31 protein-coding genes and 7 pseudogenes are annotated in these 57,671 nt (G+C 34.1%); 26 read left to right on the top strand and 12 right to left on the bottom strand.

The window, feature by feature from the left end; translation table 11 throughout:
* Positions 1–48: 48 nt before the first annotated feature.
* From AC3WVA_RS26895 to AC3WVA_RS26845, 11 genes and pseudogenes are all read left to right on the top strand, one after another.
* The gene (locus AC3WVA_RS26895) at positions 49–1,986 is read left to right on the top strand and encodes a cyclic peptide export ABC transporter (RefSeq protein WP_098880629.1); all 1,938 of its coding nucleotides are present in this window, start codon (positions 49–51) and stop codon (positions 1,984–1,986) included.
* 14 nt (positions 1,987–2,000) lie between these two features.
* Positions 2,001–9,623, top strand: coding sequence for an amino acid adenylation domain-containing protein (locus tag AC3WVA_RS26890; protein ID WP_492322332.1), 7,623 nt, complete (start codon positions 2,001–2,003; stop codon positions 9,621–9,623).
* A 43-nt stretch (positions 9,624–9,666) separates the two neighbouring features.
* Positions 9,667–20,121, top strand: a complete 10,455-nt coding sequence (locus AC3WVA_RS26885) for an amino acid adenylation domain-containing protein (protein WP_492322331.1) — start codon at positions 9,667–9,669, stop codon at positions 20,119–20,121.
* 67 nt (positions 20,122–20,188) lie between these two features.
* Positions 20,189–22,042, top strand: a complete 1,854-nt coding sequence (abc-f, locus tag AC3WVA_RS26880) for a ribosomal protection-like ABC-F family protein (RefSeq protein ID WP_167519274.1) — start codon at positions 20,189–20,191, stop codon at positions 22,040–22,042.
* A 97-nt stretch (positions 22,043–22,139) separates the two neighbouring features.
* Positions 22,140–22,868 (top strand): thioesterase II family protein, encoded by a 729-nt coding sequence (locus AC3WVA_RS26875; RefSeq protein WP_098880626.1) that lies wholly within the window; start codon positions 22,140–22,142, stop codon positions 22,866–22,868.
* Between the two features lie 168 nt (positions 22,869–23,036).
* Positions 23,037–23,744, top strand: coding sequence for a 4'-phosphopantetheinyl transferase family protein (locus AC3WVA_RS26870; protein ID WP_341014120.1), 708 nt, complete (start codon positions 23,037–23,039; stop codon positions 23,742–23,744).
* A 739-nt stretch (positions 23,745–24,483) separates the two neighbouring features.
* Positions 24,484–25,101: pseudogene (locus AC3WVA_RS26865) on the top strand (thermonuclease family protein).
* Positions 25,102–25,151: 50 nt separating this feature from the next.
* Positions 25,152–25,352, top strand: coding sequence for a hypothetical protein (locus AC3WVA_RS26860; protein ID WP_087985472.1), 201 nt, complete (start codon positions 25,152–25,154; stop codon positions 25,350–25,352).
* A gap of 48 nt (positions 25,353–25,400) precedes the next feature.
* Positions 25,401–25,714: pseudogene (locus tag AC3WVA_RS26855) on the top strand (hypothetical protein).
* A gap of 44 nt (positions 25,715–25,758) precedes the next feature.
* Complete coding sequence (locus AC3WVA_RS26850) at positions 25,759–26,178, top strand: disulfide oxidoreductase (RefSeq protein ID WP_492322330.1); 420 nt, start codon at positions 25,759–25,761, stop codon at positions 26,176–26,178.
* Between the two features lie 99 nt (positions 26,179–26,277).
* Positions 26,278–26,562 (top strand): ArsR/SmtB family transcription factor, encoded by a 285-nt coding sequence (locus AC3WVA_RS26845; RefSeq protein WP_088313889.1) that lies wholly within the window; start codon positions 26,278–26,280, stop codon positions 26,560–26,562.
* Positions 26,563–27,046: 484 nt separating this feature from the next.
* On the opposite strand, the gene hfq is transcribed toward AC3WVA_RS26845, so the two are convergent.
* Complete coding sequence (gene hfq / locus AC3WVA_RS26840; RefSeq protein ID WP_087985476.1) at positions 27,047–27,232, bottom strand: RNA chaperone Hfq; 186 nt, start codon at positions 27,230–27,232, stop codon at positions 27,047–27,049.
* Between the two features lie 362 nt (positions 27,233–27,594).
* Between hfq and tnpB the strand changes: the two genes are divergently transcribed.
* The 5 genes and pseudogenes from tnpB (at position 27,595) to AC3WVA_RS26815 (ending at position 33,999) form a co-directional block, all read left to right on the top strand.
* Positions 27,595–28,716 (top strand): IS200/IS605 family element RNA-guided endonuclease TnpB, encoded by a 1,122-nt coding sequence (gene tnpB / locus AC3WVA_RS26835; protein WP_492322329.1) that lies wholly within the window; start codon positions 27,595–27,597, stop codon positions 28,714–28,716.
* 127 nt (positions 28,717–28,843) lie between these two features.
* Positions 28,844–28,978 (top strand): annotated as a pseudogene (locus AC3WVA_RS26830) (ABC transporter ATP-binding protein); the annotation flags it as partial.
* A gap of 285 nt (positions 28,979–29,263) precedes the next feature.
* Positions 29,264–29,743 carry a GNAT family N-acetyltransferase gene (locus AC3WVA_RS26825; RefSeq protein ID WP_492322337.1) on the top strand — a complete coding sequence of 160 codons (480 nt, stop codon included), beginning with the start codon at positions 29,264–29,266 and terminating at the stop codon, positions 29,741–29,743.
* Between the two features lie 842 nt (positions 29,744–30,585).
* Positions 30,586–33,195 (top strand): putative mucin/carbohydrate-binding domain-containing protein, encoded by a 2,610-nt coding sequence (locus AC3WVA_RS26820; RefSeq protein ID WP_492322328.1) that lies wholly within the window; start codon positions 30,586–30,588, stop codon positions 33,193–33,195.
* Positions 33,196–33,450: 255 nt separating this feature from the next.
* Positions 33,451–33,999: a fascin domain-containing protein gene (locus AC3WVA_RS26815; RefSeq protein ID WP_048529254.1), complete on the top strand. Its 549-nt coding sequence runs from the start codon at positions 33,451–33,453 to the stop codon at positions 33,997–33,999.
* 677 nt (positions 34,000–34,676) lie between these two features.
* On the opposite strand, the gene AC3WVA_RS26810 is transcribed toward AC3WVA_RS26815, so the two are convergent.
* A complete protein-coding gene (locus tag AC3WVA_RS26810; protein WP_492322327.1) occupies positions 34,677–35,537 on the bottom strand; it encodes an exosporium protein D in 861 nt (286 codons plus the stop codon).
* Positions 35,538–36,040: 503 nt separating this feature from the next.
* Here AC3WVA_RS26810 and AC3WVA_RS26805 point away from each other — a divergent pair.
* Positions 36,041–36,202: pseudogene (locus tag AC3WVA_RS26805) on the top strand (DUF6944 family repetitive protein); the annotation flags it as partial.
* A 615-nt stretch (positions 36,203–36,817) separates the two neighbouring features.
* Here AC3WVA_RS26805 and AC3WVA_RS26800 read toward each other — a convergent pair.
* From AC3WVA_RS26800 to AC3WVA_RS26785, 4 genes are all read right to left on the bottom strand, one after another.
* Positions 36,818–37,945 carry a Ger(x)C family spore germination protein gene (locus AC3WVA_RS26800; RefSeq protein ID WP_492322326.1) on the bottom strand — a complete coding sequence of 376 codons (1,128 nt, stop codon included), beginning with the start codon at positions 37,943–37,945 and terminating at the stop codon, positions 36,818–36,820.
* Positions 37,942–39,045, bottom strand: a complete 1,104-nt coding sequence (locus tag AC3WVA_RS26795) for a GerAB/ArcD/ProY family transporter (protein ID WP_098521729.1) — start codon at positions 39,043–39,045, stop codon at positions 37,942–37,944. Before AC3WVA_RS26795 ends, AC3WVA_RS26800 begins: the two co-directional genes overlap by 4 nt.
* Positions 39,032–40,531, bottom strand: a complete 1,500-nt coding sequence (locus AC3WVA_RS26790; protein ID WP_492322325.1) for a spore germination protein — start codon at positions 40,529–40,531, stop codon at positions 39,032–39,034. Before AC3WVA_RS26790 ends, AC3WVA_RS26795 begins: the two co-directional genes overlap by 14 nt.
* An 857-nt stretch (positions 40,532–41,388) precedes the next feature.
* Positions 41,389–42,432 carry a Fic family protein gene (locus AC3WVA_RS26785; RefSeq protein ID WP_098521731.1) on the bottom strand — a complete coding sequence of 348 codons (1,044 nt, stop codon included), beginning with the start codon at positions 42,430–42,432 and terminating at the stop codon, positions 41,389–41,391.
* 1,472 nt (positions 42,433–43,904) lie between these two features.
* Here AC3WVA_RS26785 and AC3WVA_RS26780 point away from each other — a divergent pair.
* Positions 43,905–45,281, top strand: a complete 1,377-nt coding sequence (locus tag AC3WVA_RS26780; RefSeq protein WP_098881604.1) for a lytic polysaccharide monooxygenase — start codon at positions 43,905–43,907, stop codon at positions 45,279–45,281.
* Between the two features lie 193 nt (positions 45,282–45,474).
* On the opposite strand, the gene AC3WVA_RS26775 is transcribed toward AC3WVA_RS26780, so the two are convergent.
* The 3 genes from AC3WVA_RS26775 to AC3WVA_RS26765 form a co-directional block, all read right to left on the bottom strand.
* Positions 45,475–46,884, bottom strand: a complete 1,410-nt coding sequence (locus AC3WVA_RS26775; protein WP_492322324.1) for a phosphatidylinositol-specific phospholipase C — start codon at positions 46,882–46,884, stop codon at positions 45,475–45,477.
* A 409-nt stretch (positions 46,885–47,293) separates the two neighbouring features.
* Positions 47,294–47,863 carry a methyltransferase gene (locus AC3WVA_RS26770; RefSeq protein ID WP_098881606.1) on the bottom strand — a complete coding sequence of 190 codons (570 nt, stop codon included), beginning with the start codon at positions 47,861–47,863 and terminating at the stop codon, positions 47,294–47,296.
* A 622-nt stretch (positions 47,864–48,485) separates the two neighbouring features.
* On the bottom strand, positions 48,486–48,911 hold the full coding sequence (locus tag AC3WVA_RS26765) for a hypothetical protein (protein WP_492322323.1): 426 nt from the start codon (positions 48,909–48,911) through the stop codon (positions 48,486–48,488).
* 104 nt (positions 48,912–49,015) lie between these two features.
* Here AC3WVA_RS26765 and AC3WVA_RS26760 point away from each other — a divergent pair.
* From AC3WVA_RS26760 to AC3WVA_RS26750, 3 genes and pseudogenes are all read left to right on the top strand, one after another.
* A pseudogene (locus AC3WVA_RS26760) lies at positions 49,016–49,255 on the top strand (MFS transporter); the annotation flags it as partial.
* A 164-nt stretch (positions 49,256–49,419) separates the two neighbouring features.
* Positions 49,420–49,674 carry a hypothetical protein gene (locus AC3WVA_RS26755; protein WP_492322322.1) on the top strand — a complete coding sequence of 85 codons (255 nt, stop codon included), beginning with the start codon at positions 49,420–49,422 and terminating at the stop codon, positions 49,672–49,674.
* Positions 49,675–50,520: 846 nt separating this feature from the next.
* Positions 50,521–51,786: a Y-family DNA polymerase gene (locus tag AC3WVA_RS26750; RefSeq protein ID WP_492322321.1), complete on the top strand. Its 1,266-nt coding sequence runs from the start codon at positions 50,521–50,523 to the stop codon at positions 51,784–51,786.
* A gap of 175 nt (positions 51,787–51,961) precedes the next feature.
* On the opposite strand, the gene paiA is transcribed toward AC3WVA_RS26750, so the two are convergent.
* Together paiA and AC3WVA_RS26740 are read right to left on the bottom strand one after the other, a co-directional pair.
* Positions 51,962–52,480 carry a spermidine/spermine N(1)-acetyltransferase gene (gene paiA, locus AC3WVA_RS26745; RefSeq protein WP_492322320.1) on the bottom strand — a complete coding sequence of 173 codons (519 nt, stop codon included), beginning with the start codon at positions 52,478–52,480 and terminating at the stop codon, positions 51,962–51,964.
* A 25-nt stretch (positions 52,481–52,505) separates the two neighbouring features.
* On the bottom strand, positions 52,506–52,958 hold the full coding sequence (locus AC3WVA_RS26740) for a MarR family winged helix-turn-helix transcriptional regulator (protein ID WP_000658980.1): 453 nt from the start codon (positions 52,956–52,958) through the stop codon (positions 52,506–52,508).
* Positions 52,959–53,072: 114 nt separating this feature from the next.
* Here AC3WVA_RS26740 and AC3WVA_RS26735 point away from each other — a divergent pair, with 114 nt between their 5' ends.
* Positions 53,073–53,717: a YczE/YyaS/YitT family protein gene (locus AC3WVA_RS26735; protein WP_492322319.1), complete on the top strand. Its 645-nt coding sequence runs from the start codon at positions 53,073–53,075 to the stop codon at positions 53,715–53,717.
* 92 nt (positions 53,718–53,809) lie between these two features.
* Here the strand turns inward: AC3WVA_RS26735 and pdxR are convergent, their stop codons facing one another.
* On the bottom strand, positions 53,810–55,192 hold the full coding sequence (gene pdxR, locus AC3WVA_RS26730) for a MocR-like pyridoxine biosynthesis transcription factor PdxR (RefSeq protein ID WP_334361969.1): 1,383 nt from the start codon (positions 55,190–55,192) through the stop codon (positions 53,810–53,812).
* Between the two features lie 105 nt (positions 55,193–55,297).
* Between pdxR and AC3WVA_RS26725 the strand changes: the two genes are divergently transcribed.
* The 4 genes and pseudogenes from AC3WVA_RS26725 to AC3WVA_RS26710 form a co-directional block, all read left to right on the top strand.
* Entirely contained in the window at positions 55,298–55,909 is a 612-nt protein-coding gene (locus AC3WVA_RS26725) for an FMN-binding negative transcriptional regulator (RefSeq protein ID WP_197225485.1), read from the top strand.
* Positions 55,910–56,037: 128 nt separating this feature from the next.
* A complete protein-coding gene (locus AC3WVA_RS26720) occupies positions 56,038–56,919 on the top strand; it encodes a dihydrodipicolinate synthase family protein (protein ID WP_492322318.1) in 882 nt (293 codons plus the stop codon).
* 416 nt (positions 56,920–57,335) lie between these two features.
* Positions 57,336–57,482 (top strand): annotated as a pseudogene (locus tag AC3WVA_RS26715) (YolD-like family protein); the annotation flags it as partial.
* Positions 57,483–57,542: 60 nt separating this feature from the next.
* Positions 57,543–57,671: pseudogene (locus AC3WVA_RS26710) on the top strand (pyridine nucleotide-disulfide oxidoreductase); the annotation flags it as partial.

Below are 57,671 nucleotides of genomic sequence, written 5' to 3'. Positions count from 1 at the left end.
AGAGGAAATAAAAAACAAAGAGTTAGAGTTTTTGAAGGGGGAATAACGTTGAATTTTAGCAGTGAGCAATCACTAGCAGATATTGGACGTGCCTTGACAGGAGCTTCGTTTGTCATAGGTGTGTTTATTTGCATTAATTTATTTATTTTATACAGAGTCATTGTACAGGCTCTGAGAAAAGAACGTTCACTTGTTGTATCGGCAAAGAATAGATTGCTTTTGGGTGTGGCAGTTGTTATATATGGAGCCTTAATTTACGTTCTTCATGAATCTTATAAGTGGCTAAAATCTGAGTTTGTTGATTTACAAGCAGTTAGTATACAAATGTCGATTGTATATTGGCTAACGATTTTATTGATAGGTCTGTATATTCTCTACTATGCGTTTACTTTATTTTATAAAAAAGAAGGGCAGGAACAATTTCTGCTAATGATTATCAGCGGGGCTGTAAGTGGGCTGAGCAATACGTTTGTCATATACATCATTAATCAATCGTTAAATACGAAAGACAACTTTACGAATGGTTTATTCTATGCCTTTTTAATTGGGTTGGTTGTTCATATTATTGCAGAACGATACATTCGTACAAGGATTGCTGTAATTACCAATCGAGTGGTTTATGAAAAAAGGGTCAAGCTGATTGATAAAACGTTGCAAATTCCATTTGAACGAATGGAGCGTTTTGAGAAAGGAAAAATCAGTGCTTGTTTAAATAATGATACAGAAAAAATTAGTGAAGGCATGCATTTAGCTGTTACTGGTGCGACCAATTTAATTACTTTGTTTTTCTGTCTAATTTATTTGGGTATGTTGAGCTTTTGGGGCCTTGTTTTATCTTTGGGCGTTGTTGTAGTCACTATTCTAATCAATCTATTTGTTGCAGGGGAAGCAACTAGACTGTATGAAGAGACAAGGGACATTCAAAATAAGTTTTTTGGTTTTATTAATGACATGTTGGCAGGATTCAAAGAGTTGAAGCTAAATAGAGCAAGAAAACTGGCATTCCAACAAAATTTTGAAGAAGCATGCAGCGACTATCGTAAAAAGGGAACAAAGGTTGATCTGAAGTTCGCTAATGCCTTTATTATGGAAGACATGATTCTATTGTCGGTTGTTGGATTTGTGGCGTTTCTCTTTCCACTGATTTTCAAAATGCAAGGTGAATTGCTGTACAATTATGTGTTTATTTTCCTTTATATGATTGGCCCTGTCACCTATCTACTGCATTCTTTTCCGCAAATTATGCAGATTCAAGTAAGCTGGAAACGTATTAATAGTTTAATGGAAGAGGTGGCTGAATTAGAAAAAGAAGACCTAGTTTCTGTAGAAGCGTCGCCTGAAAAGAAAGTGATTCTTACTTTAAAGGGAGTCCAGTTCCAATATAAAGGTACAAACGGTGAAGATTTTTCAGTTGGACCAATTGATTATGAATTTAAAGCTGGAGAAATTACCTTTATTACCGGAGGAAATGGAAGTGGGAAATCAACCTTTGCTAAGCTCGTTACCGGCCTTTATCCGGCTGATCGAGGAGAAACTCTCATTAACGGCGTTTCTAAAACACCAGAACAAATCCAAGAATACTATTCTGCAATTTTTAGCGACTTTTATCTTTTTGACCGTCTCTACGGTATAGATATTGATGGAAGAGAGCAGGAAATTCAAAGTTTACTTGAGCTTCTTAGAATTCAGGATAAGGTCACAATCAAAGATGGTGAATTCAGCACGACTAAACTGTCGACAGGTCAAAAGAAGCGTTTGGCTTTGCTAGTTTCATATTTAGAGGATCGACCTATTTGTTTATTTGATGAATGGGCGGCAGATCAAGATCCAGAATATCGCAAATTCTTCTACTACAATTTGCTTCCTATGTTAAGAGATGAAGGGAAGTGTGTCATTGCGATTACACATGACGATCAATACTTCCATAAGGCTGATCATCTTATCAAAATGGAGCAAGGTCAGTTTGTAGAAAATAAGGATATATGAGGAGGTACATGTAGATGAGTCGTTATTTTCCATTAAGTAATGGACAGCTGGGCATTTGGTATGTTGAAAAAATGTATCCTAATACAAGTATTTCAAACAACGGGGCTCTTATACAATTGGCTACAGAGCAGCCCCTTCGTTATAATCTAATTTCTATTGCTATAAATGAGTATATAAAACGAACAGACAATATCCGTTTACGTATGATTTCTAGAAAAGAAGGCGAACCAGTTCAGTATGTAGCTGAATATATAGAAAAGGAAATAGAAATTATCGAGTTAAAAGATGCAGGCACTGAAAGTGTAAAAGAGGCTGCTCTTGCCCACTTTCAGCAACCTTTACCACTAGAGGACGAGGATCTTTTTGATTTTAAAGTGTTTAAAGAAAGCAGGCATCAGTGCTTTCTTTATATAAATATTCACCATATTATTTCGGATGCTGTGTCTGTCATGAGTTGCATAGAGACCATTATTTCCATTTACACTGATTTAGCTAGTGGTGCGGTCATCGATATGGTGAAAAGTCCATCGTTTATCGAGCAAATTGAAGCGGAGCAGACATACGAGAAAAGCTCGCGTTTTGAAAAGGATCGTCTTTATTGGGAACAGATTTTCCAAAGTAGGCCAGAATTAACATCTCTTAAGCCTAGCAACGATTATTGCAGCAGTGCGAAAGCGATACGGCTATCTAAAGCAGTTCCGAAATCTCTTGCGGATAAGTTGAAAGAATATTCGACTAAGAATCATATTAGTTTATTTAATTTGTTCTTGTCAGGCGTTTTCTTGTATATATCCAAAAAGAGTCAGAAAAAGGATGTTGTAATCGGTACAATGTTTTCCAACCGGACAACGCTTCGTGAAAAGGAACTGTTTGGCATGCTTGTTAGCACTGTTCCTTTTCGCGTAGAGGTTGATCCAACTCTCACTTTTTCTTCATTCGCAAGAAATTTAAATCAGCAGCAGATTAGAACAATGAGGCATCAAAAATATCCATATAATCGTATTTTAAATGATTGGCGAAAAAAGCACAGCACGCATGATTATTTGTATACAACTTCCTTGCAATATTTGGAGGTTGATTTCCCTAAGACAGATGGAATTAGATATAATGTTGATTTTTTATATAACGGTTATGAAATCAACGATCTTGCCTTTCATATTGTAAAAAATGAGGAAGACATTGCATTTGAAATCGACTATAGAGTTGATTTATTTGAAGAGACAGAGATCCGTGACATGTTTAATAGAATAATGCTTTTGCTTTCTAAAGCATTATCGGCTCCACAGCAGCAAATTGGAGATTTAGATTTATTAACAGTTACTGATCAATCCTTATATTTTAGGGAGAAAATGGAAATAGTCTGTCATGAACCGGAGGAATACTTCCAACAAATTTTTCAAAGAATTGCAAAAAAAACACCTGAAAAGATAGCAGTTGTTTGCGAGGAACGCACACTGACATATAAGGAACTGGATGAGCGGTCAAATCAGCTTGCACGACTCCTTCGGCAAAAGGGCATAACACGAGAAAAAACAGTTGCTATTCTTACTAATCGTACAGAAGATATGATCGTTGGATCGATAGCGGTGATGAAAGCAGGTGGAGCTTATGTCCCAATTGATGCCGAATTTCCAGAGCAAAGAATCCAATTTATTTTAAAAGACAGTAGTTCTATGATTTTGCTGACGGATCAAGTAAATAGAGTAGAACAAGATGCTTCTATTGAATGCATCTACTTTCAAGATGAAGCAATTCAGCAGCAGCCGATAGCGTCTATTGAAAGCCTGACGAAGCCTGAAGATTTATGCTATATCATCTATACGTCTGGAACAACTGGCACGCCAAAGGGTGTTATGATTGAACATCGGAATTATCTAAATATGTGGAGGGCCTATAACGAAGCATACGGTTTTCAAGAAATGAAGCCTTGTATCTTACAGATGGCCAGCTTTTCGTTTGATGTGTTTGCTGGGGATATGGCAAGAGCTTTATTGAATCAAGGAACCCTTGTCATTTGTTCGTCAGAAGCAAAGCGTGATTTAGTACGTATTCAAAAGCTGATTAAGACCCATCAGATTACAATGCTGGAATCAACACCAGCTTTAATTGTTCCTCTTCTAGATGATATGTATGAAAAAGGGATTAAGCATACTTCTCTTGAATTGGTTGTGCTGGGTGCTGATTCTTGTTTGAAAGAAGACTATGAACGTCTCTTAGAACGTTATGGTGAGAGTATACGAATTTTTAACACGTATGGTGTCACTGAAGCGACAATTGAATCGAGCATTTATTGTTCTGAGCAGGCATTTGCAGATTATGAGGGCATTACGCCAATCGGTAAACCGTTATCAAATATGTCAATGTACATATTTAGTGAAAACATGGAGCTTCTTCCACCTCATTATATAGGGGAGTTATACATTGGTGGAAAAGGCATCGCCAGAGGCTATTTGAACAATGCAGAGCTGACAGAGGAAAAATTTATCTTAAATCCTTATGATCCCTCTGAAAGACTGTATAAGACAGGGGATCAAGCAAAAATGCTGCCTGATGGAAATATTCAGTTTCTTGGGCGCAATGACTTTCAAGTCAAAATTAGAGGGCATCGAATTGAAATTGGAGAGATTGAGGCAAAAATGATTCAGCACTCTTTGGTGAGGAGAGCGGTTGTAAAGACTGTTAAACCTAACTCCCATCAAACCGTATTGGCTGCTTACTTTGAATCAGATGAAGTAGATATCACAAATCAAATAAAAGCCTTTTTATTTAGAGAGCTGCCGGACTATATGGTCCCGACATATTTTATTCAATTAGACCGATTGCCTTTAACTGAAAACCACAAAGTCAATCGGAGAGAGCTGCCAGAGCCTGAAGTCTTTTTCAAGGAAAAGGAAGAAACAGGTTTGTTTCATAAAGCAGTTGAGGCGAAATTAGCCGAAATTTGGAAGGAAGCGCTAAAGGTAGACGATTTACATGCAACTTCTGATTTTATCCAGCTAGGTTTTCATTCATTGCAAGCATTAAAACTTTTGAATGAGATTGAGAAAGAGTTCGGGATTCGACTGACACTGGGGGATATTTTTTCTAATACACTTTTGTTTGCAATGGCAGATGTCATTGAAGAAAAAATGAAGATAGGCAATTTTGAACAGCTGTTACCTGCTAAGAAGAGTGATTCTTATCCTGTGACAGCTGCGCAAGAAGGGGTATACACAAGATCATTAATTACAGATGCTAATCTATTTAACATACCTTGTGTGTTCAAAATAGATGGTCCACTTGACGCGGGTGCGTTTATAGATGCAATGCAAAAGTTAGTCAATCGACATGAATCGCTTAGAACCTCTTTTATAAAAGAAGATGGCGTCATTAAGCAGAAAGTTCATACAAACGTTTCCGTGCATGTAGATTATGATGTATACAATGAATCTGAAATAGAGGAGATTATTCGCGCTTCGCCGCAGTCGTTTTCATTGGACAAGCCTCCCTTGATGCAGGCACGGTTGATTAGAATACAATCTCTTCAAAAACATGTTTTATTATTAGACTTTCATCACATTATTTTCGATGGTATGTCTCTCCAATTATTTATGGAAGAATTGGCATTGATATATCAGGGGAAAACTTTGCCGCAATTGGATCTTGGGTACAAAGATTACGCTGTATGGGAGAAGCGCCAATTAGAAGCAGAGCGGTTTTCTGCACACCGAGATTTTTGGAGGGACATTCTTGCTGACCATACGGAACAGCTCAATTTACCTGTTGATTTCCCAAGACCAGATGTGCAATCTTTTGATGGAAAAACATTTGAATTTGAATTGAATATAAATCTACTAAACAAACTAAAAGATTATTCTATGAAGCACGGCCTTACGCTTTATATGAGTCTCTTATCAGTATATTTTGTTTTGTTATCAAAATACACGGGTCAAGATGACTTGATTGTTGGTACGCCTATATCAGGACGCATTCATTCAAATATAGAAAGGATTACTGGATTATTTGTCAACACTCTTCCTATTAGGAAGGTAGTTGGCGGAACAGTTAGTTTCGCTCAATTTTGCCAAGAAGTCAAATGCGATATGCTTGGTATGCTGAATCATCAGCAATACCCTATTGATGAACTAGCTAAGCAACTGAAACTCAATCGTGATCCAAGTAGAAATCCTATTTATCAGACTGTATTTGCTCTACAAGATGTCAAAGAGAGTTATGAGCTGTCTGAAGGTGTCAAAATGTCTATTGTCGATACAGACTATAACACTTCTAAAGTTGATATAACATTAGAGGCTGCAGTTCTTAATGATTGCCTTGGGTGCCGGTTTGAATATAGTACAAGTTTATTCAGAAAAGAAACTATCGAACAGATGGCAAAACATTTTGAACATCTTATCGAGAAGATGGTGGCCGATCCACATCAAATAATCAGTGAAATCGGGTTGATTTCCCAGGAGGAAAAAGGGCTATTGGACGGTATGAATGATACTTTTGTACCGATGCCTTCCTACCAATCTATCTCGGCTCAATTTGAAAAGCAGGCTGAGATGCGTCCGGAGGAAACAGCGGCTGTCTTTAGAGGAAGTTCCCTCTCCTACGGAGAATTGAATAGCCGTGCCAATCAGCTAGCACATGCCCTCATTCAACAAGGTGTTGGAACGGATATGTTGGTAGGCATTATGGTTCGCCCATCATTTGATCTACTCATCGGGATGCTGGGAATTTTAAAGGCGGGAGGAGCCTATGTACCGATTGACCCTCAATATCCAGATAGCCGTATTGAGTACATGCTGAAAGACAGCGCTGTCCCTCTTTTGCTTACACAGTCGGTGCTGAAAGAGAGAACAGAATCATACTCAGGCAAAGTGATTTATTTGGATGAGGGGATGGAAGGAGAGTGTACAACGAATCCACCTTCAGTGGCAGAAGGACATCATCTAGCTTATATGATTTATACTTCTGGATCAACTGGGGAGCCGAAAGGCGTATTGATTGAACAGCACAGTGTACTGAATTTATGGCAATGGTTTGAAAGGACGTATCATGTGGCTCCCGGAGATGCTATTCTCCATATGACCAATTCTGCCTTTGATGTTAGTGTGGAGGAAACGTTGATTCCGCTCATGTCGGGAGCTGTTGTCGTTATTGCGGAAAAACAAGTGGTGTTCCAAAAGGAAACGCTAATTGACTTCTTGAATGAGCACAAAGTCCGCATTGCTCAATTTGTTCCGGCAACCTTACGTGCACTATTAGCTGGACAAACGAAAAAAGCTAAGAATTTAGAAGTGGTCATCTGTGGTGGAGAAAAGTTGGATCCTCAATTGGCTAACCAAATTATATCGCAAGGGTACCGTCTATATAATCATTATGGTCCAACAGAAGCGACGGTCGATACACTCGTATGGTCCTGTCCACCGGATAGAGGGGTAATTAAATTGGGAGCGCCCATTGACAATACAAAAGTCTATGTGCTTGATAAAGAAGGAAATCCTGTACCATCAGGCATTCCTGGTGAACTGTATATTGGAGGTGCAGGTATTGCAAGGGGCTATTTAAACCGTCCAGATCAGACAGATAACGCTTTTGTACCCGATCCGTTCGAACAGAACGGGCGCCTCTATAAAACAGGTGACCTTGTCAAATGGCATAGGGATCAGACAATCGAATATCTTGGCAGACTGGACAAACAGGTCAAAATTCGAGGTATGAGGATAGAACCGGGTGAAATTACAGCGAAGCTGGTGGAGTTGGATGAGATCGAGAATGGCTATGTGCTAGCTCATCATGATGAGGAAGGACAAGTAAATCTATGTGCGTATATCGTGTGGAAGAAAGAGAGTGAGCCGGAGAAAATAAGACGAAAGCTGGCGCAAACTCTACCAGAATATATGATTCCTATGCATTTCATGACAATAGATGAGTTGCCTTTAACACCAAATGGAAAAGTGAATGAACAGTTGCTTCCAATACCTGAAAAAGAAACAGAAACAGAAGAAGCATATGTGCCGCCTTGTACAGAGATTGAAAAGTTGCTCACTGACATTTGGCAGGAGGTGCTTGGTATAGAACGTGTTAGCATAAAAGGAAGCTTTTTTGACTATGGAGGAGATTCGATCAAAGCCATTCAAATTTCTTCTCAATTAAGAAAGTATCGATTGAAACTTGAAACAAAGTATTTATTTACACATGCAACAATTCAAGAAGTGGCTAACTATATCGAGCCTTTAAAGAAACAAATTGATCAACAGCAGATATCTGGGGAAGTTTTACTTTCTCCTATACAAAATTGGTTTTTTTCAAAAAAATTTGTTAATCCGCACCACTATAACCAGGCTGAGACACTCTACAAAGCAGAAGGATTTGATCCTGAAGCGGTTGAATTGGCGTTGGACAAACTCATGGAGCACCATGATTTACTAAGAGCTGTTTTTGTAAAGAATCGGCAACAGATGGTTCAAATCAACCGAAAAGCGTATACAGCTGATTTTTATACATTGGAAGTGATGAACCTTAGAAATAAAAATAACTGGCGAGAGCTTGCAGAAAACCATATTGATAGTATTCAAGGTGAGCTCAATATAGAAAATGGACCTCTTATCAAAGCAAGTATCTTTCAAACCAATAAAGGGGACCACCTTGTTATAGTTGTACACCATCTCATCATAGACGGTGTTTCTTGGGGGATTCTGCTTGAGGATCTAGAAACAGCTTACGAACAAGCTGTTTCTGGAGAAAAAATACAATTACCTGAGAAGACGACTTCTTATAAAGAATGGACAACAGAATTGTGGAATTACGCCAAAGAGGAAGTAGTAAATGAAAAAGCTTATTGGGAAGATGTTGAAAACAGGCTGGTAGTACCTTCTTCTTTAGCCGTACGTCAATCAATCAATCAAAAGAGATGGTACAGCAAACAGCTTGTTCGGCAACTTAACAAAGAAAAAACGGATTTGCTTTTAAAACAGGCACATCGTGCATATAACACAGAAATAAATGAAATTCTGTTGGCGGCTTTTGCGTTGGCTATGAATGAACAATTTGGAATAGAAGAACTACCACTTGATTTAGAAGGTCATGGAAGAGAGACGTTTTCGGAAGATGTCGACGTTTCAAGAACGATTGGGTGGTTTACGTCTGTATTTCCAGTTGTACTAGAGGCGGGAAGAGAAGAAAAACTAGGAGCCGCAATAAAATCGGTTAAAGACCTGCTTCGCCGTATTCCTCAAAAGGGAATGGGATATGGATTGCTTTATTGTAAGGAACTGCAAACTATTGAAGAAAGACCGTCTCCTCCAGTGAGTTTTAACTATTTGGGTCAGTTTGAGTTGCATGAAAATGAGGACCGATCTTTGCACTTAGGTAATTCAAACAGCTTGGAAAATGAAAGAACGCACATGCTTGATTTGAATCTTGCAGTCATAAATGGCGTGTTAGAAATCAATTTGGAATATCATGAGCGTGAGTTTGATAGAAATGAAATCGAACAACTTTTGAATGCTTACACGGAAACACTTGAAAAAATAGTCGATCATTGTATAGAGAAGGAAGATGACGGAGAAAAAACGTTAAGTGATTTTGATGATCAACGATTGACAGACGAAGAACTGGATCATATTTATGAGCTGCTTGAAGACATGTAGAGAGAGGACATCCTCTCTCTATGATTGAAAAAGGAGTGGAAAAATGAAAAATAAACAAAATTTCCAAAACATTTACCCGCTATCGCCTATGCAAGAAGGTATGTTGTTTCATCATTTAAGCGATAAAGATCAAGATTTTCAAGCGTACTGTGTCCAATCGGCTCTGAAAATTTCCGGCACGTTTAATTTTGACATTGCAGAAAATAGCTTAAATATTCTTGTAAGGCGCCATGATTTGTTACGAACAGTTTTTATTCATTCTAAGCTAAGCCGTCCTCGACAAGTTGTATTCAAAAATAGAGAGATGTTCATCCAAATGCATGATTATACTCATTTACAAGGAATTCATAAAGAGCAAGCTATCGAAAAGTTCTTGGCATCTGATTTAAAGGAAGGGTTTGATTTGGTAACTGGCCCTCTATTTCGGGTACAGGTACTGAGATTAAGCGAGCTTGAGCATATACTTGTTTTTACGAATCATCATATTATTTTGGATGGCTGGTGCTCTAGAGCGGTGTTAGAGGAATTCTTTGAGATATATGCTACGTTATTGCACCAGGAGCCGGTGAGAGAGAAGAAATCATTTTCTTTTAGTAAATATATTCAATGGATTGAAAATCAGGATAAAGATAAGGCTCATGCCTACTGGAGGGAATATTTAAAAGGACTTGAGACAAATACAGAAATGCCGAGATTCTACAAGAAGGCAACAAAAAAAGGCTTTCAAAAAGGGGAGTTTTATCAAAAAATAAATGATGACTTGCTTCAAGGTCTTGAGCGGCTATCAAAGCAATATAAAGTCACTGTCCATACTATATGTCAGACAGCTTGGGCTTTTTTGCTCAGTCATTACAACCAATCGAAAGATGTTGTATTTGGATCAGTTGTATCTGGAAGACCACCTGAATTAGAAGGCATTGAGCATGCTGTGGGATTATTTATCAATACCATTCCAGTCAGAATAAAGATGGAGCCTGAAATGTCTTTTGCACAGCTCCTACAGAATGTACAAGAATCAAACTTGGAGTCTGAGCGCTATTCATATTGCTCTCTGGCTGAACTTCAGAAAATGACAGAATTTAAGACAGATCTGTTCAGTCATTTGCTTGTTTTTCAGAATTATCCGTCTAATGATACTTCAACAGAAGCAGACGAAGAACTTTTTGGTTTTCGCATAGAAGAATTCCACGATACTGAGCAAACAAATTATGATTTTCATTTAACTATTGCTCCGAAGGAACAATACATCATTTTTCATTTTAATCGAAACGTATATGAAAATGATGAAATCCGTAATATAAGCAGACGATTTATCCGTATATTAGAACAGATTATTGAGGCACCTGATATGAGGATGTGTGAAATAGAGCTAATTGATGAAAAAGAAAAAAGACTTATAACTGAAACATTTCAAACGTCTAATTACAATAAGGTTGAAGACTATCTCACCCTTCATGAGCGCTTTGAACAGCAGGCCGCTTGGTTTCCTAATAAAACAGCAGTTTCATTTAATGGAGAATCGCTTACATATGAAACACTAAACAGTCGCGCTAACGAGCTTGCTAAAAAGCTTCGAGGACTTGGAGTACAAGCAAATGACTTAGTAGGTGTTATGCTGGAACGCTCTCACTCATTTATCATAGGCATTCTTGGTATTTTAAAAGCAGGAGCAGCATATGTCCCAATTGATCCAAATTATCCGCTGGAACGAATAGATTATATGATTCAAGATTCGAGAATATCCATTCTTATTACGGATCAAAAAAAGCATATGGATATATTTCCTTCTATTATTTATACAGGAAAAGTACTGATTATAGATGACATGTATAGCGGTGACTATTGTGAAAATCTTCCTTCTATATCCACTGTACAAGACCTTGCCTATGTCATTTATACATCAGGATCGACAGGAAAGCCAAAAGGAATTCTCACCAAACATGAAAATGTAATGAGGGTGGCTGTAAATACGAATTATGTAGATGTGACAAATGAGGATCGTATTCTACAATTATCTAACCCATCTTTTGATGGCTCGGTATTTGATATTTTCGCAGCATTATTGAACGGAGCAGAGTTAATCCTTATTGACCCAAATATCATTCTGTCACCAAGAGAACTTTCTACATTCTTAGTAGAACAAAAGATTACGACCATGTTTTTAACTACTGCTTTATTCAATGCAATCATAGCTGAAAATCCAGCAGCTTTTAATGGACTTCATAACGTTTTGTTCGGCGGTGAAAAGGTAACGGTTTCTTTTGTCGAGCAAGCCTTAAAGGAATCTGGATCTAACAAATTCATTCATGTGTATGGGCCGACGGAAAGCACTGTTTTTGCCGCTTTTTATCAGATTCAATCTATTGATAAAAGATTAGGGACTATTCCAATTGGAAAGCCGCTCAATGATACAGAGCTCATAATTTTAAACCAATATGGGCAACTTCAAGCAATCGGGCTGCCTGGTGAACTATGCATAGCTGGAAAAGCTCTTGCCAAAGGATATCTGAATCGGCCTGATTTAACCGACGAGAAGTTTGTCACACATCCGTTTAAAGAACAGGAGAGAATGTATAAAACTGGTGATTTGGTAAGATGGCTTCCTGATGGAGCTATTGAATTTATAGGACGAATTGATCGTCAGGTGAAAATCCGAGGTTTCCGTATTGAACCAGAAGAAGTAGCGGCCGAATTATTACTCGTCCCCAACATAAAAAAATCGTATGTTATGGAAAGAAAAAGCGAGCGGGATGAAACATATTTATGCGCTTATTATGTGTCTGATACCAAGAAAGAATCAAAGGAGATAAGGGACGCTTTGGCTCAACAGCTACCTGATTACATGCTGCCTTCCTTTTTCATTCCATTAAACGACCTTCCAATCACCCCGAACGGAAAAACCAATGAAAAAGAACTGCCAGCTCCTGAACTTATGTTAGAACAAGAGGAGGAATATATTGCACCTAGAACAGCCGTAGAAAAAAAACTAGCAGAATTGTGGGAGCAGATTTTAGGGGTAACTCCTGTTAGTATTAGTACCCATTTCTTTGAAGTGGGAGGTCATTCACTCAAAGCGGTTTCTCTGATAGCGGCCATTGAGAGGGAGTTATCGGTTAAATTGTCGATTAAAAAGATTTTTGAACATCCTTATTTAGAGGAAATGGCGATAATGATTGAACAAGAAAAAAATAGGGAAGTGCTTGGTATTCTCCCAGCTGCACCTCAGGACCATTATCCAGCTTCTGCAAATCAACAACGGATATATGCAGTCAGTCATTTACCGGGTGGGGAGCAGAGCTATAATATGCCGTTCCTTTTAAAGGCTCCTCATACTTTACACATTGAGCGTGTTCAGAACACACTTAATATGCTTGTTGAGCGCCACGAAAGTCTAAGAACATCCTTTGATATGGTTGGGGATGAGCTGGTACAGCGAATCCACTCTTCTGCCAATGTAGAAGTGATGAGAGAAAAAGTATGTGAAGGCGAGCTGGACAAGCTTATGTCTAAATTGGTAAAACCATTCGATCTTCATCAGGCTCCGCTGTTAAGAGCGGGAATTTTTGAGTATCAAGGAGATCACCTGCTGTTTATTGATATGCATCACATCATATCAGATGGTCAATCAATTGAGATTTTTATACGGGAATTCATTGAATTGTATAAACACAATCAGCCACTACCTCCTCTTGCGCTCCAATATAAGGATTATGCTGTTTGGGAAAAGCAGAATGAGATGGATGCGGATGTTTCCTATTGGGAGCAGCAGTTTAAGGATGATATTCCAGTTTTGACATTGCCTTTTGATGAGAAGCAGACGAGTAGAACACAGCCAGAGGGTGGTTTTTATATCAGAACGCTTAATCAAGAAATAACAAATCAATTGAAAAAGTATGCTCTGCAACAGAATCAAACTCTCTTTTCACTATTATTGGGAATGTATCAGCTTTTGCTCTCTAAATATACAGGACAGAAAGATGTAGTAGTCGGTACTCCTTCTGCTGGGAGAAATCATGCAATTTTTGATAAAACTGTTGGGATGTTTGTCAAAACATTACCTATTAGGACTCATTTACAGTCTGCACAGCCAGTAAATGAATTTTTCTCAAAAGTACAGGAGCATTGTTTTACAGCCTTCGAATGTGATATGGATCCTGTAGAATGGATTATGAATCGAACTAGTATGACACGGAAGACAAATGGTACTCCTCTTATTCAAACTATGTTTTCGTTTCATCATGAGCAGGAAGAAATTGCTGCACAATGGGAGATACAAAACGTTTTCAATCCCAATGTACAATTTGATCTATCATTGGATGTGTTTGAACACAGTTCCCATTTAGACATCTATTTTGAATATAGTACAAGTTTATTCAGAAAAGAGACTATTGAACAGATGGCCCAAAATTTTGAATATCTTATTCAGACGGTGTTGGCCGATCCACATCAATTGATTGGCGAAATCGGGTTGCTTTCCCAGGAGGAACAAGCGCTATTGGCCAGCATGAATGATACCTTTGTACCGATGCCTTCCTACCAATCTATCTCGGCTCAATTTGAAAAGCAGGCTGAGGTGCGTCCGGAGGAAACAGCGGCTGTTTTTAGAGGAAGATCCCTCTCCTACGGAGAATTGAACAGCCGTGCCAATCAGCTAGCACATGCCCTCATTCAACAAGGTGTTGGAACGGATATGTTGGTAGGCATCATGGTTCGCCCATCATTTGATCTACTCATCGGGATGCTGGGAATTTTAAAGGCGGGGGGAGCTTATGTGCCAATTGACCCTCAATATCCAGATAGCCGTATTGAATATATGCTGAAAGACAGCGCTGTCCCTCTTTTGCTTACACAGTCGGTGCTGAAAGAAAGAACAGAATCATACTCAGGCAAAGTGATTTATTTGGATGAGGGGATGGAAGTAGAGCGTACAACGAATCCACCTTCAGTGGCAAAAGGGCATCATCTAGCCTATATGATTTATACCTCTGGATCAACTGGGGAGCCAAAAGGCGTCTTGATTGAACAGCACAGTGTACTGAATTTATGGCAATGGTTTGAAAGGACGTATCATGTGGCTCCTGGAGATGCCATTCTCCATATGACCAATTCTGCCTTTGATGTTAGTGTGGAGGAAACGTTGATTCCGCTCATGTCAGGAGCTGTTGTTGTTATTGCGGAAGAACAAGTAGTGTTCCAAAAGGAAACGCTAATCGATTTCTTGAATGAGCACAAAGTCCGCATTGCACAATTCGTTCCGGCAACCTTACGTACACTTTTAGCTGGACAAACGAAAAAAGCTAAGAATTTAGAAGTGGTCATCTGTGGTGGAGAAAAGTTGGATCCTCAATTGGCTAACCAAATTACATCGCAAGGGTACCATTTATACAATCATTATGGTCCAACAGAAGCGACGGTAGATACACTTGTATGGTCCTGTCCACCGGACAGAGGGATAATTAAATTGGGAGCGCCCATTGACAATACAAAAGTCTATGTTCTTGATGAAGATGGAAATCCCGTACCATCAGGCATTCCTGGTGAACTGTATATTGGTGGTGCAGGTATTGCAAGGGGCTATTTGAACCGGCCAGATCAGACGGATCGTGCTTTTGTACCCGATCCGTTCGAACAAAACGAGCGCCTCTATAAAACAGGTGACCTTGTTAAATGGCACTGCGATCAGACAATCGAATATCTTGGCAGACTGGACAAACAGGTCAAAATCCGGGGTATGAGGATTGAGCCGGGTGAAATTACAGCGAAGTTGGTGGAGTTGGATGAGATCGAGAATGGCTATGTGGTGGCTCATCATGATGAGGAAGGACAAGTAAATCTATGTGCGTATATCGTGTGGAAGAAAGAGAGTGAACCGGAGAAAATAAGACGAAATCTGGCCCAAACTCTACCAGAATATATGATTCCTATGCATTTCATGACAATAGATGAGTTGCCTTTAACGCCAAACGGAAAAGTAAATGAACAGCTGCTTCCAATACCTGAAAAAGAAACAGAGAAAGCATATGTACCGCCTTGCACAGAGACTGAAAAGACGCTCGTTTCCATTTGGCAGGAGGTACTGGAGACAAGTCTAATTGGGAGAAATAGCCACTTCATTAAAGCTGGTGGCCATTCCTTAAAAGCTATAGATTTGATGAACAAAATCAGAAAGCAACTATTTACAACAATTTCTTTACAGGATATTTTTGAATATCCCCTCTTAAAAGAGCTTGCTAATAAAATTGACAAAACGGGCCAAGCAAAAAGAGAAATCATATCAGTGGCTAAAGAGGCCGAAGAGTATCCGATGACCTCTGCACAAAAACGCATTTATGCAGTTAGTCATTTAATAGGCGCTGACACAACCTATAATATGCCTATTGTTCTAAAAGTGCCATTTAAGCTAGAAAAACAAAAGACAGAAAAAGTGATTAAAAGAATAATAGAACGTCATGATAGTTTACGAACCTCTTTCCAGGTGAAAAATGGTGAAGCAGTACAGATAGTTCATGCAAACTCTGATTTAAATATAGAAGAAGAAATACTGAATGCAGATGAGGTGCCTTCACGGATTTCTACGTGGACTAAGCCTTTTAATTTGAAAAAAGCACCTCTCATGAGAGTAAAAATAGCGAAGGTAGACAATGGAGAGCATTTGCTGTTTTTGGATATACATCACATAATTTGCGATGGTGTATCAATAGATATATTACTAAATGAATTTTCCTCGCTGTATATTGATGAAAAAACCGAACTTCCTGTTGTACAGGTGCAATATAAGGACTATGCAGTATGGAAACAAAAACAAGATTACAGCCAGTCGAATAATCATTGGGAATCTATTCTGGAGGGTCAGCTACCTGTTTTGAATCTACCGACTGACTTTAGCAGGCCAAAGGTTCAACAGTTTGAAGGAGATTATATATCGATTTCAATTGATCGAGAAATGGGACGTGGTCTTCTAGAGAAGCTGCAAGAGCAGGAAATGACACCTTATGTTTTGTTCCTGGGATTGTATCAGATACTTCTTCATCGATATTCAGGTCAGACTGACATTCTAACAGGAACCCCGGTTTCAGGGAGAGGTCAAATGGGCCTAGAAAATACGATAGGTCTATTAATGAATACACTGCCCATTAGAACAGTTACAACACCACAGATGTCTATAGCTAGCTTTTTAGAGCAGGTGAAAAATCAGGTATATAGTATGATGAAATATGCTGATTATCCACTCGATGAATTTATTGAACGTAAACAGATTAAAAGAAATCTTAATCGGAATTTATTATTTGACACAGTCTTTTCGTTTCATACAGAAGAGGAAGTTTCTTTATGGACACCGCTTCAAACAGATCAAAAGACAGCAAAATTTGATTTGACATTTGAGGTCACTCAGTTAAACGGCGAATTTCACATCAATATTGAATACAGTACAAACCTATTCCGTGTAGAGAACATTGATAGGATGGCTAGACACTACGTGGAGCTCATTAAACAATATCTGACGGGAACGGAACAGTACTTGTATGAAATTGATTTTCGTTTAGATGAAGAAAAGCAATTAATTAAGCGTGTAAATGATACTGCTTATCCATTGTTGGTTGATCAGACGGTGTGCACCATGATGAAATTATGGGCTGAACATCACCCAGATAGCGTAGCAGCGGTGCATCAGGATAATATTTTAACCTATAAGGAATTAAACGAAAAGGCTGATGCAATTGCTGATTGGCTTGTGCAGCAAGGGATCAAAAAAGGTGAGATGATTGGAATTATGACAACTCCATCATTCAATATGCTGGCAGGAATTTTTGGTATTTTACAGGCTGGAGCAGTTTATGTACCTATAGACCCAGCGTATCCTAAAAAACGGATCGACTATATCTTGAAAGATAGTGAAGTTGCCTTCTTGCTGACCGAATCTGAGTATAAGAGTTTGCTAACAGGGTTTGAACAGGAAGTGGTTTTTTTGGATGTCCATCATTTTGAGAAAAATGGAATGTCCAATTCTATAACAGTACAAGGGCATGATGTAGCTTATATGATTTACACTTCCGGCTCTACAGGAAATCCAAAAGGTGTCATGATTGAGCATCGTTCATTAATGAATTTGGTTCAATGGCATCAAAGGAGATTCCAATTAACAGAGGCCGATCGTTGTTTGAAATTTGCTGGCTTTGGATTTGATGCCTCTGTATGGGAAATATTCCCTTGTCTATCTTATGGGGCATCTCTTTACATCGTCGATGCTCATGTACGGCAGGACATATATCAGCTAAATGATTTTATTGAACGTCACCAAGTTACGATTGCATTTATGCCTACGGCCTATTACGAACAATTTTCTTATTTGACAAACAGCTCACTTCGCATCCTTTTAACTGGCGGTGAAGCGTTGAAAACCTGTAAATCCCATTCTTATAAACTTGTCAATAATTATGGACCAACAGAAAATACAGTCGTTTCCACAAGTAGTGTAATTGACAGCGATTCTAACATAACTATTGGAATGCCAATTGATAATTGCCGGGTATACATTGTCAATGATCAATTTCAAGAGCAACCAATAGGAGTAACGGGAGAAATTTGTCTTGCAGGAGCTGGCCTAGCAAAAGGGTACTGGAATCGTCGTGAAGAGACGAAAGAACGTTTCATACATCATCCGGTTACAAAAGAACGTTTATATAGAACCGGAGATTATGGGAGATGGACATCAGATGGAAAAATTGAATACATTGGAAGAGCGGATGAGCAAATCAACATACGTGGATATCGAGTCGAATTGCAGGAAATTATCCATGCTATAAAAATGTTACCGGGCATAAAGGATGTCTATCTTTTACAAAATAATATGGGTACGACAGCTGCAAGATTAATTGCCTACATTATATGTGATCAGCCATTTTTCGTTGACGAAATAAAAAACCAGCTTTCAGAAAGGCTTCCAGATTATATGGTTCCTTCACAATTTATAAAGCTTGACTACTTTCCTTTAACTGAAAACGGAAAGGTAGATAAAATAGCACTGCCAAAACCGATACAAGCAAAAAATGATGCAGAGCAGCAAATAGAGCCTAGAACGAAACTTGAAACCGAAATGAGAGAGATCTGGGGAGAAGTTCTAAATATACCTTCTACTTCTATAGGGATTCATGATGATTTCTTTGAACTTGGCGGAAATTCTATCAATATTTTAAAGATTCTTGCCTTAACGATGGATAAGGACTGGGATATATCGATTCAAGACTTTTTTGACGGAAAAACGATAGCTGCTATCTGTGATCAAACGGAAAGAGAAGAAAACCAAATCGATGATAGTGTATATGTCCGTCCAGCAGAGCTTTGTTTGATTGATGATAAAAGGTTGCATAGCAAAAGTGGCGTATTTTTGACCGGGGCAACAGGATTTTTAGGCATTCATTTGCTGGAAAGGTTACTACGTACAACACAGGGGCATATTTTCTGCTTAGTAAGGGGAAATAAGCAATATACAGCAGAAGAATGGCTCAAACAAGTCTTTTTACAATACTTTCCGAAGGGTGTTGACTTGATAGAACAAGCATCAGACAGATTAAGTATTGTTGCCGGAGATTTAACAAAAGAACGATTCGGCTTAACCTATGACATGTACGAAGATATTAAAAAACGGACAGAGCATATTTTCCATGCCGCGGCTAAAACGGACCACTTTGGACAGTTTAACGAATTCAAAGAGTTCAATATAAATGGTACAAAAAGAATATTGGAATTTGCAGGCGACAATAAAAAACTTCATTATATTTCGACTATGAGTGTAGCAGGTCATGTCGCAAAAGGTGAAGAGGAAAGAGTTTTTACTGAAGAAGACTTTTTCATTGAGCAGGAGATAGATGACAATGTTTATGTGAAAAGTAAATTTTTAGCTGAGCATGAAGTCATGCAGGCCGTTGCTCGTAAAGAGGTGAATGCAACTATTTATCGCATAGGATTGATTACAGGGCGACACGTAGATGGATGCGTACAATTGAATTTGAGGAAGAATGCATTCGCAAATACACTTGAAACTATCTATCATCTAGGAGCTGTTTCAGAGGAAATTGTTGGCCAGTTATTAGATGTTTCACCAGTGGATTTATGTAGTGAAGCAATTTTAAAACTTGCCTCCTCTTATAGTAATAAGCCTGTTTTTCATATTTATAATCCGTATAAAATTAATATACAGAAAATGTTTAATTTAGGAGGATTTGAAATAAATAAGGTGCCAGATCATGAGTATGAATTGCTAGTAGAATCCTATGCTAATGAAAAAAACTATCAAAAGATTTTAGGATTTACTTATTATATTGTGAAGGAGAATGAGGCGTATCGTGCCGTAGTAAAAAGTAAATGTGATGTAACAGTTCACTATTTAAAACAATGCGGTTTTGAATGGCCAGAGCCTTCAGTTGATTATATAAAGAAACTATTTTCAATGATGAGGAAAAAAGGATATTTTTTAGAAATGCATATAAAAAACATTTAATAGGATAGGTATTACCCTCACTTTTCTTATGAAAGGTGGGGGGATTGTTTTAAGGGGGAACGATAAAATGCTTATGTTAAAAGCAGAAGGGTGTAAAGCTACTAGAAATGAAAAGGTGATTTTTGAAAACGTTCATTTAGATATAGAAGAAAAGCAGAGAGTAGCTATTATTGGCAGTAATGGTGTTGGTAAAACGACATTGCTTAAAGCACTATTTGGTAAGGTGCAATTAGAAAAGGGAAAAATTATGAGAAGGTATCCTGCAGATGCTTGGGGATGGGTTGAACAGATGGAGGAACTAGCGGATGTGACTCTTTATGAATATGTTAGTTTGGTTCGTCCTGAGCTGGCAACTTATCAAAAGAAGATTGATGAGCTTCAAAAAAAGATGTCGATTGTAACAAAAGAGGAGCTAGAAGGCTTGATGGAGGAATACACGACATTTTATGAGCGTTTTATGGCAATGGATGGTTTTCAATTTCAAACGGAAATTGAAAAGCACCTGAGTCAATTACAGTTGCCTCCAGCAAGCTGGTACATGCCTTATAGTCAATTAAGTGGTGGAGAAAAAACTAGGGCGCAATTAGCTAGGACGATGCTCAAAAATCCAAAATTTTTAATTTTAGATGAACCAACCAATCATTTGGACAAAGATGCAATTGAATGGCTTACGAATTGGATTAAAGCTAGTGATACAACCGTATTGTTCGTTTCTCATGATAGACATTTTATTGATCAGGTGGCTGATGTAACGTATGAGTTGACAGCAGGAGGAACAAAAAAGTACAAAGGTGGTTATTCAGCATATAAAAAACAGAAGGATCATGAAATATTAACTCATCAGAAACTTTACGCCAAACAGGAACAAAAAAAGAAAGAGTTATTAGAGTCAATTAACCGTTATAAGCAATGGTTCCAGCAAGCCCAAAAATCATCTGGAAAAGATGATTCTGCTGCGCAAAAAAATAATTTCTCATCGAGGGCAACGAAAAGCGCCTCACGATTTAAGGCGCTTGAAAAAGCATTAGATCGCCTTGAGAAAAATAAAATAGAAAAGTACAAAGAAGCAGATCGAGTGAAGCTTGATTTTCATGAAACAGATTTTGGAGCCTCACGTCTTTTGCAAATACGTCAAATGAAATTTGGATATGATGGTATTCCTCTTTTTAAGGATTTTAACTTAGATGTGAAACGCTCCGAGAGATTAGCTGTAATTGGGCCAAATGGTTCTGGGAAAACTACTCTACTTCAGCTTATTTTAGGACGGAAGCAGCCGGAAGAAGGAATGGTACAGCTTCATCCTAGATGTAAAGTTGGTTATTTTTCACAAGAGCTTAGTGATCTGGACGGAAGCGATACAATATTGGATCATATTATGAAAATCCCTAATTTAACTCAGACAGAGGCAAGGACAATTCTCGGCTGTTTTCTTTTTAAAAGAGATAATGTGCTCAAAAGAATATCTCATTTAAGCATGGGTGAAAAATGTAGGGTCGCCTTTGTAAAATTATATTTCTCCGGCGCTGACTTACTCATTCTCGATGAACCGAATAATTATTTAGATATTGAGACGAGAGAGACGATTGAAGAGGCGCTTCAAGAATTTCCAGGTACGATAATTGCTGTTTCACATGACAAATATTTTTTGAGAAAAATTGCAGATAGAATACTAGATTTAGGAAGCACAAGCAAAAGAGTATTTGAAGGCTCTTATTCTGATTATGAGCGGGATAAACAAAATAAAGAATTAAAATTAACAGTAGAAATGCAAAATGAACTTTTCTATTTGGAAATCAAGAGGCAGAATTACTTGGCAGATAGTCCTGTAAATGAAGAAGAGCAAGAGGAGCTTTTAGCAAAAATTTACGAAATTAACCAAAAAATAGACAAAATTAAAAAGCAGGCTTATAAGCAATTTTAAGTTATGTACATGCCTATTTCAGGTATAAAGTTTTCAAATAAATTAATGTTGATAAATCTAATATATTTAAAGATAAATGATAATAGGAGAATGAAATATGGTTTCAAAAATTAAGCTTTTTTGTTTTCATCATGCAGGTGGATCTTCGTCAGCCTACTACAATTGGAAGGATTATTTAAACAAGGGTATCGAGATTATCCCTATTGAATTAGCTGGAAGAGGGAAACGTTTAAAGGAGCCCGTATATACAAGTATGGAAGAAGCAGTATTAGATATTTACGATTTGATGAAACCTAATTTAGATGGTTCTCCATTTGCGATGTTTGGCCATAGTATGGGAGCTTTATTAGTATATGAAATGATTCAGAAAATCCATGATGTCAAAGGAATAAGTCCAATACATGCATTTTTCTCTGGGCGACTACCTGTTCATACTATAGATCAGCAAAAGCGTTACACTTTACCAGATCAAGAACTAAAGAAATACATAGTAGACTTAGGAGGAATTCCATTAGAATTACAATCTTATGATGAAATATTAGATATGTTTCTCCCGATTATTAGAGCAGACTTTAAACTAGTTGAAACTTATGAGCTTAAAGAAAAAATAAGTCCTTTTACATTTAATATTTCTATTCTATACGGTTACGATGATAAGCTAGTAGATAATCAAAGATTGATAGAGTGGGCTGATTATACTAGTAAACAATGCTATTTTTATGGGTATCAGGGAGGGCACTTTTTTATTAATGATTTTACAGAAGAAGTTGTTAAAGTAATAAATAAAACATTAAGTTCATCCGATTTTCAAAGTGAAATATTATAAATGAGACTTTAATATTTCTATGTTTTTTTAGGGGAATTCATTAGAAAAAAACCAACAAGGGAATGATTTCCCTTGTTTCTTCTCCAATTTTTTTCGTAGTTTTACACGTTGGTATTCGCACATCTATTAAAGAAACTTAAAAGGTTTATAAAAGGAGGTGGAGTTTAAATGATAGAAGTATATATTGTAAGAATTCCTAATAAAATAGAAACTAGATTATTTAAACAATTACTAGGTTATGTTTCTAATGAAAAACGAAAAAAGATTGAAAATTTCCACAGGGAAGAAGATAGTTATAGGGGGCTTATTGCGGACCTTCTTGTTCGAAGTTTGATTATGCGAAAATATAGTATTTCAAATGAAGAAATTGAATTCAAAAATAATCTTTATGGAAAGCCGTATTTACATAATTTTTCTAATTTCGAATTTAATGTTTCTCATTCGGGTAATTGGGTTGTTTGTGCTGTAGATAAATTTTCAATTGGTATAGATGTTGAATGGATAAGGCCAATTGAATTTGATATAGCAAAAGGCTTTTTTGCAGAGGCAGAATATAATGATTTGCTTTCTATAAATCCACTAAGGAAACTAGATTATTTTTATGAGCTTTGGACTATAAAGGAAAGTTATGTAAAAGCTTTGGGAGAAGGATTAACAATTCCTCTGAATTCCTTTTTAGTTAAAAAAAATGATTTTAAACAAATTGAAATAATAAAAAACAATAAAAAAATCCCATATTTTGTTAGACAATATGATATTGATGTTCAGTATAAGTTATCAGTATGCGCTATGCATAATAATTTTTCTGTTAATCCTCAACATGTTAATTTTTTTAGTATAGTAAAAGAAATACTCGGTAAAGAGGTATTATTTTAGTAGCAGGTCATCAATTGGATTAACAAATTGTATATATGAATGTAAGTATCAAACCATCCTCAACTACAATCGTTTTATAATGAAAATAACGAATATTTTAAAATTATTAATTTGTATATAAAATTAATAAGATTTATGATATGATGAAAGTATCAAAATACTTCTAAATCTATCTTGCAAAAGGACACACCTACGCATACATATGCCATTGGTGTGTCCTTTTTTTCGTTTTCTATAAGTTTCTGAAAAAAGAGCGGGAATGGGAATTGTTTATAAATAACATATCAACAATATATGTATCTTTTGGGAATGTGGAGTTGCAGAATAAGGGATGTGAGTATCAACATGCGCCAAATGTAAAAAGCAATCATTCAGGGGTCCGTATAAAGAACATCTAAAAGAGTGGGTTCGATTTTGTCTATGTTGTGATTATAAGGAAATGAATCCAGCAAATATCCTCTTTTTATATTAGATATAGAAATAGGTTTTTAAAGGAGTAATTAATGAAAACATCAACAACTTATATTAATTAGCTGTATTTTTTGAACTAGGTTCGTACTTCTTTATTCTTATATTTATCATTGGCTTTATGGCGCATTTTATCATGGGGAAATCACGTCATGCTAAAGTGCAATTATTTGTTTTTCTGTGTCTATTATTCCTACATTTTATCTTATGGCATTATGGTCTTTAGAGTGATAGTGTACTTTACAAGCTAGAATTAGCAGGATAATACATTATGAAGTCTTGGATTAAGGTTATTTGTATTACATCATTCTTTTTCAAATCACTACATGCAGTTCGACACAAATAAATGATTCAAAGCCGGACGGAATCCTACACAAAGGAATACAACAGCACGCAGAAGGGAAAGGTATTGTTGACATTTCAGAAACTTAAAGGCTTAAAAATAGTTAAAGGAAAGGTAGTTAAAGGATGGAGATACGATAGACGAGCTTTTAAATAGGCAGAACTAGACTGTAAGATTGCTCTTATTGGATACCCGGAATCTGTATCTCAAAATAATTCCACCACAAAAGATAGGAAAAGAAGCATCCTTATTTCTAAAGAAACAATTATATGGAAAAAGTGTAACATTGGTCTATGATCGTGGACCAAAAGAGGACAAGTATAGTAGGAAATTGGCATATGTATTTTGTGAAGGGATACATATCAACGAATTAATGGTCAAATCAGGATATGGTACTGTAGCTTACATTTCAAAACCTAACACTGTACTGTTTCCACAAATGCTGGAAAGCAAAAAAGAAGCAAAGGCATCAAAGATTGGTGTGTGGAGCATAAAAGGTATGTGGATGAAGATAAGCATCATTATAACCATAATGATGTGGCCTAGCACCCTAATCTATGCAATATAGATATTCGTACAAAATGGAGGTTTTTTGAATGAATGAAAACAAAAGAAATATGCTCTTATCATTTATTATTTCAATTTTATTTATTTTCGCGAGTCTATTACCTTTTAGTAGTAATGAATATGTGTATGTTATCTTCAAAATTGGTGCTGCAGCTGGCGTAATAAATATCGTTATGATGAGCGTCTTCTTGTATTTTCAAATCAAAAAAACGGGACATTTATTAAATTAGTAAAGTGAGATTTAATAGTTTTCCATACCTTTTCTTTTTAATAAGGGTATGGAAAACCCAAAAAGGAGTGCGAAAGGTGAGCAAGTACCTGGATTTTTGAAGTTCGTTTTAGCGAAAGGGAGACGGTATGTATATTTAGCGGTAGCAAAAAAGAAAAACAAAAGGGTACATACACATATTGTATATAGATTCAATCCGCTAGAAAAAGCATTAGAAACCATGTATGTAATGCGTGAAAATGTTGAAAATCTTTCCCTATAGAATTAAAAGAGAAGGGTTATGATTGGGAAGATATCAATGATTGGATACTTTCTATTGAAGCAGGGTACTCCAAATACGGAAATAAACTAGTCATATATTAGCAAACGTTTTACATTCTAAATAAGACAGGTGAGGGGAATATAGGATGTCAATCATTCGAAAGTATCAAATTGCAATTGCTTGGATGATAGCTACTAGTGCAATGCTCATAAGTTTGTTTTTTAGTGAATGGATGAAGCTGCCTCCATGTGATTTGTGCTGGTATCAAAGGATGGCCATGTATCCATTAGTATTAATATTAGGTATAGGTATGTATAGAAAAGATCCACATGTAAGTACATATGTATTTCCATTTGCATGTATTGGCCTATTAATAGCCGTTTATCAAATCACAATTCAGGCTTTTCCTACAAGTGAAATGAAGATATGTTCAGTAGGCGTTTCTTGTACAGAAAATTATTTGAATTTGTTTGGCTTCATCTCGATACCTATGCTATCTTTTGTTGGATTTTTAGCCATCATAATACTTCTATATGCAAAAGGTCATAAAGATAAAGAAGAGTAAATGGCTCAGTGATTATGAACTATATATACTTGTACAAATAATAAATTGATATTAAAAATAATAAAGAATGTAGAAAAGGAGAAATAAAATATGGCAGAAATGCAAATAAATAAAGAAATGCACAAAATTCCAGAGGCGGATGTAGAATTATTGAAGATTATGGCTCATCCAGTTAGATTACAAATTGTGAAAGAATTAGAACATCGCAAAATTTGTAATGTAACACAATTGACGGAGCTATTAGAGATACCTCAATCTACTGTTTCGCAGCATTTATCTAAGATGCGTGGGAAGATTCTTCGCTCGGAAAGAAGAGGGTTAGAGATGTACTATCATATTATAAATTCCAAAGCATGCCAGATTGTTAGTGTACTAGGTTTATAAATAACTTAAACTAAATAGTAGGTTACGGGAATAAACATAAAAAAAGGGCAGCCATGCCAGGCTGCCCTTTTTTTATTTGTGATTTTGCATATATTTGTGCGCATTTAGTATAGCAAACATTTTTCTTTTCTATCAAATAAAAAGAGCCTGAATGCACAGGCTAAAATTACGTATGAAAAAGAGATCATGATACTCGATCTCTTTTTCATACAAGGGTTAGAGATTAGTTGCTATTCGACTCATACTCATTTTATGTCAAATACTCAGAAAATTCAATCTGATTATTTGTTTCTCAATATGTTTTGTTTGTTTTTATATTATAATATACTTAATTCTTTTTATTTATGTATCTCTCTCTATATATCTTCCTGGGGTGAATCCTTTTAATAAGGATTCCTTTTTTATTGTTTCTTACAATAATATAATTCAAATTTAATTTTAAAGTGGAGTATATTAATGATGAAACATCAAAACTTACGGTAGTTTATACGGCAACTGTTGAAATCGCTTGCTTATATAGGAATTGTTGTTTTCCATTGCTAGAGATTAGCACTGAAAATTTATCCACAGCAATAATGATTCCAGGTATTCTAACTCCGTTGAGTAGAATAATATTTACTATCCTTTGTTCCTCAATTAATTTTTTATAAAAATTGTCTTGTGTATACATTAGTAATTTCCTCCCCTCTTTAAATATTCTAATCCTTTTAAATTCTTCTTATTAATATAAAAGGAATGGAGTAATTATAACATTTCTAGGATGGATTTTTATAAAAAATAAAAGCCCTTACAATGAAGTAAAGACCTTTGCTTATTTATTATAAGACACCTTTTTTATTTTCTTTTTATCATTTTAGCCAAGAAGACTCCTTCCTCAAGGAACGCGAAGTGAGTAGGTGGGAGATGAATTGGCTTCGAACAAGGGATGGCAGGAAGCCATCCCTTGTTCGACATACATAAATTGTTACTTCACTATCTATCGAATATATGTTTGGTGTATAATGGTCATATACCGAAATGGAGGTGAATCAAATGATAATTAATAAATCCTTTAAGTTTCGTATCTATCCAAATCAAGCACAAACAATTCTAATTAATAAAACAATAGGTTGTTCCCGCTTTGTATTCAATCATTTTCTATCCTTATGGGATCACACATACAAAGAGACAGGAAAAGGCTTGACCTATGGTACATGCTCTGCCAAACTCCCTGCTATGAAGAAAGATTTTGTTTGGCTCAAAGAAGTGGATAGTATTGCTATACAGTCGTCTGTTCGCAACCTTACGGATGCGTATACGCGCTTTTTCAAAAAACAAAATAGTGCCCCACGTTTCAAATCCAAGAAGAACAACGTACAATCTTATACCACAAAACAAACAAATGAAAATATTGCTGTTGTAGGGAACAAAATAAAGTTGCCGAAACTAGGCCTTGTTCGATTTGCCAAAAGTCGTGAAGTAGAGGGACGTATTGTAAATGCCACTGTTAGACGAAACCCTTCTGGCAGATATTTTGTGTCACTATTAGTTGAAACAGAAGTACAAGAACTTCCGAAAACACATTCTTACATTGGGATAGATGTAGGACTCAAAGATTTCGCTATTTTGTCAGATGGAAAACCCTATGAAAATCCGAAGTTTTTCCGATTATTAGAAGATAAGTTGGCGAAAGCACAGCGTGTCCTTTCTAGAAGAATGAAAGGATCTTCTCGCTGGAATAAACAACGAGTAAAAGTAGCTAGAATTCATGAATACATATCAAATGCTAGAAAAGATTACTTAGACAAAATCTCAACTGAAATCATCAAAAACCACGATGTTATCGGTATAGAGGATTTGCAAGTATCGAATATGTTAAAAAATCGTAAGTTAGCAAAAGCAATTAGTGAAGTATCTTGGTCACAGTTTCGAACCATGTTGGAATATAAAGTAAAATGGTATGGTAAACAAGTCATTGTCGTATCGAAAACATTTGCTTCCAGCCAATTATGTTCTTGTTGTGGATATCAAAACAAAGACGTTAAAAATCTAAACCTACGTAAATGGGACTGTCCTTCTTGTCGTACACACCATGATAGGGATTTTAACGCAAGTATCAATATAAAGAATGAAGCAATAAGACTTCTAACCGCAGGGACTGCGGGGTTAGCCTAATCAATTAGAGTTCGATAGAACTCTTTACTTAGGAATCCCTCACTTCTAAACGAAGTGAAAGTGGGGGTAGTTCAAATTATTAAATATAATTGTATAGATTTATTGCTGTTGGACCAACAGCAATAAAATGTTTGATTTGTTTCAAGAACTTGAACATCAAGAAGGTAAGTACGTAATTGTTGTTACGCATTCGCAAGAATTTGCAAAAGAATCGGGTCGAGCAGTTTATTTAAGTAAGAAGAAGTTAGTAGTAAACGAAATTGGGAATAGTAAAAAAGCTATTTTAATTCTTAATTGGCATAATTTTCAAAAATATATAGATGTTAATATTTGTTATATGATATATTTGTCAAAGTACTATTCCTGTAGTTTTAGTGATGAACCTGTAAGATAGTTTGTTTGTCTCATATATTCATCTTAAATTAAAAAGAACTTGTAGAGATTCCTACAGGCTCTTTTTAGTTTAAGGGTTGAATGTGGATTTGAAGTAAAGAAACAATTTTTTGAGAGGAGAAAAGTAAATGTTTATAAAGCAGAAAGATTATTAATACGAAATTTTGAGTTCAAAGATTGGCAAGCTGTCCATGAGTATACATCAGATAGCAATGTAATGAAATACATACCCGAAGGGGTTTTTACTGAAGAAGATACAAGAAACTTTGTAAATAATAATATGGGTGAAAATGCTGAGAACTTTCCTGTGGTACTGATTGATGAAAATATTCTGATTGGTCATATTGTTTTTCATAAATATTTTGGTGAGCATACTTTTGAGATTGGATGGGTATTCAATCCTAAATATTTCAATAAAGGATATGCTTCTGAAGCAGCACAAGCTACATTGAAATATGGGTTTAAGGAGATGAAATTACATAGAATTATAGCGACATGTCAGCCACAAAATACCCCATCATATCGATTGATGGAGAGAATTGGAATGAGAAGAGAAGGCTATTTCAGGAAGTGTATACCCCATGGAAATGAATGGTGGGATGAATATTATTACGCTATTTTAGAAGAAGAGTAGTGTTTCAGAGCGCATTATTTAAATCAAAATTACAATTTAAATTGTGCTATCGTTTTTTGAAAATCGCTTGGTCTATAAGAGCATTAAAATGTGGGCGGTGCACCATGCCCATCAAGCTAATATTATATAAGTTTAATTTCATATAATATTTTTTCTTTTTTCTAAAGATCCAGCGTAAGTTCTTTAAAAATTTGCATCCTAAATAAACTTTATCTTGCTTCAGATTTTTGGTTACGCTACACGATTGTGGGACATAAAAAAAGATTTACAGGGGCATAAGTAGTTTAGAATGCTTGGTTTAAGAACTAAATGTAAGCATCTAATTCTAATAGAATTAGATGCTTTTTATATCAAAGAAGGCGGAGTCAGATTAAAGATTCCGCCTTTCTTTTACATATTGAGTAGCAACCTGGTTTATTTACAATAAATAATAAGATTCTTAGAGAATAGTTTAAAAAAGTTAAGGAAGTTTAAATAAATGTGGTTGCAATTATTTAAACCTTTGAAGTTAAAAACTTTTATGAATTTTTCGCTAGATTATAAGCTTTAAATGTTGAAATTTATTTACTTATTTCGCCAAATGAATACATTTATACAATTAGATGGAAGTTAAGGGTGTTGAATCAAAACATAATAGTTTGTTATTGATGAGTTTATCGTAAAGTTGTTATTTAATGTGTCATCAAATAGTATTTGTATACAATGATAAATAAAGAAAAGGAGATTATTATGAGAAAAAATAGATTGAAAGATACAACATAGATAGCATGAATCGCTTGAGTTGTAAAAACATAAAAAAACAAAAATCCTTAAGTGCATTAAGGAAAAATGAGGGAGAAAATATGGGGAATAATTCAAAACATAAAACTAGAAAAATACTTGCAGCCACCGCTACAGTAACTATGCTTGCAACGGGAATGATTTCTACAACAGATATCATTGCAGAGGAAGCGCAGCAGCAAAATAAAATATCGACATCACTTCAAGGGGAAAAGTCAGTTAAGTCAGAAACCAGAGCGTTTACAGTCCCAGGAAAAGGGGATGTTGAGGTACTGAAACAACAGGAAAGAAAAAGTATGGCATTTAGTCCATATGAACCGACTGGTTTATATGCAAAGCCAAATGAACAAATAACGATTAATGTAGAAGGAAATCAAAATATTCAAGCATACATTGGAACGTATTCGTATGATGCTTCTTGGAGAGAAGATTCTAAAATAAAATCATTTACATTAAAACCAGGTATAAACACAATCCAATCTCCAAATGGAGGAATGATTTATTTTTACAATAAACAACAAGGTGGTACCATTCGAACAACAGTCACAACTGGTGGAGCGACTACTCCTCTCTTTGAACTAGGCAAGCATACAAAACAAGATTTAATAGATATGCTGAACCAATATCCAAATGCACATGCAGTGGAGTTAAAAGGAGAACGTGTATTAATTACGGCCAGCCCTGCACGTGTTAAGAAATATTTGCTAGGTTCTAATACAGATCCTGTACAACTCTTAAAAAAGATGGATGAAGCTACCCGAATCCAAGACAAAGTAGCTGGATTATCCGAAGAACAAGCAGACAAGCATTATATTCATTACGTAGAAGAAAATCATTCACCAGATTATTATATGTATGCGACTTCTTATCGAACTGCATATGTAGGAGATGCAATTCAATACGTGTTAGATATTAATAAATTTATAAAAGATGGTTGGGGTCCTTGGCATGAGGCAGGGCATTTGAGACAGCAATCACCTTGGAAATTTTATAATATGACAGAAGTACAAAATAATATTTACAGCCTTTCTGTAGAAAAAGCATTTACATCTAATCAACCTTATAGATTGCAACAAGAGGGTGCGTATACTAAGGCATTTCAATACTTAGAACAACCTAATAAAAATTATGACGAAGTTAGTGATGTTTTTGTTAAGCTTGTTATGCTTTGGCAACTACAATTAGCATATGGAGAAGACTTCTATCCTAAACTGCATCAATTGTATAGAGATATGCCTTCGAATGAACTTCCACAAACTGATGAAAATAAAAAACAATTATTTATGATTTCAGCATCAAAAGTAGCCAAACAAAATTTGATGCCTTTCTTTGAGAAGTGGGGATTACGTCCGAATAACGATACGATTCAAAAAGTAGCTGCATTGGGATATCCAATTTTAACAGCAGAGATTTGGAAGGGGACGGATTCTAATCCGATTAAACCAGATGTGCCTAATGCAAATAATATTTTAGAAGGAAGTCAGTTTGCATGGTCACTAAAAGGGATTAGTGATTTCGAGTTTGCTAAAATCAGTTTCAATAAGTCAGCAGGAGAAATGCAAGTGGACTTAAAAGCAGGAATACCACATCACTATTTTAATGAAACATATGCGAGTATTAAAGTACAAAATGCATCAGGCAAAGTAGTATACAATAAAGATATTTATGGAAACAAACAACAAAATGCTGAATCGCAAAAAGTTCCAGTTAAAGTAGGAGATTATATTGAGTTAACACATCTAGAAGGTGTGCATAGAGCTACTTTAACAAATGTAGATAATAGTAAACAAGAAAGCTTTGGAAAAAAAGTAATGTACGAAGTTACAAAAGAAGGCCTGAAAAAAGTAGAAAAAATGCCAGAAGCAACAATTTTAGACGGAAATCAATTTGCATGGTCACTAAAAGGAATAAGTGATTTTGAGTTTGCTAAAATCAATTTCAATAAGTCGGCTGAAGAAATGCAAGTGGACTTAAAAGCAGGCGTACCGCATCATTATTTTAATGAAACATATGCGAGTATTAAAGTGCAAAATGCATCAGGCAAAGTAGTATACAATAAAGATATTTATGGAAACAAACAACAAAATGCTGAATCGCAAAAAGTTCCAGTTAAAGTAGGAGATTATATTGAGTTAACACATCTAGAAGGTGTGCATAGAGCTACTTTAACAAATGTAGATAATAGTAAACAAGAAAGCTTTGGAAAAAAAGCAATGTACGAAATTACAAAAGAAGGTCTGAAGAAAGTAGAAAAAATGCCAGAAACAACGGTTTTAGATGGAAATCAATTTAGTTGGTCTTTAAAAGGATATAGTGATAGAGAAATTGCAAAAGTAAATTATAATAGGGTAACAGAGAAAATGCAGGTGAATTTAGAAGCAGGCGTACCACATTCTTATTTTAATAATACGTATGCGAGTATCAAAGTACAGAATTCATCCGGTAGTGTTGTGTACAATAAGGAAATAGTGGGAAATAGACAGCAAACTGCTGAAAGCCAAACTGTGCCAGTCAAAGTGGGAGATTATATTGAGTTTACCCATATAGAAGGGGAAGCAGTGAATGAAAAGGCTCGGGCTACACTTACTAACCTTGAGAATAATAAACAAGAATATATAGGCAAAAAAAGAATCTATCAAGTTACTTCAACGGGATTAAACAAAATAGATTAACATGAAAAATATTCAAATTTTTAGTTAGATGCTTAATAGTCGTTCTTTATGAACGGCTATTTGGCTTTTATTTAAAATAAAGTGAAATTAATTTTAAAAATATGTTTGAGGATTGAGTGATGTTTAGGTGCTATAGATTTGAGAAAAAAGAAACAGAATAATAAGGTATTTGTTGATAAAGACTCTCTTGTATTACAATATTTTACATATTTGGTATGATGTATATGAGTGCTATATATTAAGGGAGGAATGAGAATGAAGAGGTTCATAGCTCATGCAAATGGTAATAAGATCTTTAAAAAGTTAGTTTTAATGGTGTTACCAATGGTTCTAATGATAATGATGATAACTCCATCGAATGATGCATTGGCAGCCGACCAATCAAATACCGGTTCACTAAAAGGTGTGAGTCTATTTAATGGAAGTTGGACTGTTGCTATACAAGCTGCAAATTTACAATATGTGTCTGCTGAGCCATCGGGAAATGTGGTAGCAAATCGTAGTGCAGTTAATGAATGGGAGAAATTCGAATTAATTCCGACTGGAGAATTATATACGTTTGCTTTAAAAGCGAAAAGTAATGGAAAGTACGTTTCGTTTGAGCCAAATGGTAGAGTAGTAGCAGATCGTACATCAATTGGAGCATGGGAAAAATTTATCTTATATAATGGTGGGGACAATAGGATATATGTATTACAAGCGTTAAGTAATGGTAGATTCGTATCAGCAAATGGTGGTAGAGAATTAACTGCTAATAGTTATGTAGCTGGAAGTTGGGAAAGATTTGTTATTGTGTATTTCTAAATTTTGAAGTGTTTTATATATAGATAATAATGAATGGTTTAGTTCATATGCATGCTAAATAAAGAGTTAAGTACTTAATACAAGTGTATATTAAGGTGTAAAAAGGATTGCAAGTAATTGTCAGTCCTTTTTGTATGTTAAATAAGTAATTACTGAGGATGTAATCAGAAGAAAAAGAACCCTATTGGGTTCTTTTTCAAGGCATATTAACAGTAAGGAGAATCATGAAATGCTACTTCAAATCTTTATTAGGGGAAAGATTTTGAAAAAGCTTAACATACATCTATTTTTACATAAATGTAAGATATAGTAAATTGATAATCTTTATACTTACTATTACTAATATTCAATTAAGAAAGTTAACACTATGTTTATAGTGTTAACTGATGTTTAGTGTAGCATACATTTAGAAATCTAGTATTAGATTACAATTGTCAAAAAAGCTAATAGATTTATCATTTCAAATTTTAAAAGATAGGGAAAATAAAAAAGCTCTATAAATTTCAAAAAATGGGATTAATAAAAGTTGTTTATTTTATAAAGATAAGAGTGGTTTAAGAGATAGGATTTGTAAAGGAGAATGGTAGATAAGTAATTACGTGAATGGAGAACGCTTGAATGCTAATGGTGTAAAAGAAAAAGAATCCTTTATATAAAGGATTCTTTTGGCAGTTAATCTAACACTCAAAATCATGATCGTATTTATCGCAACATTCATCGCAAGGATTGCTCTGATCATTGCAGCAAATACAAAACGTCTTTTGAATAAATATATCAATGAAATCAAGGATATCGGAATTGTTTGTTAAAGTGAGATTTTGGAAATCTTCTACTTGAAAAATCCTTATTTCATTTGGAATTATTGTAGCCGTTATTGGTCTGCTAGAACCTCTGGTACGAATAGTTACTTCAATAGAACTGGAATCGTTAGGAACAGATATCTGAAGTAATGTTTTGTTATGATTACTAGTAAAATCTTCAAAAACCGTTCTTGAAGTGTTGGGAGGGACGATAATAGTTAGAGGTACATTTCCAGTAGAGGGGGTTCCTGAAGCAGCTATGGTATGGGTCTCGATAAAACAATTACCTTTTTGGTTTAAAGAACGAGATTGTTCTTTATAATAATCATTGTGGTCATTACAGCAGATGCAAAAAGTTTTTTGGATAAAAACACCAATGTCGCTATTTATATTAGTATTATTTGTGACAGTGAGGCTTTCAAAATTTTCTACTTGAAGAATCCTTGTTTCACCTGTAGTTATTGTAGTGGTAATTGGTATACGAGAATTTCTTGTACGAATAGTTATTACAACGGGAGTAGAAGTACCAGGAACACGAAATTGAAGTAATGTTTTATTATGATTATTAGTAGAATCTTCAAAGACAACTCTTGAAGTGTTAGCTGGTACGATAATATCTAACATTCTATTTGATCCAGCAACCGTGTGGGTTTCAATGAAACAGTTCTTTTTTTGCTGGTGAGACTGCGAACGATTTTTATAGTGTTTTTTACCGTATTTATAATAGTAATCAGCCATACTTATGTTGTTCTCCTTTCTTTAAGATGTCTATATATCTTATTAAACAAAAGGAAATAGTGCTTGTACAAAATAATAAAATCCGCCCTCGAAAATAATTAAAATGCTATTTGATATGTAAATGTAAGGGCACTTCGGGAAGTGCCCTTCTGTAATGACTATCCACTCTAAAAAGAATGTAATATATCATATGAAATTATATTTGTTTATGTGTGACTCTTTTATATAAAAAATTCATTTTGTAGAAAAGGGGAATGGATATGTGTTCTTACTGGAAAAACGTAGTTAAGGAGTTCCTTGAAAAACAAGAACAGGAACGAAATAAAAGAGCAGCTAGCAAAAGTTAGCTGCTCATATAAAGAAATCGGAGAAAGATAACCATGTGTCTACAGTATTGACGGAATATTGATTTTTATTCAGAAGTGAGAGAAGTAGGTCATTAACATGAGGATGTGTCGATTCATATCCTGTAAGTACTAATTTAATGACGGGGTAGATTGAGAATGGATGATCAGATTAAGGAGATAGTTGGCGCTTGGTTTGTTGCAGTAGGGACAATTATTGCTGCGATTGGGAGTACACCTTTAAAAAGATTGAACAGCGAATTAAGAAAAGATTTGAGCGTATGGGGGAATGTATTACAGGCAACGGGGAATGGGCTGGAAGTGTTTGAAGTACTACGAGCACATTTGGGCATTATTAATAAGAGCCCAATAAAAAATTCTCTTGGATGCAAGAGGATTTTTTATTGGGAATAGTAAGGATGAGGGGAGGTGCATTACATATGGGAAAAGGTAGAAGTAATAATGCTGGAAAAAAGCAACCGAATTTCGATGATTCATCAAATTTCGCTAAACAAAGCCAACCAACAGAAAAGAAGAAGAAATAAGAAAAGGAGCTCTCTTGATAAAGAGAGCTCCTTTTTAAGGTATATTCACATTTTAGCACAACATATCGATCGCTCAACCAAATATTCATAAGTGCAAGGCTTAAATTCTCGTGGAGAATGGCATCGAATTTAATATTTTTATCCTGCCTTTTCTAATGCTTCTTGACCTCATATAAAATGCAATACTCCATTTTATTAAAGAGATGTTTAATAAATAAATTTTAGTTCACAAGAAAATATTGCCCTTCCGATAAATTCGTTAAATTAGAGACTTGAATTTGATTACCCTAGTTGAATGGTTTTCCCTTTTAAAAGAACGGAAAAAATTTTGAGTTAGCATCCTTTACAAAATAATTATTGAAGAAGGAAAATTCCACTGAGAAATGCTAGACTAATTTCTAATGGTCCCAGTATCTTTTATTTTGACGTGTGTCTTTACGTTTACTTTAGCCTCTGCTAACGCTTGCAACCAATCTCCTTTTACTTTTTTCCACTCTTTATATTGAAAGGCTCTAGCATATAGGGATAATCCGATTGGATCAATTTTATTTTGCTGTATTTCATTCAATATATTTTGCAAATTATTATTAATTTCTTTTTGAATAGCACTTTTTAAATTATTTATATTTTTTTTATTATCATAGTGCCCCTTAATTAAATTCGCATTGGTTTTTTCTATTAAAGCTACATTAGCATATATATTGAAATTAAATACAAATTTTCCGTTTTGAAAATTAACATCTACCTTTCTTTTCGCGTTCTGTATGAAGATAGAAGTGTTTGTTTTTTTGTTAAATTTTTTAGGGGGAAGCGAAAGGTGTAGTATCATTCGGCCGTTACTTTTTGGCTTATTTATAAGATTGAAAAATTTAACATCTTTTTTAGGGATATGAGTTAAATATTTCCCTCGGCGATTTAAAAATGCAATTCCTACTGTGTCGATTTCATTCCTTGTTTTTTTGATGATTGGAACAGTTTGCGTCATGCCTTCTTCATTTTGTTCTCTCATTAATTGTTGAATTGTAGAAGAGACGGATTGGTTATTTTGAATTGAGGATTCGATTACACCATTTATATAAGATGAAAGTGATGGTTTATTAGGTTTATGAATTTTAAAAATGTCTTCTGCAGGTCCATCTACAAGTACTACTTTAGCATTAATGGTAGCGTAAGGATCACGATAAGAGGAATCAAGCTCCTGCAACCAGTTTGCTTCTTGCGCTAATTTTTTCCCAATTAAAATGATTTCAGCTTTGGAAGCTGTCATAAAGCCAGTTAACTTCGTATCTATTTTACTGAATCCAGTATATACAGTAGATGCTTGTGTCCAATGTTCTATAGTGCTTTTTGGCTGTTTATGATGAAAGAGTGGTATGCTTGTTCCAACTTTTATGTCTCCATTAGGGGTTCTATCCAAGCCAATTAACAGGATTAATGAAACCTTCTCAAGAGGAATTCTCTGACTACAACCAATTAAATATACACAACAAATTACAATCCATATCCATTTTCGAATCAAAGTTGTTTCCTCCTAGTAATCCAAGTAAAAAGAATACTGTAAGCGAAAAATAAGATTGGTAATAGAATAAAGAAAACGACATTTAAGATGTCCATAAGAGAATATATAAACAAATATTGATCGACATCGGGATTTAGGAAAATAAATAGGCCAACTATAAATAACATAAAAGCAAGCAGCGCCCAATTGCGGGCGTTTTTTTGAAGTGAAATGGTCACAGATTCAAAACTGAAAAATAAATACGGATATATCGTAGTGGAAAATACAATTAAATAATAAGCGATATATATAATTTCTAATCGTTCCATAAAAGAAAAACGAACCCCTTTTAACAGATGAAATACCGGCCAGATTACGTCTTTTATCCCCTCCGGGCTAAAGTATATATAAGAAAGAATAGTCACATATAGATAGAAAAACATGGTTACAGTATTCGCAATTAGTAGTCCTTTTATGGCTTTTTGTTTTTTTTGTAAGAACGGGTATATATAATATGCAAGTTCTAAGCCAGCATAAGGAGTAATGGTTTCTTTTGTTGCCTTTAGAATAGGGTATAATCCATCTTTAAAAATAGGTAATAGGTGTAAAGGGTTGTAGTTAGTCTTTAGTGAAAAAAGAAGAAATAGTGGCATCCAAGTAGTGAAGAAGAAAACAAGCATAGAATAACTAGTAAGAGCCCTTAACCCACTCAGGGCCAAAATAATAAAAGGTAATAGTAATAATATGGTGATTTGATAAGCAGGAGTGGAAGGGAATATCCAAACTTTTACAATATCAGTTGCCTTTAATAAAGTATTAAAGCCAGCAAAAAATAGATAAAAGGCATATAAAAGAAAAAGAATTGTCCCCATCCATTTACCAAAGTACGTTTTTAGGATTTGTGAGAAATTTTTGTTGGGATTTTTTTGTAACATTAATACAATAAATACGCCGATTATAGAAGTAGTTATCCAACCAAGAATGATAGAAATCCAGCCATCTGTGCCAGCCGTAGTAGCAAGTGGGCTTGGCATGATTAACATACCTGATGCAAGTTGCAGTGAATGAATGAAAATAATAAATTCGAATAAAGTTATGTTTTGGAATTTAAGATTCCCCATGCGAACCACCTTCTTTTTTCTTTTTTTGTTTCGGCTGTCCTGTACTCGAGCGGGTGGTGATCATAGAAATAGGAAATCTTACAAAAGAATCTTTTAATTCTTGAAGCCGAAATGGCGCGATTGGCAATCCGTATGGTGAACCATAGGAGGTTAGTGAAACAAAATGAGCGAATAAGAGCATTAATCCACTAACGATACCTACAATCCCATAAAAGTATGCCAATAACATCATTGGAAAACGAATAAGGCGTATAGAACTTGATAAATCATAATTAGAAACAATAAATGATGCAATGGCTGTAATAGATACGATAATAACCATAACGTTACTCACAAGACCTGCTTGAACAGCCGCCTGTCCAATTACAATCCCTCCAACAATTCCTATGGTTTGTCCAATGGGTTGCGGTAAGCGAATACCAGCTTCACGTAGCATTTCTAGTGTGATTTCCATTATAAAAGCTTCTAATAAGGGAGAGAAAGGGACTTTGACTCTAGACGTTGCAATAGAAGTGTATAAATCTATAGGAATGATTTCAAAGTGAAAAGACACTATAGCAATATAAAATGCCGGTAAAAAAATAGCTATAATAAATCCTGCAAATCGTAATAAGCGAAAAAATGAAGCAATGAGCCAATGAATATTATAATCATCTGGAGTTTGAAAGAATCCAATTAAATTCATTGGAACAATCATTGCACCAGGGGATCTATCCATTAACACTGCTACTTTTCCATCGAGTATATGATTTGAAATGGCATCTGGGCGTTCGCTTAAATAAGCTTGTGGGAAAGGAGTCCAATTTTGATCTTTTGTATAATTAGATAGTTCTCCAATACTCAATACCGCATCCGTTTTAATTCTACAGATTCTAGTTTCTATTTCTTGGACTACATCTGCGTTTGCTACATCACCTAAGTAAATTAAATAAACTACTGAAGTGGCTTGTTCTCCAATCGTCAGCTTTTTGATCTTTAACTCTGTTGAAGGAAGATATCGACGAATTAAGCCTATATTTTTTGTGGCATTCTCAATAAATCCATCATGTGAGCCTTTAATAGTAACTTCTGAAATGGGTTCTTGAATTGCCCTTTCTGCCCAGCCTTTTGTATTTATTAGAAGTGACCGCTTTTCTCCTTCCATAAATAGAACACATTGACCCTCAAGTAATCCTTCTTTAATTTCATTCCATGTAAATACTATTTTGGTATGAGTAGCAATAATATTAGAATTAAATATTTGACTGTCTTCATTTACTTCTTGTAGTAATGGTGTAACAACATTGCTTTTTAAAGCGACACCATCTGTAAGGCCTTCAAAATAATATAGTAAAATATTCGTGGTTGTTTTTAATTGCAAAGGATGTTCGATTAAATCTGCACTAATATCAAAGATATTATTTAATGTATTTTTAAGTTCTTTTAAGTTACTTGTTTGGATGTTTTTATCTGTTTTAGTTTCTAAGGTCTCTTCATTTAAGGACAAAATTGACACCTCTTTAATATATAACGATTAGTTGTATTTATTATTTTTAGTTGAGGGAATTTTATTCACAAATTTAAACAAATTGGGAACGGAAATTAATAATTGAGAGCCAAAAAGTAGAGGTGATTTGTGGGGAAATCTAGGTATCAAGATAGAATTGAAATTTGAATGATTATAATAAAAAAGAACCCTTGATAGGCTCTTTTTCATAGTTGGTAAATATGTTGTCAACAATAGAGGGCAATTAAGGTAGTAATTTAGATGTCTTTAAGTTAATCAGCTGAATTTTGTAGGAAGAATTCTTTTTTCATATTTTAATGATAGATTAAAAAGACATTACATTTATTTGGGTGTTCTAGTGTATTTGAGCTTTGCATGCTAACAATTTTTGTTTAGGGACAAAATGTTTTTTCTGAATTAACAGAAAAATAAAAGTGCAAAATTCCTATTGGTTATTTTGGTAGGTATCAAATATTTCTTTGGCCTTATTTACTTGATGTTACCGTACGTTTATATGTTCCTAAGGGAAAGAAATACTTTCATTTTTATTACCCTCTATTGTTTGATTAAGATGGTAACATGAAATTAAAACGTTTACAACCAGAAAATAAAGAAAAAATATTATAATACGACTTTTTTCGACAGTCTTTCTGTGTTAATATCTAATATTTTTATAGGAAAAGGTGGAGGGAAACGTACCTTTTCCTATAAATTGTTGTGTAGGAATTAGAAATAACTAAAGTAGTAATAATAGCTTAAAATTAAAATGACATTCCATGAATTTGATTCCAAAATCATGGAAACAATTGATAACGTTATAATTGAATTTTTGAACTGTAAGAGTTTTAAAAGTATGGTCAAACTTTAGTCCACTTTGCGTTTCTTCCTTTTGTAACTAGCTTAATATGCCCAAATAATTGCAAGGAATTTAAAGCCTTACTAATTGTGCTCTCTGCAATGTCTGGATATCTGTTACGAATACTTTCCTTAGTAAAGGGTTGTTTTTGTTTAAGTATAAAATCCTGAATTCTCTCAACTTTAGTATGTTTACATATAGAATCTAGAACGGTGTTATGCAGATCTTTGTAAGCCTCTAATATAATAGTTAAAAACGTTTTTAACCAAAAGCTACTATTGTGTTCCTCGCAGTACCAATTTACCGAAGATTTATAAATCGAATTGTAATATTCAGATTCATTTTTCTTAATATACTTATCCAAACATACATATTTTACAAATGTATGTCCACTCTTAATTAGCAGCAACTGCATTAACATAAATGCTAACCTGCCATTACCTTGATTGAAAGGGACTATGCAATAAAAATTTAATATAAAACGAGCTATTAATAAAAGCGAATGTAGCCCCTTACTAGTATTTAATGAGTTGTATTGATCACATAATTGCTCCATAAACTGTGGAATGAGTTCATGTGGAAGAATGCGGTAACTATTCAAGTGCATTCCATGATCGGGAATACCTGGAATAATAAAAGATTTTTCACGCCATTTGGCACTGTCAGAGGTAATGTAATGAATTAGTTGAAAATGTAATTCCTGTATAGTTGCTGGATTAATTGATAAAGTACAGGAGTTTTTATGTACAAAAGAAAGTGTTTGATAATAACAAAAAATAGCATCTTCCGAAATATTTTGAGGTACTATATCATCTAAAATAAGTTCTTTTAATCTTTTATTAGGAACTTTTATATCCTCATAAATAGTAGTAAAATTTTTTATGTAATGTAGTGGTATAGTTTTTTCTAAACTATTAAATATGTCAGGGTTTTGTTCCTGATAAGCAGCTAATTTTCCTTTGAATTCGCTAATTTCACTTATTAAATTGATTAACCTCCTTTTTAATTCAATATTTTTATACTTATCATCAAAAAAATCTCTCATTTTTGTTCCCCCTGTAACCCCTTAACACGTTGTTGCATATATCATTCCATTCTAAAGGTGTTTCAAGACATCATTATCAAATAACGACATTTTTGTTCTGATTTTGATCTTGTTTTAGAATTTATATTTTTATTTGATAATAAAAATATAAAAGGTATAAAAAAGAATCGTTAGGATTCAATTTTAATAGGCATAATCCTAACATCAAATGTACAAATGTACAATAAAAAAATATAAAACTATCGACTTTTTTAAAAGATTATTAAGTAGTTGTGGCTATAGATATGTTTTAGTTTTAGAGTAAATATTGAAGTGGTAATAAATTTTTCATGGTTGAAAAAATAGATAAACTATTAATTTGTGAAAGTTATGTGCCTAATCTCTTCATTTGCTATTATGAGAATTCTAAAATTAAATCTAAACGAGCTTAATTTTCTATATTTAGCATAAAGATTAGGGGAGTAAGTTGAAGAAATGTATCATTAAATATAGAAATATGTAACGTTTCATACTTGTATTGTAAAATATTTTGACATAAGTTAATTTAAATACTAGGTACAGGAACATTTAATAAAAATTTAGTAATGTACCCTTTAAACGTTTCACCCTAAAAACGTTAGTATTTATTTAAACCTCAAGCATACTGAATTTTTTCCTTTGTTTCTGTACCTTATTAGGTAAAAATAATACAATAAATTGGTAGAATGTTATAGGGGAAAATCGGATTTTTAATTCTCTTTTTCTTATCTTACATAATCAATCTCTTGATGAGTTGTTTAAAATAAGGATTAACAGGGTAGGAGATGACTATTAAAAAGGACTATAAAGTTAAGTTGGATAAACGATCAGGGAAACGAAAGGTTACTTTCGTCGTGTAACTGAGAAGCTCCCACTTTATGTTTTGCTAAGTGATGGGTAGTTCATTCTGCCTGGTAATTTTAATATATGAGTTTGAACATCCTGAAGGTAATCAATATATAAATTACATTAGTTATGTGGTTATAGGAGTAAATGTCTAAGATTAAAGGGTTTGTGTGCATTCACCATGTGAATATAAGTAGATTATTTATTGTGTTTTTTAAGGTTTAGAAAATATGTGTGAATTTAGCTTTAGAAATGACTTATTTGCAAGTTATATAATAGAAATGTAAAGTCTGGAAGAAACTGATATTATCAGTTCCTTCCAGACTTTTTTACTTTAAAAGTGAATTTTTTCTACATAAGGTTTAATATATAATTCTTTAAATAAACATTTGAATTTTTTGTGAAATTAATTGAGGTTTTCATCCCTCTATTAATACATAATGTTACAAAATAGACTTATTGTATTTATTTTATTTTTATATGAGATTAAAAATAATAATAAACGTACCAATGTATGAGAGATATTAGTATATTTAATAGCAATTTGTTCGTTTATCTCTATATTGCTATTATATTAGCGATAACAATAATATATTGGGGGGACAAGAATGAATTTAAAATTAACATCTAAATTTGAAGGATTAAGAAAAAGTAAAAAAGGAATTGGTGCCTGTATTTTAGCTGTAGGGGTGACGGCTATTACAATGATACCTCAAAGTGCGTATGCACATGGATTTGTTGAAAAGCCAAGCAGTCGTGCTGCTTTATGTAGTCAGAATTATGGAGCATTGAATTTAAATTGTGGAAATATAATGTACGAACCTCAAAGCCTAGAAGCACCTAAAGGATTCCCAGATGGTGGACCGATTGATGGGAAAATCGCTTCGGCAGGAGGACTGTTTGGAGGGATTCTTGACCAACAAACATCAAATCGTTGGTTCAAAAATACGATTAAGGGTGGAGCAAATACATTTACATGGAAATATACAGCTGCACATCCTACAAGTAAATGGCATTATTACATTACAAAAAAGGGATGGGATCCTAATAAACCATTAACACGTGCTGAATTAGAACCAATTGGAACTGTGAAACATGACGGCTCGGCCGCATCAAATAATTTAACACATACAATTAATGTACCAACTGATCGTAATGGTTATCATGTTATTTTAGCTGTATGGGATGTAGCAGATACATCGAATGCGTTTTATAATGTAATTGATGTAAATCTAGTAAATAATGAAACTCCCGATACAGTAGCTCCAAGTCAACCAACTGGATTAAATGCGTCTAAAGTTACTGCCAATAGTGTTGCACTAACATGGAAGGCTTCTACGGATAATATAGGTGTAAAGGAATATCAAGTGTTACGCAATGGGGAAGTAATTGATACGGTACCAGGTACAACATTTATTGATAAAAAACTAAAAGCAAACACGGAATATACCTATACAATAAAGGCGTTAGACTCTGCTGGAAACATATCAAAAGAAAGTGAAGAACTAAAGGTTAAGACAACAAGTGAAATCCCAGATATAGAAGCTCCGACTCAACCGAAAGGATTACATAGTATGAGTACAACAGCAACAACTGTTGACTTGATGTGGAGTCCGTCTGAAGATAATGTAGGCGTAGACCATTATATTGTATATAGAGAAAGCGCTGGAGTTATGAATAAAATTGGGACAACGGATAACACATCCTTTATGGATAAAGAATTGAAGGCTAATACATCGTATAAATATGTAGTGACGGCGGTTGATTTAGCTGGAAATGAATCTAGTAGAAGTGATATTTTGAATGTAACAACAAAGTCAGAGGATTCCACATATGAAAAATGGGATGCAAGAAAAGCATATACAAAAGGTGATAGAGTAGTACATGAGGGAAAAGTGTATGAAGCAGTTCAAGATTATCAAGGCAATGGTGACACAAATTGGATTTTTGCCCTATCGCTTTGGAAGCCAGTTTTGAATAAATGATAAGGGGAAAATGTAGTTAACATTTTTGGGTTTTTCTTTGAAAGTAAAGGGGCGTTCCAAATATAAATTTCTGAATGGTTTAAATAATATGTTAATAAATTTAATCACCATCCTAATGTTTACAAAATGAAATCAGAAAAGAATCCCAATGGTATTCCATCAAAAAGGAACTCCAATGGGATTCTTTTATTTTCTAATTTGTAATAGCGTATATTTTCACAGTGAATTTGCTAGTGGCACCAATTGGACTTGCGATATAATATTTAGTATTTGAGTAAGCCTCAGTCCTAGATTCATGTGAAATATTTTTCCAACGAATAGAATCGGTACCTAAGGAAACATCAATCATTACATGGAAAGAGATAGTAGAAGGATAATCGTTCTCTGAAGGCTCAATAACCCATTTTAATTCTTTAGTTCCTACAGGTAAATTATCAATTTTAAAGTTTTGACTAGAACGATTTTGTTGTCCAGATAAAGGACTAGATTCGGATGGGATTTGCGAAATTAATATCTCTTTTTCATTCGAATGTACACCATTTAATTTAATGATACTATCAATTAAACCTGGCCCAGGAAAATCAGCTGCGATAATACCAGAATGTCTAACTCTACCTTGTTGTAAGAGTTCGGTCCCAAGTGTATTCATCCCACCATAATATACTTGCCCATTTCTATCGCGGGGGAAATCACTCCACGCATTAGTGTAATTCGTTTGAATCAACTTAGGGCTACTATCAGTATTTCTATTCTCTTTTCCGCTTGCAACAAACCAAGGATATACTTTATTTAAAAATGCGGCTGCACCACCCGTACCACTAAAATGGTTAAGATATATTTTTCCATTATTAAAGTTAGTATTTGCACTTTGTAGATGAGTTTTTATCGCATTCCATTTTTCATATATTTCGTCTGGTCCGCTTCCAATTTCAAATTTATCTTGTATATTCAAACTATCGTAATCAATACCGTATAATTGAGAGGATGCAAAGTTTTGTAAGACTACAATTTTACCTCGGATATCTCCTAAAGTAGGGTTGTTTCTGTCTATAGCTGGTACGGAATTAGGATCCCAAAAATATGAAGCATTAACGTTTTTATATTTTAAAAATATTTCCTCAAATGATGGAGATCCAATTTCAGGTGTAGTTTCTTCTTTTAAGCGCATTAAAATTGTTTCAGTCGGATAATTTTTTAAAAATTGAATTGCATCTTTTAATACATCTTCAAACACTGCTTTTTGATTTACAATGCCATGGTACATTGCAAAAGAATCTTTTACACGTTTAACGCGCATATCTACATATCGAATTCCAGAATTTAATTGTTGGGGTAAACTCATAGTTTGATTTCTTGTCAAATTTTCATCAAGAAAACTTGCACCATGTAAAGCCATTGTGCCATGAGTTCCTGGAATAGATATTTCACTTAATTTTGTTGAATCTGCTACTTGTGACATCCACGATGGGTTTTGATAACCTAGATTGGGTTCATAGGAATAACCTGGATGACTATCAGCTAAAATAGTTGATGGTGTACCTAAACTTGCTAGTGTAAAACAAGTGAGGATGCTAATTTTAAAGGAATTTTTTATTTTGTTCATTTTATCTCTCCTGACCTTTACATAATAGCTATAATAAGATGGTTTTTGACTATATTTATTGTTTTCTATTCCTAATGTAATGAATTTTTGTAATTGAAAAAGGGGTAATGAGCTAACTTGAGATATTATAAATTTACTGTAATGAATTGTATCTAATAGCCAAACGGATTCTTAAAGAATAGTAGCATAAAAAGGTGAAAAATAAGCTTTTTGCTGTATTGTATACAAACAAAACAGAAGCCTTAAAAAGACTTCTATTTTGTGACATATTATGAATGATAAGGTAGTTAATAAATTAAGATAATGTGAGTGGGCGGTAAAAATCTATTTATAGCTGTTTCAGGAATTTCTTATAACAAGGCTATTCAGGAAAAGTGGTCCCTACAATGCTAATAAAAATTAAAACATACTATTCATTAAAACTTAGACTAACTACGGTTGCGATAGATTGGGCTGCATGTTCCCAGCTTCCATCTATAACTTTACCAATCTGCTGCCCAAGTGTATTTAAATCATTTGGATTAACTGGAATTCCATTATACGCAGCAAGAATTGATAAAAGTGGAGCAGCAAATGGTGTCCAACCACCTCTATCAATATTAAATACAGGCTTATCTACTACTTTTCCATCTTGCACAGTAAACTCATAATAAAATTGATCATCTGGACGGAAACTTAAATGATGAGAAATTTGTCCCTTAACATATTTTTTTCCTCCACCTAGATTTACTACTTCTATTTCTTTTACATTAAATTCATGCTCAAATACTTTTATTTTTTTGACTTCTGGACCATTTAAGGCAGCATTAACAGCTGTTTCTAAATTATTTTGTGCTAATGGTTGAATAGTCATTTGTGCCTCTTTTTGTTGGATAGGAGCCTCTTTTTCTGCAGCAAACACTGATGTAGTAGGTAGTGCACCTGTAGCTAACGTAGCTGCAAGTGCTGTTGTCATCATGATGTTTCTTTTCATCTTCATAGTTTATCTTCCTCTCTTACAGTTTTGATATATAATCTTTTAAAGACTGACATTGTGTAATATTCTATTTAATAATGCACAAAAAACTGGTTTAAGAATTATTTGGAATTATGTCAGAGAATTAAAATTAATTATATATGTATTTAAGATGATATCTATCTACACATATTTTTTCAATTTTTAGACAAATTCCATAGTAATGACTTCTTAAGGGTCAATTTTGTACCTTGTTTATCTATAGAAATCTTATAAATAAACTAATTTTATAGTGAATGTAATATATTTGATATCAAATGACTTACATAATGCTATAAAATTTCACAATTTTTTATTTTAAAGAATGGAGCAATAGGGATTCTAATTGCAAGGGATACGGGAATAGCCTAATCAATTAGAGTTTGAAAGAATTCTTTTCTTAGGATTCCCTCACTTCTAAATGAAGTGAAAGAGGGGGTAGTTCAAAATAATGAGAAAGAATCAAAGTTATGATGTATTGAAAGAAAAGAGAAAAGAGAAAAGAGCGTAATAACTTTCCGAACCGGGGTTAAATGTCAAAGGTTCGAAATAATCTTCTAAACTTTGAAATAACAGGTAAAAATAATAAGCACTCACGTAGAAGTGCTTATTCAAAATCGATTTCTGTTTTACCATCTGATGTGAAGTATCTTATGGTTGTTTTGTCGTATTCTTGCAAGCCACTCTGTGCAACGGCGTCTTTTAACTTTGTTCTCGTTCTGTATCCGAAATTTTCCCGTAAGCCTTCGTCAGCATTTGACAATGCTGTTTTGTCAACGAAAACATATAAGACATACAAGTTATTTTCTTTATTTAATTCAACCGCTGTTACAGTACCACCGAAATATTCTATAATCTCCTTAGTTCTACGTTCAATACTTTTCGTCATTCGTGTCTGCTCATCTTTTGGTTGTTCTGTTTTCAACGTTGTTTGTTGTGTATTTGGCTGCTCCTTTTGAACCATTTCTTTTTCACCGCAAGCTGCTAACATTACAACCGATAAACCAACTACTAATACTAATTTCTTCATCATCTAAATCCTCCTAATGTTAATATATGAATATTAGCATAAAATGAAATTTGTTACTGAATATGGAGTGATATGTAATGCTCGCCGTGGGTATGAATTATGTGGTATCACCTATTGTAATTGTTACCAATAATGAATTAATCAGTTCAGTAAGTATATCTTGTTTTTGGTTAGCTCATAAATTTAATTATTGGACATACATTACATCTAGCTGTTTTTCATTAGTGATTCTATTATTTCTATTCCCCTTTGTTAGAGGTACAGGTGTGTATTTGTTTGTCATCTTCATTATTGGTTTAGTCATCGCGGGTGTATTCCCAATAACATTAATCCTAGCTTCCCGTTTAAAGATCCTGGTATGTCTGTGAATCAAAATGGAACGTTAATGATTCAAGATGGTGGTCAAAAAGTAATTGTTGCTGATGGTGGCTTTAATTGGCAATAGTTAGGAAGTTATGATGGGGATAATGTAGCTTGGAGTACATTCGATAAACACATGTCGAGCGCTCTAATGGCTGGGTTAGATGGAAGTATTGCAGGTATAGTAGTTTATAATTTTGCAAAAGGTGTTGCAGGATATATTACTGGTCAACTTATTAACAGTATACACAAGAATGCAAATGAAAAAATTTGGTATACTGTTCATAAGTTTTATGATTACGATGCTGTTAATGTATATGTCAAATATCGTGTTTGGGTTTATTCTGACCCATCCAGATCTAGAGGCAGTATAATAAAATTCTATGAAGAAATTCACAGAACATAATAAAAAGGTTGCTCTCAATGGGAGCAACCTTTTTATGTAAACCAAGAATTAGTTATATATACAAATGATATAAAAGCAATAAGTGATAATGTATTATAAAAAGCTATTTTCTTAGTAACTCTTTTAAAAATAAAAGGTGCTAAGAATATTAACACACCCATTATATAAATCCAAATTAGAGAACTGTAACCTAGAAAAAAAACGAGCGAAAAGAAAATCACCATGTTTATATATTTTTTTCTTGTTTTTCCACAAAATCACTCTCCCATTATAGGAATCCCTTTGTATTTGAGGTAAATAAGCCAGTTTCCTTTAATATAAAATCATAAATAATAAAATTTATTATATCACAGCCAGCACTTATTTATGTTGAGAAAATTCAGATATATATTCAAAGTATTAATTAATTGTTTAACTTCTACTATACGAATAGCTTAAAACCTTTAAGAATTAATGGACGAGACTCGTACTGTCTTTGCTATGTTTTGTCGGAATAGAGGGGTTTTAAATCACAAGAAATCTTTCGTGATATTATTTGTCTCAAAAAAATCATATTTTTTTAAAATTACTCTTAAAAAACAGGGAAAGAATTCTTATAATACGCAACGTAGGCTTCTATTAAGCTATGTATTTATATAAAAGGAGGATGTTTTAAATATGAAAAAAACAAAGGGAAGAAAGAAAAAATTAGATGTAGAGATTCGTTTTTGGGGATTCAAGCTTTTCGTTAAATATTCTGCTTAACAACATATTTATATTCAAATTATATTTTTAAAACCCCTTCACAAAAGAACGTAAGTTCGTGCATAATAAGAACAAACGTTCTTTTATTTAGGAGGAATCACGATGTATGACTATTCAATCCTACCGAATAGAATCATCTTATGTGTTGATTTACGCAGCTTTTATGCTTCAGTGAGTTGCATCAAAATGGGACTTGATCCTATGCATACAAAGTTGGCTGTAGTCGGCGATGTAAATAGAAATGGTTCAATCGTTCTTGCTGCAACACCACCTTTAAAAGCCCTGGGCGTAAAGAAGATGGCAAGGCTCTACGAGATTCCTCGAAGAAAAGATATTCTTGTTGTGAATCCGACTATGAGTACTTACATAAAATGCTCTAATTACATAACAAAGTTAGCTTTACAATACGTTCCTTATGAGGATTTCCACCAATATAGCATAGATGAATTTCTGTTGGACGTTACTGATAGCATTCATTTATTTGCTAACGATCCCTATGAATTTGCTATGAAATTCAAACGTGAAATATATGAGCATACACGAATTGAATGTACCATCGGAATTGCTCCGAACCCTTTAATGAGTAAGATTGCTTTAGATATTGAAGTAAAGAAGAACAAAGAAGGAATTGCTCATTGGAAGTATGAAGATGTCCCAACTAAATTATGGAGCATACGACCACTTAATAAGTTTTGGGGCATTTCATACAAAACGGAAGAAAAATTGAATCGAAAGGGAATACATTCAATTGGGGATTTATCCAATTATCCTCTTAAATATTTAAAACAGAGTTTCGGCAAGATTGGAGAGGAATTGCACTTACATAGCAACGGCATCGACTTCAGCCGTATTTCGGAGAAATACGTCCCTGCTACAACTTCAATCGGAAAAAGCCAAATTCTAATGCGCGACTATACAATAGAAGAATTCCCGATTGTTCTACTGGAACATATTGAAGAAGTTTGTTATCGCCTTAGGAGACAAAACAAACTTGCTCAAACCGTTCAATTTTCTGTTGGTTATAGCAAGAGTTATAACGGTGGCATTAGAAAAACACATACTTTAAGTCGGCCGACTAACCTAACAATGGATATTTATAAGATTTGTACATACTTTTTGCATCAACAATATACAGGCGAACCCATCCGCAGCATAAACATTTCTCTAACAAATCTAATCCGAGAAGGGGAAGAACAAATTTCTCTTTTTGATAATGTCCCACAACGAGAACAAGAAGTAAAACTAACAAAAGTAATGGATGAAATACGCACAAAGTTTGGGAAGAACAGTATTTTACGAGGAATTTCCTACACGCATAGCGCTACAGCTAGATACCGAAACACACTAATAGGGGGGCATAAATCATGAACAACGCTAATATGCCAAAAGGAAGAGGAATGGTGAAATTCACCCCATTTGTTATCAAGACCTAAATCAAAAAAATATTTAAACTATCAAGCTTCTAACATATTATATATGACTAATATGTTAGAGGCTCTTTGAGGTAATGTTCTAGTATAGTACTGATTTTTCATTAATAAATTTATATAAGCTTTTTGATCATTATAAAGTCAAATTGTTCTTCATCACCCATATAAAAAGAGTGAACTCCAGTTTGGACAAAACCCATTTTCTTATAAAAGGCAATAGCATTTTCATTCTTTTCCCACACACCTAACCAAATTTTCTTTTTATTATGTTCCATTGCAATTTCTATAGATTTATTTAGAAGATATTTACCAAGCCCATGTTTTTGAAACTCACCTTTTATATAAATTCTTTCGATTTCAAGTGATTCATCGCCCATTTCTTCAGACTGTGCATCATTAGTATTTACCTTTAAATATCCAGCAACTTCATTATTAAAATAAACAAAAAAGAATTGCGAAGCAACATTAGATAATTCTTTTTCCAATTGTTTTAAGTTAAATGCTTTTTCCAAATAAGCACTCATATTTTGAGGTGAATTCTGATCCTTAAATGTCTCATTAAATGTTTCATAGCTAATTTCTTGAAGTGTATATAAATCCTCAAGGGTACCCTTTTTTATGTTTATAGCCATTTAAATATGTCACTCCTCTATACAATCAATAATTTCTCTTGTTTCCCTTTTTTACAAATTCCCAATCTTTTTCTATATTTTTTCTTATTTTTTGAAGAGAATTGAAAATGGTATCCACTTCTTTTTCAGAAAACCCTTCTAATGCAACGGTATTGGAATAATCATTTTCTCTTTTTATAAAAGGATAAATATTTTTTCCTTTCTCCGTTGGAAAGAGTTTTTTTATTTTTTTGTTATATTCATCATCTTTTTTTTCAATAAATCCATTTATTTCGAGTTTTTTAATAGCACGAGCTGCTGTTGTTCTATCCACTTTTATCATCTCAGATAACTTTTCTTGAATAATTCCTGGGTTTTCACATATTCGTACAAGGTACAAATACTGCCCTTTTGTAAGTTCATATTCTTTAAATTCTATATTACTTATAGAATCTAATGCCCTTGCTATCATTCCAATTTCACGGAGAATTTCCTTCATAGCTAACTCCTTATCGTATATTTTTATTGCAAATGCAACATTTTAAGGTTACATTAAATATACATCTTTTTTATTGTAATTGCAACAAAAATAATGGTAAAGAGGTTGATTAAAATGAAATATGTGTTCTATGTATTAGGAATTTTAATATTAACCCTTGGTATTTCTTTCACTATACAATCAGACCTTGGAACTTCACCCTTTGATGCACTCTTGGTAGGACTGTCTTTAAATGTGGGGCTTACTGTGGGGAGTTGGGAAATAATAATAGCTTTATTATTGATATGCTGCAATTCATGTTTAAAAAGACAACGACCAGAAGTTATGGGGCTGTTAACAGCATTCATAACAGGTATTGGTATTGATATGTGGCTATTTTTATTACGCGATTTAATTACAGCTGAAATATGGTACAGTAAAATGATTTGTTCTGGAATCGGCTTAGTTATTACAGGATTAGGAACTGCAACATATTTACACACAAATTTTGCACCGATTCCTATTGATCGCTTAACATTAATCGTACAAGAATTAACTAGAACGAATATATTTTTATCAAGAACGCTCATTTATCTCGTATTCTTGATAATAGCAATATTTTTACATGGACCAATTGGTGTTGGTACTGTAATCACCGTTTGTTTAGGTGGACTAATCCTTAATTACTTTATGCCATTTACTAAAAAATTATTAGACCCCTTAATAATAAAACCTAGTCCTTCATCAAATGATAATAGGAATAGAAAGCATTCTATATAGAATGCTTTCTATTCCTATTATTTTAAGTATATTCCTTCACAACATTTCCATTTTTACTTAACCTAAATTCAAACTTCCCTTTTTATACTCTTTTACGCCATCCATGCTTTTTTTAACAGCTCCACACCGATTTGAATTTCTTCGAAAGAAAGATTTCCAAAACCAAGTTTAATGATTGGGCTGTCAGTTGTATTTTTAACAAAATAACGCGAAGTAGGGTACACTTGAACACCATAATATGAAGCTTGTTTTATTAGCCATTTTTCTGAACGGTTTAGATATACCTTTACCAATACAAACAAACCAGATTTTTCTCCAATGATGAAAATATTTTGATTGAATTGCTCCTTTAATACGGACACTAGGTGTTGCATTTTTCGTTTATAAACTAGACGCATACGTTTAATATGACGATTCCATTCTCCTTCTTCCATAAATTTAGCCATTGTGAGCTGACTAAAAATTGAAGTGGTACTCTCAAAATGAAGAAATTGATCCTTATAATCATTTATAAGTGTCTGGGGCAACACCATATAACTCAAACGAATTCCCGGAAGAAACGATTTTGAGAAGTTTCCTAAATAAATGACTCTTGATGAATCAATTGAAGTTAGGGCTGGAAATGGCTGTTGCGTATAGCGAAACTCACTATCGTAATCGTCTTCAATAATATACCCTTTCATCTTGTTAGCCCAATGAATTAGCATTTGACGTTGTTGGATAGACATACTTACTCCATATGGGCTGTGATGAGAAGGTGTTACATAAATTACTCTTGAGTTCGTTTGATCTAATTGTGAAAAATCAGCACCTGTTTCATAAACTGGTAAAGTTTCAATCCTAAAATGATGAAATTGAAAAGCTTTCCTAGCGCCATCATAACCCGGATCCTCTACTATAACACTTGAAAAATCATTCTTCAGAATATGTCCTAGGTTAATAAGCATTTGTTGGGTACTACTGCCGATAATAATCGCATCTTCATCTGCTTTCACCCCACGGGATTGAAGTAGATATGTGGAAATTTGTTTACGTAAACATACTTCACCAAAAGGTGACCCATATTTAAAACTATCTTGTAATGTTAATACTTGATTGGCAATCCTCCTCCAAATTTTCAAAGGAAAATGTGTTTGATCTACGGCACCTGCTCGGAAATCAATAAGAAGAGGTGTTACTGATTCTTTTTGTTTTTTAGTAAAAGGGTTTAACTTTTCTTGGAATAAGGGGGGCTCTAACTCATTTACGAAATAGCCTTTCCTTCCTTCCCCACAAATATATCCTTCAGCTACAAGTTGTTCATAAGCTGTTAATGTCGTATTACGACTTACTTGAAGAGAATCTGCGAGTTGACGAATGGAGGGTAACTGTTCATTAGGAAGTATATCTCTTCGTTCAATCAAATGTTTAAACTCTTCATAGATTTGTTTGTATTTAGGAGAGTCATTATTTAGAGAAAAAATGATATTTTTCATTTGCAACCCCTGACATGTTTATTTATTTAAAATTGTACCTTTTGACATGTCTATTTATATAATACTATGTATTACAAATCAAGTTAATTGAGGAGGAGCCTGATTATGTATATTCCTAAATACTTTAAAGTCAAAGATATCGATGAAATTCGAGAATTTATTCAAATGAATTCATTTGGAACGATTATAACAACAAAACAAGGTAAACCAATTGCTACTCATTTACCATTACAGTTAAATCAAGAAGATGATAATTACTATATAACGGGACACATGGCTTATGGGAACACTCAATGGAGAACATTCGAAACTAGTGAAGATGTATTAGTTATATACCAAGGACCACATGCTTATATCTCTTCTTCTTGGTATGAACAAGAAAATGTACCAACATGGAACTATCAAGCTGTACATGTATATGGTAAAGCCAGTATTTTGAAGGAAGAAGAGTTAAAACAAGATCTTACAATGTTACTACAGAAATACGAAAAACACCGTAAGAATCCAGTTTTATGGGACAACCTTTCACCTCAGTTATTAGAACAAGAATTAAAAGGTATTGTTGGATTTAAAATTAAAGTGCAAGAAATTCAAGCTGCATATAAATTAAGTCAGAATCGCAATGAAAAAGATTATCTTAACATCATTAATAAATTACAAGAAGAAAAGGATTTTGATTCTCAACGAATGGCAAAAGTAATGAAAAAGAAGGTTTAAAGTCTCAAAAGAGTACTATACTCGACTTCTGCTTACTTATACATCATTCATTTATATGATGCAATTGTAGAGTGGTTTATAAAGATAGTTCTCTAAAATCGAAATACAATTGGGAAGGAATTAGAAAAATGAAAAACCCTTTTATCTCTTTTAGTGTAGCAATGGTCACACCATTTTCTACTAATGGTAATCTGTATTTAGAAGGAATACCATCATTAGTTGATTACTATAAAAAGCACAAAGTTCCTGCAGTATTGATTAGTGGTACCACTGGTGAACAACACTCTATGACCGTTGAGGAACGTATGGCTTTATTTCACAAAGTAAAAAAAGAAGCAAAAAATGATTTGATTATATATGGAGGAGTTGCAGCTGTTCAAACCAACGATGCGATAGCATTAGCAATTACCGCAGAAAAAGTAGGACTAGATGGCATTATGTTAGGATTTCCACCATATTTACGAATTAATCAACAAGAAGCATTTAACTATGTCTCAAAGATTTGTTCAGTAACCCATTTACCAATCATGATTTATAATAACCCTCCACGAACTGGGTTTGATTTACATGTTGAAACATTAATAAAACTAGTTGAAACATTCCCTCAAATTGTAGCATTTAAAGAAGCTGGTGATGTGAGTAGTGTACCAATTGTGAAAAAGAAATTAGGACCGGAATTCATAGTATTGTCAGGATCTGATACAAATATATTTGAGGATGCTGAACTTGGATATAACGGTATTACTAGTATTTTGGGGAATATTTTTCCTGAAGAGATACATGATATTATTAAAAACTTACAAGCTGGTGATGAGGAAAAAGGGCAAAACCAATTTTCAAAGCTCTTGCCCTATATGCATTCTATTATAGAAATGGGAACACTTCGCACAATTAAATACCTATTAGAAAAGCGTAATATACAGGTTGGAATTTGCCGAGACCCCCTTTCAACATTAAGTATAGAGGAAAAGAAAATTATCGATAGTTTTTTTTCAGTTATTTTGAAGTAGCCTATTCTTATGAAATGAAGATAGGAAATAGTTTAATACAAAATTCTTTTCAGAAATTAGAAGTGTCAATTGACTAATCTTTGTTCAATAATTAGTATCTTTAATTGAATTTGAACATAAAAAGGGCGAATCCTTTACGAAAATTAGACTTTTTATGTTCAAATTCGCTTAGCGTATGGAATTTGCAATTAGTTGGTGCCATCCTTACTAAACCTACCGATTATTTTTACAACACAATCCTTATATAAGTTGTCCTCCAACTATAAAGAATAATTTTCCGTCACATTATAAACATAATATATTAGTCTATTTACATACAGTTAATATTTATATAATGTGAGAAAAAAAGAATACTCGGCTCACATATTGAACATAAAATTCACTTTTTATTCTAGTATAGTTAACCATTTGCGGCAATGCCTGAACAGTTTGCTGGCATCCGTGAAATCATCAAGGAGAAAAACAAAGTAACTAGGCCGATTTTAACAGATGACGAAAAAGAATTAATTGAGAACATGTTGTTATGTTCCTTATTATCTGAAGAAGAAATACTAATTACATATTAGGAAGATGGTTATTTACTCTCTAGCTATATGACTGTTATTGATATTGATCCATCAAATCAAATAAATTGGGACGGTATTAAAGGCTTGAAGGAGTCTATTGGGACTAATAGGGTTTGTAGCAATTACTCTTATAAATATGTTGATTCTACTTGGAGAGAAATTGAAAAATTTAAAGGAGGAAATGCG

Source organism: Bacillus sp. EB106-04-02-XG92 (assembly GCF_058791995.1).
The sequence above is the reverse complement of the archived record's forward strand: the minus strand, read 5'-3'. Positions and strand labels throughout refer to the sequence as shown.

Coding starts and splice junctions, on each gene's coding strand:
- AC3WVA_RS26890 (WP_492322332.1), top strand. CDS start 2,001: ATGAGTCGTTATTTTCCATTAAGTAATGGACAGCTGGGCATTTGGTAT.
- AC3WVA_RS26885 (WP_492322331.1), top strand. CDS start 9,667: ATGAAAAATAAACAAAATTTCCAAAACATTTACCCGCTATCGCCTATG.
- abc-f (WP_167519274.1), top strand. CDS start 20,189: ATGCTTATGTTAAAAGCAGAAGGGTGTAAAGCTACTAGAAATGAAAAG.
- AC3WVA_RS26875 (WP_098880626.1), top strand. CDS start 22,140: ATGGTTTCAAAAATTAAGCTTTTTTGTTTTCATCATGCAGGTGGATCT.
- AC3WVA_RS26870 (WP_341014120.1), top strand. CDS start 23,037: ATGATAGAAGTATATATTGTAAGAATTCCTAATAAAATAGAAACTAGA.
- AC3WVA_RS26860 (WP_087985472.1), top strand. CDS start 25,152: ATGAATGAAAACAAAAGAAATATGCTCTTATCATTTATTATTTCAATT.
- AC3WVA_RS26850 (WP_492322330.1), top strand. CDS start 25,759: ATGTCAATCATTCGAAAGTATCAAATTGCAATTGCTTGGATGATAGCT.
- AC3WVA_RS26845 (WP_088313889.1), top strand. CDS start 26,278: ATGCAAATAAATAAAGAAATGCACAAAATTCCAGAGGCGGATGTAGAA.
- hfq (WP_087985476.1), bottom strand. CDS start 27,232: ATGTATACACAAGACAATTTTTATAAAAAATTAATTGAGGAACAAAGG.
- tnpB (WP_492322329.1), top strand. CDS start 27,595: ATGATAATTAATAAATCCTTTAAGTTTCGTATCTATCCAAATCAAGCA.
- AC3WVA_RS26820 (WP_492322328.1), top strand. CDS start 30,586: ATGGGGAATAATTCAAAACATAAAACTAGAAAAATACTTGCAGCCACC.
- AC3WVA_RS26815 (WP_048529254.1), top strand. CDS start 33,451: ATGAAGAGGTTCATAGCTCATGCAAATGGTAATAAGATCTTTAAAAAG.
- AC3WVA_RS26810 (WP_492322327.1), bottom strand. CDS start 35,537: ATGGCTGATTACTATTATAAATACGGTAAAAAACACTATAAAAATCGT.
- AC3WVA_RS26795 (WP_098521729.1), bottom strand. CDS start 39,045: ATGGGGAATCTTAAATTCCAAAACATAACTTTATTCGAATTTATTATT.
- AC3WVA_RS26785 (WP_098521731.1), bottom strand. CDS start 42,432: ATGAGAGATTTTTTTGATGATAAGTATAAAAATATTGAATTAAAAAGG.
- AC3WVA_RS26780 (WP_098881604.1), top strand. CDS start 43,905: ATGAATTTAAAATTAACATCTAAATTTGAAGGATTAAGAAAAAGTAAA.
- AC3WVA_RS26775 (WP_492322324.1), bottom strand. CDS start 46,884: ATGAACAAAATAAAAAATTCCTTTAAAATTAGCATCCTCACTTGTTTT.
- AC3WVA_RS26770 (WP_098881606.1), bottom strand. CDS start 47,863: ATGAAGATGAAAAGAAACATCATGATGACAACAGCACTTGCAGCTACG.
- AC3WVA_RS26765 (WP_492322323.1), bottom strand. CDS start 48,911: ATGATGAAGAAATTAGTATTAGTAGTTGGTTTATCGGTTGTAATGTTA.
- AC3WVA_RS26755 (WP_492322322.1), top strand. CDS start 49,420: ATGGCTGGGTTAGATGGAAGTATTGCAGGTATAGTAGTTTATAATTTT.
- AC3WVA_RS26750 (WP_492322321.1), top strand. CDS start 50,521: ATGTATGACTATTCAATCCTACCGAATAGAATCATCTTATGTGTTGAT.
- paiA (WP_492322320.1), bottom strand. CDS start 52,480: ATGGCTATAAACATAAAAAAGGGTACCCTTGAGGATTTATATACACTT.
- AC3WVA_RS26740 (WP_000658980.1), bottom strand. CDS start 52,958: ATGAAGGAAATTCTCCGTGAAATTGGAATGATAGCAAGGGCATTAGAT.
- AC3WVA_RS26735 (WP_492322319.1), top strand. CDS start 53,073: ATGAAATATGTGTTCTATGTATTAGGAATTTTAATATTAACCCTTGGT.
- pdxR (WP_334361969.1), bottom strand. CDS start 55,192: ATGAAAAATATCATTTTTTCTCTAAATAATGACTCTCCTAAATACAAA.
- AC3WVA_RS26725 (WP_197225485.1), top strand. CDS start 55,298: ATGTATATTCCTAAATACTTTAAAGTCAAAGATATCGATGAAATTCGA.
- AC3WVA_RS26720 (WP_492322318.1), top strand. CDS start 56,038: ATGAAAAACCCTTTTATCTCTTTTAGTGTAGCAATGGTCACACCATTT.